Raw genomic sequence first — 54193 nt, 5'->3', positions numbered from 1 at the left:
GATCGCTTTGCCGGCGCTGGTCTTCGTAGTGGTCGTGTAACCGGACTTCACCGCGGTCGTGGTGACCGTGATGGTCGTTCCCGCGTCCGCCGAGGCCAGGACGTAGGTCGCCGAGCTCGCCCCGGTGATCGCCGTCCCGTTGCGCTTCCACTGATAGGTGATCGACGTGGGAGCCGGAGACCAAGTCCCAGGCGTGGCCTTCAACGTCGATCCCACTGTCGCAGTTCCCGCGATCGTGGGAGTCGGTGCCGTTGTGAACCCCGCAGCAGGAATCGCTTTGCCGGCGCTGGTCTTCGTAGTGGTCGTGTAACCGGACTTCACCGCGGTCGTGGTGACCGTGATGGTCGTTCCCGCGTCCGCCGAGGCCAGGACGTAGGTCGCCGAGCTCGCCCCGGTGATCGCCGTCCCGTTGCGCTTCCACTGATAGGTGATCGACGTGGGAGCCGGAGACCAAGTCCCAGGCGTGGCCTTCAACGTCGATCCCACTGTCGCAGTTCCCGCGATCGTGGGAGTCGGTGCCGTTGTGAACCCCGCAGCAGGAGGAGTTGGCCAGGAGCTATCCGAAGGGGTGGGACTTGCGGTCGCAGTTGAACTGGGAGCTGGGCTACTCGTGGGGACGGGACTTGCCGTAGGCAATGTCGGATAGGCGTCAGGAAACGGGAAGCCAATGTCCACCACGTCATTGAATCCCACTGAAACTACCTTAGCATCACCTATATCTTTGACTCCAGGGTAATACATAGGCGTCATTGCGCCGTCAACCCATGCTTCACCTTGGAAAAGGTAACGACCTGGAGGCAGAGTGAAGTAATTACGGAGGATCTTGCAGTCGACATATTGCGGGATGCAGTTTTGATATCGAGGCGTGTTTTCAAGTCGCGCCGGCCATTTGTCAGTAAACTCTTCCCACTGTCCATTCGTATTTTGTGCAAACACTTTTCCGTCGGCCATCATTGCATTACCGTCGCCCCGCGTCTGCTGAAACTTTAGAAGCGCGGCTCGCGGTATCCACACTTTGCCAAGATCGACCACTTCATCGTTCAATAAGTTGAAAGTTCGTATGTCTGTCGGGCCATCGCGGAGCAAAGAATGGGCCAAGGGGACGGCGGGTGGTCCTGACAAATCACGCGTTATCCATCGCGTGAAAAGACTTGCCTCTCCGTACTCTACATTCGACAGATCCTGACCAGATACCGCTAGGGTTTTGTCAGTCTTTGCGGGGAAGCTGTAGACAATCCTGGCGCCATCGATGTCAACGCGCCCCCGTTCCCATGCAAACTCCTCCACAAGTTCTGTAGGATCAATAGCTGAGCCATTTTTCTCTACCGGTGTTACCGAGACATGCGACCAACCTAAGAGTGTTGTAGTGCCGACAGAGACGTTGGTGGCGCCAAGAGCGAATGATCCGTTTGCGAATCGGTCTGTCTTCCAATCGTAGTCCGGGATCACCTCATAATTTACGGACATGGATCCACCCGGTACTTGAGGTCCTGGGAGCGCGTTTGGAAAATGAGTTCCAACGTTTCCCGGAGCACCTTCCTCGTAGTAGGTGATGGGGCCGTTTAGCGTAACAAAGATTCGATCCTGGAGTTCTGGAAATACTTCAGATTTGCCCTGGAAAACCCAAGTGCTGAAGTAACCTTCTGTGTCGGTATAGGTTCGCTTAACTTCCTTACTATCGCATGGGCCCCAACCGATGTAGTTCTTGTGCTCAGATCTAATGTACTGAGGTCCCCAACAGTGGACGGTTGCCACGACACCTCCGGCAGGTCGACCGTCGGGGCAGAGGACCCTTCCCGTTACGCGCAACAACCCTGGGAACGACGCCTCTTCCCCTGTCGACGTCCAAAATCCCTTGTCATAAAGATCCGGATTTCGTTCTACGGTGGAAGATGAGCAGGCAGTTGCATTATCGCAGCTGCCCATGCTCGTGACTTTGAGTTGAGTTGTCCAGCCAGAGAAGGTATCTGTGGAGTAGTTCACTTGCCAGGTGGCAACAAGGCCCCGGGAAAGCGCGACCTCAAATCGGCCAGAGCTCTCTAACTTTAGTTCGGCACGAGGCGTCGAGGTCTGGTCGTACTCGGAGAGAAACGTGGTTGACGTCGGGCTGCTTTGCACGACGGTCCAGGTGCCGCCAGGCCGCGTCGCCGCGAGAGCTGCTGTTCCGCTAGTGGTCGATCCGCAGAGTAGTATTTCGTTTGTTAGATGGACTGGACGAGAAATGTCAGCGCCACGTTGAACAATCTGTGATGCGAGCCCACGAAGGCGAGCAGTGTCATACGCAGTGTGAATGGCACCCGATTCGCCATAAGAAATAGTAAGCGGTGTGCTAAAGGCAGCGAGTGCGCCAACGGCTCGAGCGGAGGCGTCATTCCAGTCGCAAACCAAATCGAAGCGGTCGCACAGTTGTACTGTGAGCGAATCGAGCGCCGCCGGGTAGGTGATCTCGCCCTGGAAAAGACCCCAGGCTTGTCGTTGAATGCCCGAGCCAGAGTCGTCCGTTCCGCGATTGTTCGGATCTCTATTTGAATCTCTAGCGGGGTCCGCAATCTTTACGATTCCCGCGATCCGATTCGTATCACTCCACCCGTGCAATGCATTGTTTATAACAAGTGCGCCTTGTGAGTAACCGACAAAGGCCCACTTTTGCTTGGGGCACGAACGGATTGATTCTAGGATTCTTTTATTAAGTTTAGTCGTGCCATCATCGATGGAATCGAAGTATGCCCAATTATTGTACCCGGTAAGATCACCGACGCTGGACGCGAGGTCGTATTGTAGTGCTGACACCGGCGCTGCGGTGTAGTCGATTGGCTCGTAAGATACGGAGAGTCCATTCTTTTCCGCCTTGCCTACTATTCCGCTAGCAGGCACGCCAAATTTGGATTGAATCTCCTCAATTACCGGCCGAACCTTGTCGCCATAGTCCTGCGTTTCACCGGATCCTCGAACGCCTACAACGAGCAAGTCCGTGCACTCACTCTTGCCGTATCCGCTCACTTCAACATCCAAAGGCGTCGCTACGGCGTCGGCTGCGGGGATGAGGGTACCGGCGATAACAGCCAGCGAGATTCCTAGCCCTATAAACTTTTTCACTTCATATGCCTATCGGCTTAGCAGTTCAGGAATTTTATTGGCAGTAAAGTAGCTTGGCGTTTAGCAAACTTGCTCGACCGGTTCATAGCCGATGGGAAATAGCTGGCTGGCCCACTGATCCCCGTAGCAATCGTGCGCCGGATGGGGGTGCATAGGTAAGAGCACTTAGCGAATATAGTACGCCTAAATCCTTTGCACTGTACTGTCCCTCCGTGCAGTCCGCCAGTCACCAAAGCGGTGACACCGTACGCTGCAAGCAGCCTTGGACGTTCTGCGGCTCTGAAAGGGGCCAGCCCGCGTCTTCTCGATCGCGGCCGGCTCGGGCACTCTCGCGGCCATCGTCGCGGATCCTCTCTTTGGTCGCCCCAGCGACCGTAGCCGTAGCCGGTTCGGTCGCCGTCGACCGTGGATCGTCGTCGGCCTCCTTTGCATGATCGCGGGCGCGACGTTCATTGGTTTAAGGGACTCTCTCGGAGTGCTCCTGCTCGACTGGGTCATCATGCCAGCCTTTGTGACGGGTCGGGCGTCGCTGTGGGTGTCGCCCATACTGCCGTTGCAGCTCCAGTTCGCGGAGTGTCGGCAGCCGGTGACCGACCGCAGCTGGGTGTTCGCGTTGCTCGAGAGCGCGCACACATCTCTCCGCCGGTTGTACGCCCGGAGGGCTCGAGCAGGCAAGCGTCTGAATCAGCGACTACGAAGCCGACGGCGAGGCGAGTCCGGATCCGGAGTCGGGCCGAATCGTCCTGAAGTTGATCGTCCACGGCTGGACCGGGCTCTCGACGCCGCTCGGCAAGTTCTCGCGCACGGCCGACCTCGGCACGATCGGTGAATCGATCACCTCGTCCTCTTGGACCGTGGTCGGCATCCTGCAGTACCTCGCGAACACCGACGTCTACACCTTCGATTATCGCGACGCGTCGGCGCAGTGGGTCACGTCCGATTGGATCGCGGCACCGCTCGCGGACTCGATCCGATGCCTGGCTCAGAGCTCCGGCCAGAAGGTGAGCATCAGCTGCTGAAAACCACCCTGCGAGCGGCCGCCGGAGCGGACTCCCCCGGCCCGGACTGTGCCCCGGCAATTGAGGGAGGCCGGCTTCGAGGTCCTCGAAATGCGCTCTTTGACGAGCGATCAGCGCCTGCCTGCCGACGGGCCGGGCGGCGCCTACGTGGCGCTCGAGCTGCGGCGCCTGGCTCACCAGGCGCTCCCCGCCCCACCGACTACGTTGCAGCCGAGCTCCGCGGCCTCGTCGCCGACCTGTCGGGCCCTCGTCGACACATCGATCACGTCCGCATTCGCGGCAGTCGTCTCCTGTGGGTCGCTCGTTGACCCTGATCGCAGTGAAGAAGGCCATCGCACCGCCCTTGCCATGAGACGCCTCTGCGGTCGCGGTTCGTTCAGTTGCGCGGGCGCTGATAGAAAATGGTGAGTGCGCCGCTCACGCTAGGGCTGGTTATCGACGTCGAACATTCCTGCAGGCGGATCGAGGTATGGCAGCGGCGCCCCCGGCAGATTCTCGTCAGTCGCTCCTGTGAACGGCCCGTCTGTGGACAGCAGCGCAGCCATGTGGGGCTCGGCATGGTTGATCCACCAGGCGCTCATCCCAAGCCCCGCGTCGGCACGAGACGCTTCCCAGCTGCGCCAGAGCGCTTCGATCCGTTGCACGGCCTCATCGACGGTCCACCAGTCGGCGCGCCATCGTCCGGTGCCCTGACCCTTGGCGGAGACACGCCGCCGGTAGGTGTAGCGCCAGTACTTCCGCAGCCACTCGTCCGCCGAGCCGTAGACGAGGGTCGGGGCAGACTCCTCCTCGAACGAGCGCTGAACGGCCGCTTCGGCGCGGGTCTGCATCAGTTCGACCCGCTCGGGCGTCAGGGCTCGTTCCAGGGCCTCCTTCGTCATTCCGGCGATGATCCCGGTGATGACGTCCGAGACTTCTCTCGCGGCGATCGCGTCGACGTCGAACGCGCCGAGCAGCGCCGCGGCCGCGGTGTCGGCATCCCTGTCGACGGCGGCCGGGAGGCCCGCAGCTTCCTGCACGTCTCCTCCCGCGAGTGGATCGTCGTCAGTCACGCTGCGCCTCCGTCCGCTTGGCGTCTTCGTTCTCCATCAGAGCCCGCATGGATGCGGCGAGGTCGATCACCGGAGCAGGCTCGACGGTCGCGGCGACCGGCTCGGCGCTGGTCACGACCGGCTGCGCCGACGTCGCCGCGGCAGGAGTCGGCTCGGCGCCGCGTACCGGGGCGGTCGCGGGGTCGTGAGCGGCGATGGAAGCCTTGATCGCCGCGACCTTCTCCTTCGTGCCCTCGTACCAGGGGACGGTGCGCAGCAGTGCAGCCCGGGATCCGGTGGAGAGCATCACGGCGCGGCCGCGGGGCATCGCGCCGAGCTCGTCCACGGTCAGGATCCGCTCGCGCTTCAGTGCGATCGAGGTCGAGCGGGCGCCCTTGTTGTAGCTGGCGGAGGTGGTTTCGCGGTCGTAGTCTCCGACGAGCTCGGAGACGTTCTGGAGGAAGTCGTTCTCCTTCACGCTGCCGAGGTAGAGGAACGCGTTCGACGCGCTCCACAGCTTCAACATGCCCTCCTTGCCGAACACGGCGACGCCCTGCGACCAGGACTGGAACACCGACATGATCGGGATCCCGCGGGAGCCGAAGTGCGAGTACAGGTCCGGGAGGTCCCGCCACCGGCACACGTTCGCGGCCTCATCGAGGATCCCGACGAGCGGCGTGCGCAGTCGGCCCCCGGGCGAGGTGTCGGCGAGGTCGGTCGCCGCCTCGAGAGTGGCGGCGGTGAGCGCGGTGACGAGGGGCCCGGCGGTGCCGGCGCCCTCCTTCGACAGGGAGTAGAGCGTGCCGGAGCCGCGAACGAACTCTGCCGCGTCGAACTGCGGCCGCGGGTCCGCGGTGCCGCGGGGGTTCACCCAGTCCGCGACCTGCGTGTTCTTCAAGCACGCCGCCATCTCCTGCGCGGTCGAGTAGACCGACCCGCGCAGCTTCTCGGTGGACTGGATGATGCCGAGCACCGCGTCGCCGGTCATCGGGTATCCGCCGGAGCGCAGCAGTCGCACCGGCTCCTCGTTGGTGACGTCGGTGAGCCACGCGAACACCTGGCTGATCGGCTTCTGCCCGACCGCTGCGGCGAGCAGCATGCCGGCGAGGAGGTTCTGTCCGGCGCCGTCGAAGAAGGCGTCCGTCTTCGCGTCCGTCGCCCGGGACCCCGAGGCGAAGTACTGCGCGAGTTTCGCGGCGCGCACGTCGTCAGTGACGTAGGACAGCGGGTTCCACCACCAGGTCGGGTCCTCGCGGGCGACGCGCTGCGGGTCGAACACCCACACAGGTCCGTCCTTCTCGCGGACGTCACGGGTCGCGTCGAGCACGTCGCGCTTGTTCGAGGTCGTGACGACTGCGCCCGGGGCGGCGATGATCGCCGGGATGACCAGCGACGTCGACTTCCCGACGCGGGGGCCGGCGACGACGGTGATCATGTCCTCGAACGAGGCGTAAAGCATCTTCCCCGTCGACACGAGCCGCCCCACTGGCACGCCGGGCGAGCCGTCAACACCCAGGCGCTTGGACTTCTTCATCGCCTCCTTGCTCAGCATCGGCGCCAAGTCTCGTTCGGTCGCCATGTAGCGGGCAGCCCGGTCGACGTTCGCGCGACCCTTGCGGCCGAGTGCCCTCATCCAGAGGAACCACAGAGCGACGAGGACGATGACGCCGCCGGCGGCCGCGGCGATCATCGTCGCGGACGAGGACCAGGTGACCGTGCCGCGGGCAAGCCCCGACAGGATCTCGAACGGGTCCGAGGGCAAGCCCTCGTTCACTCCGTCGAGCTTGGAACCGACCGCGACGGCCACCCATACGATGCCGATCGCAGCAATCGCCACGAGGGCTGCGCCGAGCATCAGGGCGTCGTTATTGGCCTTGCCAGGCTCGCGGCGGCGGTTGTTGGCGGTGGCGCTCATGCGGACTCCTCCGTGTAGATCGGGACGGCCCACCGCGGGGTGCAGTCGTCGGCGGGTGCTTGGTGCGAGGTCCCCCAGGAGAGGACCGCGAGGCCCCGCTCCGCGAAGGAGACGGGGAGGTCGGTCGTGTGGAAGCCGTGCTCCCCCGGGGCGGACCGCTGGCAGGTCCAGCGGTAGCCCTCGAAGGCGAGCGTCGACGGGCAGCTCACGCGATCACCCGGTCCCACTGGTCCCAGGCGACGAAGCTCGCCATGAGCCCGACGCCGGTCCAGCAGAGGGTGAGCAGGAACCGATCGCGGTCTGCCGTCCGCTGACGGGCTCGGATCGCGCTGATGATCGCGGCGCCGGCGGCGCCGGCCGCGACGCAGCTCGCGCCGAGTGCGACGAGGACGCTCACGGCAGGATCTCGACGTTCACGGGATCGGTGGGCAGTGGCTCCGCTGCGCGGCCGGCGCGGGAGGTCGCGTGCCAGAGCTTGTTGGTGTCGTTGACCTCCTTCTCTGCTGCGGTCAGCTCGACGCGCACCGGGATACCGGGACGTCCGCCGACCTTGATCAGGAAGCGGCCGCGGCCGGGAGGCTCGGACTCGTGCCCGGACACGGGGTCCCAGGCGGGCGGGTCCTGCCAGGAGGTGAGCATCCCCTGTTCCGCGATCGACATCGGCACCGCCGAGGTCAGCAGCGGCATCTCAGCACCGGGGAGGCCGCCGCAGATGACCATGCCGGAGCGTTCCACGAAGCCCTTCGCCTTCATCTGATCCTCCGAGGAGGCCAGTGCGAGGAGGTCGGACATGGTGTGGCTGATCATCGCCAGGCCCACGCCGCGGGCGCGGTTCAGGCGGGTGAGCGCGTCGACGCGATCGACCATGCCCTTACCCGCGCGCAGCGCCCGCCACAGCTCGTCCAGGATCACGAAGTAGTGCCGCTGCGGTTCGAGCTCCGCGTCCGCGAGGGCGGCCGCGACGTTGACGGTCCCGAAGCCGGCGGACCAGCAGGCGAGGAGGATCGCGGCCTGGAGGTCGCCTTCGGAGTCGTCGATCGAGGACACGTCGTAGACGACGGGCCGGTCCCGACGCATCGGCGTGGTCGTCTGCTTCGAGAACACCTCGCCCAGACGTCCACCGGTGGTGAGGCCGATGAGGGAGGCTTCGAGGTTCTCGGTGACGTCTTTGTACTTCTCGATGTTGCCGCGGTCTAAGGCGACCTGACGAATCTCGTCCGGCGCCTCCTGGATCACGCGCAGGAGGTCCGCGAGGACCGGCACGCCCTGGTGGTGCTCGTCCAGGTACTTCAGCGCCCGGTCGATGATCGTCTCTTCACGGTCGCTCGGCGGCTGGGAGCGGAGGATCGTCAGCAGCGCTGCGACCATCGTGTGTCGGCGCCCGTGGGCGTCCGCGAGGACCTGGTGCGCGAGGCGCTGCACCTTCGCGGCGTGCTTGCGCAGCCGGCCGACCTCCGCGATCATCGCCGCGGTGTCGTCGGAGACGCCGAGCGCGTCGACCTGGTGCGCGAGCTCGTCGGCCCGCTCGAGCGAGCGGTCGGCCTCGTCACGGAGGCGCTGCGCCGCCTCCGACGCCTCGCCGGGATCGAGGATGTTCAGGTACCCGCGGCCACGGCCGAGAGGGATCACCTGCCCGTCGAGGGCTTCGATCAGATCCACGTAGTCCGGCTTGAGGTCGCCCAGCACGAGGGGGATCGTGCCGTAGCCGGCGAGGCCGGCGGCCATGCGGCGGGTCAGCGAGGACTTCCCCAGGCCGGGCTTGCCGAGCACGAACATCGACGGGTTGGAGATGAGGTTTGCGCGCTGGAACCAGCTGATCGGGTCGCAGCAGACGGAGGCGCCGGTGGAGAGGTTCTTCCCCAGCGGCACCCCGATCATTGGCGTACCCGTCCCGACCGAGAACGGGTACAGCCCGCACACCTGCACGGTCGTCCCTCGGAACTCATCCGCGGCCGTGACGTTGACGGCTTCACCACCGCCGCGCCCGAGCCACCCGCGGATGCTCGGGCGCAGAGGACGGCGCAGCGCCGTCCCCTGGCTCTTCTTCTTCCCGCCGTGCGGGATCTCGATCTTCTTCCCCTCTCGGCGCCGGGTGCGCGGGGTGGTGTGCTCTCTGGTGAGCGTCGGGCGCTGAGCGACCGCTGCTACCGGGGCTGGAGCTTCGCCCTGCCCGCGCGCAGCCCGCCGCGAGGGTGCCGTCGTGTCGGTGCCGGGCTCTGCCGAGGACGACACGGCGCCGGTGGGCAGGCCGTCGCCGGTGAGCTCCTCCCCCGTCGTGTCGCCGTGCGCGGCGGTGACCGCTCCGTCTGGCAGGACGTCCTCGCCGGGTTCGAGCTCGTTGTCGCTGTTCGAGGAGAACAGGCGGGTGATCAGGCTCACAGGGACTCCCTCACTTCGGTGGGCAGGCGCAGGTGACGCGGGAGCACGAGGCCCAGCGGCAGACCCGCAGCGAAGACGGTGTCCTGCGACCCGAACGCCGGCCGCACCCGAAGACGCGCCGCGGCGGTCAGCGAGTCGATCGCCGCGCGTGCGTCCGCTTCGTGCACAGCGTCGGTGGTCGTCGCGGTGACGATCAGGCCGAAGTTGAGCAGGCCCGCGCCGGAGGCCTCTTCCGCCGCGGTCGCCTGGGCGGAGCGGGTGGAGAGGGTCGAGCGGGCGGTGGGCTTGGTCGACGCGGAGCTGTTGAACTGCGCCGCGTTCAGGTCCGCCTCCACGATCGCCGCGGCGCGGGCCGGGTCGATGGGGCGGTAGAGCAGGGTGACGCGTTTGCGGGCGACGTCGCGGTGCGGCGCGAGCAGGCGCGCGAGGATCCCGGATTGCACGACTCCGCGAGGTGGGGAGGTCATCGTCCACGACGTGGACACGGCGCCGTCGTGCCGGTACGACTCCCACCGGGACTCAGCGGCCGCGGGGCCGACGTCCGTCCAGGACAGCTCGGGAACGTCCCCGGAGGCGCGGGCCTCATCGATCAGGACGGCGGCGGCGGGGTCGTAGGCGATCCGGATCACCTCGCACAGCTCCTGAGCACCGAGCGGCCGGGCAGCGCCGGCCCCTGTCGCGGCAAGGCTCGTCGTCAGGCCGGGCAGGCGGGCGGCGAGGTCGGCGGCGACCTCCTTCGCGTTGCGGCGCTTCCCGCCGATGCGAGACAGGGAGGAGAAGGTGATCGCGACGTAGGCGCGGATCGTTGCCGACCCGACCGGGTAGCTGCTCACGACCTCCGAGAGCATCGCTCGAGCGAACTCAGGCGCGTCCGGGTCCATCGACCCCTCGACCTCCGAGCGCAGGCGCGTACCGGTGTCGGGGGCCGTCTCGACGGTGACGGAGGCGGCCTCGATGCCGGGCTCGTCTCCGAGGTTGGAGAGCCAGATGCCGTACTCCGCGACCTGGTTGTTGACCTGCTCCTGATCCACTAGCGCGGCGCCGTCCGGCTCGGTAGCGATTACGACGGTGTAGTGCTTGGTGGAGGGGACGTGCACGAGAGCGAATCGGCGCCCGTGCGAGTCCTCGTGCTCGGAGAGCTGCGACGCCGCAGCGAGTCCGGGGAGCTGGAACGTGCCCCATTTCGCTCTGCCCGCGGGGCCGGAGCGGTAGACGTTCGCTCCCTTGGCCTTCGTCCGCATCCAGTTCACGCGATTCACCGTCCTTCCGAGGGCGCTCTGCCCGTGCTTGTCCTTCACTGAAACCGTCAGCAAGATCGCGGCGACGACGAGCGCGGCCCCGAGGCCGGAGAACATCGACGCGATGATCGAGGAGAGGATGCCGACGAACAGCACGCCCGTGGCGAGCTGTCCGAGGCCGCCGAGTCCCGCGGTCTGCGGGCGGCGCCAGTTGCCGTACGTGCGCGGCGCCTCAGCGCTGCGCGTGGGGGTTGTGGTGCTCATCAGTTCCCGCTTCCGTTGCCGCCAGTGGCGTCGTCCGTGGCGGCCTTGACCGCCCCTGCTGCGTGCTTCGCGCCTTCGGCGGCCTTCCCTGCCACCGCAAGGCCGACACCGATCGGGCCTCCTGCCGCGGCTGCGGCACCACCGCCTGCCGCCGCACCGCCCGCTGCCGCGCCTCCGCCGGCCGCAGCTCCGCCAGCTGCGCCGCCGCCTGCTGCTGCGCCGCCGCCTGCACCGGAGGCGGCCGGAGTCGCAGCGGGTGACCCCTTGCTGCCGGCGGAGGCGCTACTGCCGGACGGTGCGGAGCCGAAGCCACCGCCGCCGGGCGACCCTCCGCCCCCGCCGCTGTCGCCTCCGTTGCGCGAGCGGATTGCTCCGCTGGCAATCTCCGCCGCTCCACCGGCCGCGGCCGCACCGAGCAGGAGGCCGGCCCCGCCACCGCCACCGCCCACCGAGGCGACAGCGGGGACGAGGAAGCGCATCAGCGCGGGCAGGGCCACGAGCGCGATGAGCATCAGCGCGAGGCCCGTGACGATCTGGAACAGCCCGGTCCCGTCCGACTTGAACAGATCAGTGCCGGTCATCCGGAACGCGATCGCGTAGACGATCGCCGCGGCGGGCTTGTAGAGGATGAAGGCGAGGGTCCAGGCCATCGTCTTCTTGAACCACTGCTGCCCGATTTCCGTATTGGTCGCGGCCGCGGCGATCGGGAAGATGCCGGCGAGGACGACGAGCATCGCGCCGCGGAACACCATGAGCGCGATCTGAACGTAGGTCATGAGCACGGCGAGGATGCCGAGGAGGAACAAGCCGATGAGGCCGATACCCGACGTTGCGGTCAGTGAAATCATCGCGAAGATGTTCGTGCCGAAGCAGTTGCTCTCACCGTTGGTGACGTCGCAGTCGGTGGAGTTGTTGAGGATCCAGATCGAGAAGGCGTCGCCTGCCTGCGTGGCGAGACGGATCACGACGAGTCCCGCGCCGGCGACGGCGATCAGCGTCAGTACCGACCGGGCGAGGGTGCGCAACTCGCCCGCGCGCTGCGTCCAGACCATGCGGCCGGCGGCGACGAGGATCGACAGGATCGCGAGTCCTCCGGCGTACCACTCGAGCTGCCCTTGCACCCAGCCGACGACGCTCGAAGATTCGTTGAGGTGCAGCGCCAGGGGTAGGAACCCCGTGACGAGCGCTGAGGCGGAGGAGAGCAGGAAGACGGCGAAGATGATGACGCCGATGCGTCCCATGTGCGCTTCGCCGTCGCCGTGGCGGCGACGGGTGCTCATCATGACGCCGGCGATGATGAGCGACATGACCGCGAGGCCCGCCGCGACCCACGTCACGTAGCCGAGGATCGTCTCGAACGCTTCCGGCAGGGGCGGTGTGCCGCCGCCGTTAACGCCGCCTCCCCGGTCGACGACGGTCACCGGGGAGGGAACGTTCACCCAGAGGGTGCCGAGCGAGACGACCGCTTTGCCGAAGCCCTCCAGGATGTTGTTGACGAACTGCTGCAGAGCGTCGTTCGACGCCTGCGAGACGACGTTGCCGATGCCTTCTCCGGTCCAGCAGAGAACGTCGACGACGGAGCACGGCTCTTTGTCGGGGACTGGGGTCATGTGGTGCCGCTCCAAGGGAGGTAGCCGCCGAGGCTCTGCAGAGCGACCGGGCGGAAGGTGGGGAGTCCGTCGTCGGTGAGCACGAACTTCCAGTCGCCCTCGGACCAGCTGAGGGCGTATGGGAAGCTGATGAGACGTCCGTCGGAGATCTGGAAGGCGATGTCGATGGTGGCGTTCTGGCCGTCGTAGGCGAGGACTTTCACGCCGGCGATCTGGGAGCTCAGGCCGGTGTTGCTCTGAGTGGTCTCGCGGGCCAGCGCGGCGTCTCGACCGGGGCCGGGAACGGTGAGGCGTTCGGTGACGAGATCGCTCAGACGGCCGTCCGTTCCCATCGCCCAAAGATTCGCGACGGCGAAGGCTGCGCCTTCCACGGTGTGCGCGTAGCAGCTGCGGACTCCGTCGGCGTCGACGACGCCGGGCCCTGCATCGTCCGAGGAGGGCGCTGCCATGGTCCCGACGATGGTCCACTCCGCGTCGGGTGCGGCAGCGAGGCTGCCGCTCTTGTCGAGTCCAGGGAGGCCGCAGATGCTCGCAGCCTCGGCGTCGACCGCTGAGGTCTCGGGGGTGGGCGTTGCAGTGGTGGCGGGCGTGGCGGTGCCCTGCCCGCCACCACTGTCCAGGGACGTGACGGCGAGCAGGATCGCGGCCAGGACGAGGATTCCGAAGACGATTGCTCCGAAGATGAATCCTCGACTGGTGAACGGGTTGCGGGACTGCGTGTCGCTCATGACGTCGTGCCTCTCATTGGTGATGCCAGTCGGTGTCCTCGTGCGCTAGCTGCCCATGAGGAAGCCGACGATTGTGAAGGCGGCGGACACGATGATCACGCCGACGAGGAGTCGGCCGAGCCAGCCGCCGATCTCGCCGCCCTCGCCGCGGCGGGCGGAGACGGTCATGGTGACGCCGAGGATGATCAGGCCGACGACGGCGACGCCGAGGCCGACCCACTTGGCCCAGCCCATGACGGTGGTGAAGGCCTCGAATCCGGGGGGCATGCCGCCGGGGCCCGGGTCGGGCACGACCGCGCCGAGCGCACCGGCGGCCGTGATCAGCTCGGAGGTGAGAGCGAGTGCAGACATGTAGGTACTCCGTTTTCTGTGTTGGTGGTGCGGGGGTGTTCGGTGCCGCCGGTTGGGGCTCCGAAGAGGTCCGGTTATCCGGTGATGAGTGGACCGTCCGCGAACCCGACATCGAAGTGCAGGTGGTTCGGGGTGTCTGTGAACTGCGTGATGTGCTCATAGCTGGTCGAGCGGCACTGAATTTGCCCGGCGCGAGAGCCCGCGGGCACCTGCGGGTCGAGGACGTCGAGGAGCTTGAGCGCGTTCGCGTCGCAACCGGTCGTCGCGGTGTTATCGAAAGAGAAGAAGTCGACCGCGTGGCCGCCGCCGTCGATCCAGTGCGAGGAGCCGGTGCCGGCGCCCAGGAGGGATTCGGTGCACTGGCGGTTGAGGTCGGAGACGCCCACCTTTTCGAACGTGTTCAGAGCGATCGTGATGATCTGGAGGATCCGCACGTCGATGCCGCAGTTCTCCTTCGCGGTGCCGGCGGCCATGTCGCGGATCTGCTGCGCGTACCTTTCCTCGAGCAGTCGCAGGCGCCCCTCTTCTATCGCCGTCACGAGGCCGGCTGCGAGGGCCTGCGCGTCGCCAGATACGTCGACGCATCCACCGATCGGCGCAGCCGTCGCAGGTGCGGTGCTGGCCGGCGTAGACGGAACATCGACCGGTGCAGCGGTCGTCGCAGGTGCGGTCGTGCTGCTGCCGAGGCCGTTGAGGTAGGTCATGATCCCCACGGCGTCGGCGCGGTACTTCGTGTAGTGGCTCGGGTCGGCGTTGCGCTGGACCTTGTTGATCGCGATCGAGGGCTCCATCGACTGCCAGCCCTCGATCGCGACGAGGCGGTCGTAGAAGAAGCCCGCCGAGGTGGTCGGGTCCATTCGCTGCTCAACGGTGCCCCAGCTCGACTGCTGCTGGAACAGTCCGATCGAGTCGGCAACTGACCCGTCCGGGTTGATCGCACCGTCCCCGTAGGTGATGTTCACCAGGGATGACTCCCCGATCGCTGTCTGCACGCCGAGCGTCTGCCCGTCCGCGCCGAGCCCCTTCGCGGCTCCCGCGTTCACGATCAGTGCAGCGTTCACGAGCTGGTCGTGCCCGTAGGCGCCGACCTTCGCGTCCGCAGGGATGGCGGAGACGTTGACGGGCCCCCCGCCCGGCAGGCATGCCGCGGCAGCAGAGCCGCCGAAGAACAGCACCCACAACAGCATTGCGACCGCCACGACGGGCACCATGACCGCCGCCAGTACCCCCATTCCACCCTTCTGCATTCGGCTATTCCGAGGCCAGAGGGGTGATCTGCTCGACGGCCCAGGGAGTGCTCTCGCTGGTGCGGTGGACGTACACGGAGTACTCCCCCGCGTCGGTGGGGACGAGGATGCGCATCGTAAACGCGCCGTCACCGTCGCGGACGGTCGCAGCGCCCGTGAGGCTCGTGCAGGGCACGTTTGCCGGGTCGACCGTCTCGTAGGCCCCTGCCGCCCGCTGGCTCAAAAACGGGTAGAGCTCGCTGATCCAGGTGTCGTAACCGAGCGTTGGACGGCAGAACGCCACCACCGCTTCCGTCGCAATCGCGACGGCTGAGCTCATGAGAGACGGTTCTGGGGACGGCTCCGTGTCGACCGGTTGTACGCCCTCAGAGGTCGGCGTCGGCGATGAGAGTCGGGTGTTGGGGAGAGGTGAGGCGGTCTGCGGTGACTCGTTCTCACGTGACGCCTCACCTGGCGAAGTCGACGAGCAGCCGCTCACGAGGAGGGAGGCGATGAGGGCGAGCAAGACGGTTGAGTACCGAGACGAAGAAGCGGGCACCCGACAAAACTACCGATTTCGGTAGCTATTGCAACCCGGCTCGGTTACCGAAATGGGCTTATATCATCTTTGGTACATTCCAGGGGTGGCTAGACGACCGGCGCCGGGACCGACGGACTTTTCGCGACGCGTGGTCCGCGCGGTCGAGACGCTCCGCGATCGTGCACGGCTGACCAACACTGAACTCATCCGTGCTGCAGGCATCTCGGCGAACTACTTCTACATCCGTCTGCGCGGCGAAGCGCCGTTCACCACCAACGACATCGAGAAGCTCGCTGGAGCCTTCGGGGTCGAACCGTACGAAGTGCTGCAGCTCGCGTCTTCTCCGAACCCGGAAGACGGTGGCGGAGAGCTCACTGCTGAGCGCATCGACGGCAGGGAGTTCGCTCGAAGACTCCGATTCCTCGCCGAAGGGCCGACGAGTGCGGATGCTCAGATTTTCACGCTTGACGCCCTCGTTCAGTCCATCCGCGGTCGCGACATCAGCTTCGAGCCGAAGGACTGGGATGAGCTGCTTGAGCTGGAGGGCTCCACGCGGCTCCCGGTCAATCTGCTCGTCGGTCTCAGCGAGTTCTTCGGCGTCAGCTACGAGTACCTGACTGCAAGGCGTGAAGACGAAGCCAGCGAGCTCATCGAAGCGGAGATCCGCTTCCACCGGGCGCTACTGGCTACCGGAGCCACCTCGGTCAGTGCTCGAGCGCTTGGGGGCATGAACGCGAAGCAGCTCGCCGCCGTGACCAAGGCGATTCTGTCGATCGAGCGAACTCCGAAGGAGCGCACTACCGAATGAGCACCACCCAGAGCAACGAAGCCCTGTGGTTCGAACACGCCGACGTCGCCACACGCACGACGCAGACGTTCGAGGAGAATCGGTTCCAGGACGATCAGACCCTGGATGCCCTCCTCAAGCATGTCTCTGACCTGCACGGCAAACCGATCCACGTCGATGCCATCGACGACGATGACTGGCAGACGCTCACAGCTCTCTGGGTCGATTTCCCCGACGAGGCCCAGATTCTCTACCGCTCGACCGATACCCGGCTCTACCAGATGCACTGCATCCTGCACGAACTCGCTCATATCGCCCTCCGCCACCCCGGCTGCAACGTCCTTGGGGACGACTCTTCCGTCGCCTCCTATCGGGGGACGAACGGAGTCGTGCGCGGCCGGCTCCTAGAAGCAGGCGGCTTGGAGGACCTCGAGAACGTCGATGGGGACCGGCGCATCCTCGAAGGCGAAGCAGAGCACCTCGCCCATCTTCTTTCCCGCTCACTCCTGCGTCCTCGTTTCCGGGAGGACGAGGAGGTCTTCGGGTAGATGCAGGCTCTAGCCCTGATCGCTCTTGCGGTCCTCGCCGTCGTCTTCGTCGCCCGGATCCCCGCTGCTGTCTCCCAGCCCTCGAGCCGGTTGTCCTGGCTCGCGAGCGGAGTCGGCTCCCTTGCGCTCCTCACCCGAGTCCACCCCGGAATGGACCGGTTCCTCGGTGGCGAGAACTACATCAACCTCGCCCAGAACGTCCTGGCGACCACCGCGTTCTGGTTGGTCATGCGAGCAGCCCTCCTTCAGTCCCGCAGCACCCCGCGATTCTGGACGAGGAAGCTCATCCTCGCCGCCATGCTCGTGTCCTTCGTCGTGCCGTTCCTGTTCATCACCGACAAGGAACCCACCTCGAAAACTTTCATCACCGAGCACATCTCCCAGACAAGTTCCTGGCTTTACGCCAGCATCTACATGACGGCGATCCTCGCCATCTCGACGATGCTCCTGCTTGGTCTCCGTCGCAGAAAAGCGCGCTCCTACGGCTTCTTCGTCGCAGGCAGCAGCCTCGTCATCCTCGCCTGCATCGACGAGATCATCGTCTTGTCCCTCGACCACTTCGAGATCACCGACCTCGGTTTCCGCGTCCTCCTGCGGAACGCGTTCGACTTCCTGTTCTACTGCGGCGTGATCCTCATCGTCACCGGAATCGCCTCATTCACTCTGCAGAAGGCCATGCGCGAGGCACGACTCAGTCGGCATGCACGGCGACTTCGCCGCCTCGCCGGCAGACTCGCGGTGACGCCGACTACGAACGGGTCAAGTCGCGCTCGAGACGAATCATCGATCGCGGTCGTGTACGACCTGGTCATCGCGCTACGCGACTTCGAGAACGCTCACCGCGGCCGTCTGACACCAGCCGACGCTCGTCACGTTGCAGCGGCGGAGGCCATCGTGATGGAACAGCTCCCCTCCCCCGCGACCACAAGAGCTTGGACTCGATGAGCGCCCGGCAAGGCGGCGTGAGAGCTGTCGTAGGAGTAGCGGGAGCCGCTGTGACTGCCCTGTCCCTGCTGGCAGGCGTCGGTGTCGTCCTGGGGCGGCGAGTCGTGATGCCCGGGCGCAAGAGGACCGTGCAGGTCCTCTCGGCGACCCCGGACAGCCTCACTCTCCACGCCACGCCCGAAACCCTTCACGACGGCGAGTACGGCTTCTGGTTCGACTCCGATTGGGGCCACGCGCTCGTCGGCCGGATCCTTCATCACGACGCGATCGAGCGGACCGTTCGGCGCGAGGTTCTTCGAGTCACCGGCGGCGATCTCTCTACCGCTCACGAAGGCCGATGGACCGGGCACGTCTTCGCACGTCCTGAGGACATCGACCCGCGCGTGCGCGAGATTCACGTCGACGCGCCAACAGGCCCATGTCCGGCGTGGCTCTTCCCGTCGACCGGCGGCGAGGGCGAAACAACCTGGGCGATCCACGTGCACGGCATACGCACCACCCGCATCACCGCGCTGCGCTCAGTCCCGGCAGCACGCAAGCTCGGCTACACGTCGCTCGTTCCTTCGTTCCGAGGTGACGGAGATGGGCCACCAGCGAAGAACAGGGCGTCGACTCTCGGTCAAACCGAATGGGATGACGTCGATGCTGCGATCAACTACGCCGTGGAGCACGGAGCGCACAGCATCGTTCTGTTCGGCTGGTCCCTCGGTGGCGGCATCGCACTTCAACTCACCGAGCGGTCTCGACACCGCCAACTCATCACCGCCCTCGTCCTCATCGCGCCCGCCACCGACTGGCGGCAGGTCATTCGGGCTGGAGCGCGCCGTGCTCATCTGCCATCGGCGGTGGGTGCGCTTGGGACGTTCGCGCTCTCCACTCGCCCCCTCAGCGCCCTCGTAGGACTTCCCGGGCCCATCGATTTCGATGCCCTGGACTGGACCAAAGGACCGAGACTCACCGTTCCGACCCTCCTCATCCACTCAGAAGGAGATCGGGAGGTGCCTGCCTCGTTGTCACGGGCCTTCGTGAGCGTGAACGCCGAGCGGAGCGCGCTAGCCCTGCTCCCGCCCGCTGCGCATGCCTGGGAGTACAACGTCGCGCCGGACGTATTCGACGCCTCGGTTCGTGAGTGGTTGCAGAGTCCTGGCTGACCCTCTGGACGGTGTACCTGAATCGGTACGGGGGCGGCACCTATTTTGGTAGAGTGCCGACATGGTTGTTCGACGGGAGTCTCATGCCCCGGCAGGTAGTGGCCGTCACGGCGCGACTTGGGCTGACGCCCCTGTCCCTCGGCAGCAATCGCGCCTAATCCCGGGATTGATCCGCCCTACGCGCGGCGTGGCGCGCACAATCCCGGGGTTAAATCACCACTCTGGTGGCATGGCTCCGATCAAGCAGAAGCGACGCGCGCGCAACGGCGCCGTCACCGTGCCCGTCGAGTTTCAGATGCCTCACGTGCTGAAGGACGACGTCGACGGCGCCGCCAAGGCCTCAGGCGTCTCCCGCTCGCTGTACTTCGAGCTTCTGGCAGATCAGCTCCGCGACTCCACCGGGCGCCTGCCCGTGCTGGCACCGACGTTCGATATCGACCAGGAGGCGCACATCTCCGCCGCTTAAACGAAGGAGGCCCGCCGAAGCGGGCCTCACCAAGTTTCGTAGCTCGTACCCCGACACCGACCAAAGCAACGGGTCCGAGCTAATCAAGTCACCACCCTCACGGGAGGCTTCTCTATGCCCGAAAGATTACACGACGGGCTGAGAGATTCAATGATGGATCTTTCGGCGCGCCGTAGCAGCTCGTCGACGCTCGGCGGTGACGCATGGTCCCTGACGCGTCGGCTGAGCCCGCGCGGCACTGTCCGGACGATGCGCCGCGACGCCTACGGGCGCGTGGATGAGAACGCGTATCCCATGGCGTTCCTGATTTCTCCAGTCGCCCCGAGCACTCCCTGGGCGGTCTACCTTGCGGACGACACAGGCACGTTCCGGCTGCTCTGCTTCGACTTCGACGGCAAGGACTCCCACGGCGTCGACGCCGACCTCATGGAGCAGGCCGCAGACGACTGCGACGCGCTCTCCGCCGTTCTGGACGCGCACCATGTGGCCCACCTGGTGTGCCAGTCCTCAGGGACCGGCGGCCGGCACCTGTGGATCGCACTCGCCGAGGGTGCGCCGGCCGAGTTGGTGGCTCAGTTGGCGATCGCTGCTCGCGCGAACTTCCGCACGCTGGATCACGGGATGCTCTGCAACCCCCGCACCGGCGCCGCTCGACCGCCGCTGTCCCCGCACCGCGACGGCAGTTTCTCGAGCGTTCTCCGCGGCCGCGTGGAGGAGCTGCTGGACGCGACCGTCACCGTGGCCGCGGTCGAGTCCGTGACTACTGCGCTGCAAGCGTCCCGCCCGCCCCGGTCTGTCGACGCCGCTCCCCCGGTCGCCGCGACGACTGCGCATCGGGCGCACCGCCAGCTCAGCGCTGCCGGCGCCGGGCACATGGCGACGGCGGGTGGCGGCGCGAATCCGTCGTGGACGGCGTTCATGTGTCTGCTCTCCGCGGCGCACGCCGGCTGGTCCTTGACCGACGTCGAGCACGCCGCGCGGACCGCTCCCGGGATGGAGCACTTCCGGACCAAGAACACCGGTCGCGGCCACCGCCGTCCGCGCTCGCGGGACGAAGCGGCCGAGCGCCTGACGCGGCAGTGGCAGAAGGCGCTCCAGTACGCGGCGCTGCACGCCGTTCTCCCGTCCGAGCGCGAGCCGGGCGACCTGGTGGAGCTGGAGAGCCTCGTCGGCTCCGTCAGCGCTCTCCTCGAGCGGTTCCGGGTGAGCCCGGGCCGGTGGGGCCGGAGTGAGCGGGCGACGTCGGAGAAGACGATTCTCACCGCGCTGGCCTACCTGACCCTGCACACCGGCAAGCGCACCGTCGCCGCGTCCATCCGAGACCTCGCCCTCCTCGCGGGCCTGGGCCGCACCACCGCGGCCAGCGCCCTGCGGACTCTCCGCGAAGACGGCTACGTGCAGCTCGCCGTCCGCGCGGACGGCTCGAACGCCAGCGAATGGCGATTGTCCGAACACTTCTCCACAGGCTCACTGCAAGGTCCGGCCACATCCATTAATAACCCCCGCCCCCCCGGTCCGATCTTCACCGAACGAACCATGCTCCTCACCATGCTCGAAGTAGACCTCACCGACACCCGGCACGATCTCTTCACTCGCGCTGGCCTGGGACACCTGGCAGGAAAGACCTACGCTCTGCTGCGTCGCGAAGGGACCCTCGCCCTCGACGCCGCCGCCACGCTGCTCGGAGTCACCACCCGCACCGCCGCCACTGCTCTCTCCCGCCTACGCACACACCGGCTGATCATCAAGCACACGACCGGGTGGACCCGCGCCAAGCGCGACCTCCGCACTGCCGCAGCTCGCATCCTCGGCGTCGACGGAGCCCTCGCAGATCGCGCCCACCGCTACGACGTCGAGCGCGAGGTCTGGGCCTGGTGGCAAGCCGAACTGACCCACCGCTCCTCCTCCCCCAGGCAACGCCCACGACGCCGACACGTGTCGAGCCGACCCCTGTTCGAGGACACCACTCCCGGTGAGCGCATCTGGCCGCTCTACCCCCGCGACGCCGCCGGCCGCGGCGATCACCGCGAGGCGCTGCACTGGGGACGCACCGGCATGCTCGCTCCCGGATCGCTCTGGTGGTCCTCCACCGCTGCCTAGCCCCGACGTTGCCCCTCGACGTCGACATGGATTCCCGACGAGCTCGACGCGCCCGAGACGGCTCCACCCAGCGGCCGAACCATTGGTGCCCAGGAGCGCTGTCGGACCCTCCGACTTACACTCGACCTACATCGAACAGATGTTCGAACACAATAGGAGGTATCGAGATGAGTGTGACGATCGTGGAGCGGATCTCGACTCCGGCGCTGGACGCCGTGGCGATCGCATTCCTCGTCGCCGGCGACGCGGTAGCCGCTGGGTTCCCCTCCCCTGCGCAGGACTACTTCGACGGCTCCCTCGACCTCAACGACCACCTCATCCGCGACAAGACGTCGACCTTCATCGTCCGCGTCTCCGGGGAGAGCATGATCGGCGCCGGCATCAGCGACGGCGACGAACTGGTGGTCGATCGCTCCCTCTCCCCCAAGCACGGCAACGTCGTCGTCGCGATCCTCGACGGCGAACTCACCGTCAAACGCCTCGAACTCTCCCCCGGCGGCGTCATCCTGCGGGCCGAGAACTCCGAGTACTCGTCGATCCTCGTCCCCGAGCTCAGCGACCTCCAGATCTGGGGCGTCGTCACCGTCTGCCTCCACCACCTCCACCGTGCGCTCGGAACAGCGCAAGCGTCATCCTCACCAACCTCTCCCCCAAGAACTCCCACGACTTCCTCGACGTCTTCGACCCCGCCCTCGACACCAAGGGCCTCGGCGCGACCATCGATGCCGTGACCAAGCGCCACGGCCGCTCCGCTGTCGGCGTCGGACTCGCCGGGATCCCCAAGGGACCCGTCCGGACGATGAAGCGCGGCGCGCTCTCCCGACGCTCCACAACCCCTTGGGGCGAACTGGCGACGGCGTTCGCGCACTGACCGCAGCTGCAGGCGTACGGAGACGTGAACCACATTGCGGTGTGACTTCCAAACTTCGGAAGATCCAAAAATCCAAAGTCTGTAACTTTGTTCCCACGTTACCGTGCCGTCGTCTGTAAGTTTCAGAATCACGAACTCTGTAAGTCACTTCGTAAGACGGGAGCTCAGTGCGTCAGGGAGACGGAAGAGGACCGATCTACAGAGTTACAGACTTTGTAATTCTGTAGATCACAGACTTAGCTGACGGCCGAAGTTGCCGGAAGCGGCAGCGGGGAAGTTCCGCGTGCCACCTGGACCTAGTGGAACGAACCGAGCTCAAGCGTTAGAAGAGAGCTGCGTCGCAAGCATCTGTCGATGGCCCAGCGCTGCTCGGAGGGCGACCACGTGCAACTCGGACCATTGAGGGTAGCGGTCGACCACGTACTTCGTAAGTTACAGACTTCCGAAGTTTGGGATCTTGAGCCGAACTTTGGTAGTCTGTAACTAGGGAAGTGAGAGGAGCATCCATGCGCATCGTGTCCCTGGCAAATCAGAAAGGCGGGGTCGGGAAGACGACGAGTCTGATGAACCTTGCGGCCGTCGCCGCCAAGAACGCGCGAGTGCTCGTGGTCGACGTCGACCCCCAACAGTCGACCACCATGTGGGCGGCTCGGGCGGGGGAGCGGCTGCCCTTCGACTTCGCGGAGAACACCGACCCCAACACGCTCACACGCCTGCGGGAGCTGCCGTACGACGTGGTCTTCGTAGATACACCAGGGAACCTGACTGATACGGCGATCCTCGGTGCCGTTCTCGATGTCTCCGACTTCGCCATCGTGCCCATGGTTCCAGAAGCGCTTGCTGTCGATCCGACGCGCAACACGATCAGCAAGCTCATCGAGCCGCGCGATGTTCCGTACCGAGTCCTGCTCGGCAAGGTGGACATGCGTGTACCGAACCTCCTCGAAGACTGGGTCAATCTCGTGGATGTAACCCTCAAGCTCCCTCGCTTCAAGCAACACATCCGACAGTACAAATCGATCAGCGATTCGCCGCTCACCGGAGACGTTGTGACGCAGTACCCCGACACCAGGCAAACCGCCAATGCGATCTACGACTACAACGCAGTCGCCCTGGAGCTCACCTCCATCTGGGCGCACTCGACCACGAGGAGCTCCTAATGGCCCGTCAGGACCTCAGCGCAATGCTGTCTACGCCGCCTCAGGCGGATCTGTCTCTCACTCCCCCCGAAGCATCCCCAGAGGTGGTGAAGCCTCTTCAGCCGTCGAAGTCGCCGGGAGTGGAAGACGACGCCTCTGCAACTCGACAGGACCCGGTTGAGGGAGCCGGCTACCGGTCCTTCGCCAGGAAAGAAGCGAAGATCCGAGACGATCAGTACACCGCGCTGACTGCGCACGCGCGTCGACTCACGCGAACCAGGCCCGCCGGGACCGAGCGAATCACGGAGAACACCCTCATCCGAGTGGCGATCGATCTTCTTCTCGAGAGACGTGATCAGATCGCGGGCGGGTCAGAGGCCGAGATTCGGAAGTCTGTTGGTCTGTAAGTAACAGACTTGGGGGAGACGTCCACGGCCGCCATCCTTGAGCACGCCCTCCGCTTGGGTCTTTTCACAGACCGTGACGGTCCTTTGATAGAATGATCTATAGGAGGTGGTTGCCATGGCGATCGCTCAGATGCCCGATGGGGACACCGTTCGCCGGCTGCGCAGCCGTCAGGTCGTGACGAGAGTGTCGTACCTGCGGGAGCTGCGCCGGGCCGCGCAGGACACCACGCAGAGGCAGCTCGCGCGTCTGATCGGTATCTCTCAGCCCTCCGTGAACAGTGCTTTGAAGTCCGCGGCCGCTGTGCCGGACGTGCGCCCCGGCTTCTCCGGCGCGACCACGTACGAAATAGCCCAGCGTTACGACGCGGGCGAGCTGACGCGCGAGCAGACCATCGATGAGCTCGGCCGCTGGTCCTATCGACCCGGCTCGCCCAGCGACGGCTTCGACTGGACGACCGCGGACGCGGGGGAGTTCGAGGACGTCGGGCGCGCGTTCAGTGAGCACCTGATCGACGCGGAGATGTACGACGAGATCCTGACTCGCTACAGCGAGCAAGGTCGGTGACGGGCGAGGACTCGTCAGCGATCGCCGCGCACTGCGAGACGGTGCGCGAGTGGGCTCGGGCCGGTGGCCCGCTGAGCCCTACCAGCGATCGGGCGACGGTCAATAACCGCGACTGGTTCGTCCGCGAACCTGACGGCGTGGATCGGCCGCGCGCCGCGCGGCGGCAGTTGCACGACCGCCTGGTCGCCGCCTGGTCGCCGCCTACCGCGACGAGTTCCCCGACGTCCGCGCGGAGCGGAAGGCGATCATCCTCGCTGGCCCGCCCGGGGCCGGGAAGTCGACCGTGCTCGCGGACGTGCTCGGCGCCGACCGCGGCGTTCACCGTTGACGCGGACGAGTTCAAGCGCGCCCTGCTCACGGAGGCGATCAAGGACGGCAGCTACGACCGCGCGATCATGCCGTCCGAGGTTCGCGCCGCTGAGGCGGCGGGGGAGCGGTTCTTCCCGCTCGAGCTGGCCTCCCTCGTGCACGAGGAGTCCTCGCAGCTCGCGATCCGCGTCCGCAACGAAGCGGTGCGGGACGGGCTGAACGTCGTGATCGACACCGTGCTCTCCTCGCCTGAGAAGGCCGTCGAGCTGGGGCAGCGACTCGGATCCGTCGGCTACAGCGTCGAGGTCATCGACGTGGAGGTCCCGTTCGAGCTGTCGGAGTCGCGGATCGCCGGCCGCTGGCAGCAGTCCTACGAACGCGCCCTCGACGGCGCCGACGAGCTCGGTGGCCGATGGGTGCCCAGCGAGTACGCCCGCGGCGTCTACGCCGGCCCCCGGCGGCCGCTCCCTCCCCGAGGTCGCCGCCGAGCAGCTGGCCGACACCGGACTGACCGTTATGCGCTACCGGCGCTACAGCACCTCCGCCGAAGGGCAGCCGCGCACGCTCGACGTCGATAAGTCGCGCACCGCGTTCGGAGAACCCCTAATCGACACGGCCCTCGCACAAGCACGAGCGACCGTCACCCGCAGCTTCCCCACCACGACGCCGACGCAGGCGCCGGACCGCGGCGACCGAAGCCGTTAGACCCACTGCCGGCGGCGCCCGTCAGCAGCTTGCGCTCTTCCTCTACCCGTTCCGGGGGTCGCTAGATGCGGTACCGGCGAAATCGGGGGAGGGAGGCTAGGCACGCTTGCCCGAGAAGTACCGCCAGGAGATGTGGACGGTCAGGACGAACGAGGCACCCGTCGCGCTCACTTCTGCGGGAGTCGACTCCGTGATCGTTCCCTCGTAGGACTGGCGATTAAACCCCTCAGACAACGGGAGGCCGCTGACCTGGAAGCGGGAGGCGGCTACGAGTGTCCAACGCACGGTCGCCGCTCCCTGAGCACCTCCCCCGGGGAGGTTGCGCCCGCCGCCGCCGGTGAGTTCGCCGCCCTGCATTAGGTCGACCCCGACGAGGGAGTCAACGACCGTTCCTCCCGGGCCGAACATGTCGTTGGTGGCGAGGAACTCATCCACGGCAGCGGCTGCCGCCTGCTGGTCGGTGTCGTTCAGAGCGAACACGATTCCGCCGCCGAAGAGACAGACGGTCGAGAGCTCAGACGCCGATCCGAAGAGCTGGTTCCCTCCTCCCTCTGAGAAGCACCAGTCCTCTGTCGCGCGCGCCACCTCGCGCACACCCGGCGTGATGCTCACTGCCATCGCCTCATCGAACAGCGGACGGGTATCCACTCGCGCTGCGGAGACGACTGACGAGGTCGGTGAAGGGCCGGGGACGTCACCGACGCATCCCGAGAGCAGTGCCACAACGGCCGAGAGTGAGACCAGGCCCGAGAACCGGCGTCGATCCGTGCGACGGAGGGCGCGTCGCGGAGGCATGCGCCCACCGTAGGGCGCTGCTGATCGTTCTTCCGCTACCCGTTCCGGGGGCCGCTAGATGCGGCACCGGCGATGCCGGGGGAGGGAGGCCGCTGCGCGGCCCATTCCCCTGCGTTTTCTTCACCTCTCCGCGGTTTCAACCTATTTCGCTCCAGCGGCTGCGTGCCACCGATCCCAGACGCGCCCTGCGGGCTTATTTCGCCCGTGATCGGCGTCACTCCGCCGCCTCCACTCAAACGGTCTTCCCCGCCGGAGAGGCAAAGAAAAACGATCAGCCAGAGGGAGACACACCATGAGCCAGCAGCGCGGCACCCGTACCGAGGTCATCAAGGGCGAGTACCACGGCCCCGGGGCGGAGGGCATCAGCCGGACCGCGCGTCAGGTGGTCATCGTCGGCGCCGGTGGCAACGACCCGGTGACCGAGCAGACGCCCGCCGTGCGCCTGGTCACCCGCAGCGGTGGTCGCGCGGTGGCCGGGGTGACGTTGCAGCACTTCGAGCCCGTCGCGCCGCTGCCCGCGGATCGCATCGGCTACACGGCTTCCGGTGCCTATGTCGTCGTGCCGGTCGCGGTCGCCCGAGCGCTCGACCTGTACCCCGCCGCCTACTCGCTGCACGACCGCAGCGAGACGCCCGCCGACTACCTCGCCAACGACTGATCATCGACCCTAGAAGGAGAACCGACATGCTCACCATCACCCACACCCCCGAGGCCGGAACGATCATCGAGGGCACCAGCCGCGGCGACGGCACCGCCGAGATCCTCAAGGCGAACGGCTGGCGCTGGGGCCGCTCCATCGGCGCCTGGTACGTCCCGCAATCCCGCGACCGCCTCCCGAAGTGGTGGACCATCAACCGTGCCGCGACCGCGCTGCGCGAGGCCGGCCACGAGGTCACGATCGACGCTGACGAGACGTTCCGGCCCACTGCCGAGGTCGAGGCGGACAAGACCGAGCGCCAGGCCGCCCGCGTCGACGCGCTCGACGCGAAGGCCGACCGGCGCGCCGCGGACGCGGACAACGCCGACACGGCCGCGCGCCGCGCACTCGACCGGCTCCCCGAGGGAGGCGAGCCGATCAAGATCGGCCACCACTCCGAGAACCGGCACCGCAACGCGATCGCCAAGGCGGATGCCGCGATGGGCCGCAGCGTCGAGGCCGACCGCGAAGCCACCCGCGCCCGTGCCCGCGCCGACGTCGCAGCCAAGATCACCGATCACCGCTACGCGCCCGGAATGGTCGCCCGCCGCATCGACCGGATCGCAACCGACATTCGCGGGTACAGCCGGAAGATCGAGGGCAGCTCGCACAACTTCGGCGGCGGGTACATCGAGACGACCAGCCCCGCGACCGGTGCCTACCGGGAGCGACTGCTGACCCAGCGGGCGCAGCTCGAGGACGAGCACGCCTACTGGACCGCGGTCCGCGAGGCGCAGGCCGCCGCCGGAGAGGTCACGATCCACAGCCGCGACACGATCGCCAAGGGCGACCTGATCAAGCACCGGTTCGGCTGGCACGTCGTAACCCGCGTGAACCCCAAGAGCGTGACCGTCGCGCTCGACTGGAACGACGGAACCCGCCCCTACAAGGTGAACTACGCCGACGTGCAGGGACACCACACCGCCGCCGAAGTCGAGGCAGCCCGTACCGCCGCCACCGAGGCGGCCGCCGCGAGCTGAACGGTTGCGAGCTACCTACCTAGATACCTAGGTAGGTAGCTCGTGAGGGGCGGGCCCCTCACACTCCCCAGGATTCCCGTTCCGGGAGGCACGAGCTGCGCTCGTGTCACTGCGGGTCACGTCAGACGCAGTGCCTCGCGTATTGCGCCGTCGTACTGCTCCCTCTCGAAGGTGAGGGTACGAACAAGCTCTCCGTTCGGACACCATCCGGCGAACTCGTCGGTCACGCCGAAGCCAAGCCGCCGGCTGAGCCGGCCGAGAAACGTTGATGGAGGTGGAAGCGGTCGAAGAGTCTCTGACTCCCAGCGGGAGTCTTTCCACTGGACGATCTCGTCGCTGCGCAGGAGTTCTGCGCTGAAGAGGATGCCGCAGCTGGAGTCGCCGCAGGACGCGCAGCTGGCCAGCGCGATCCGGCCAGGAAGCATGGCCGTGACGACCGATGGTCCTTCTCCGAGAAGCGAGAGGAGGAACGGATGCCACTCGCCCCAGGGAGCCGTGAAGACGTCACCCGTACCCTCCGGATCGTCGTCGGTCACGAAATCCCCGATGGGACGTCCGTCGAGGGTGATGTCCGGTTCTTCCGTCACGCTCGAGGTGACGACCGCTATCACCGTGCGTTCTCTCATGGACACATCGTGACATCGGCGGCCGCGGGCGGTCCGGCTATGACAAGGCGGGCGCGAGCTGCGCTCGTGCAGCGGCGACGGAGCGCCGCCAGGAGGTCGCCCGGCTGCGCCGGCCGCCGTTGGTCGCCCTACGGGCTCACACCCTTTTTTGCCGTGAAGCCTTCGGCGGCTCCCTCCGCTTCGCTGCGGTCGTAGCTACCTACGGGCTCCGTTCAAGTGGCTGCGCCACCGGCTCCTCCGAGACTTTCGGCACGCGGGAGCTTTGCTCCCTCACATCGCGCCGAAACTCTCTCCACCGCCGCCCTGCGGGTTGCACTGCGCCCTCCGGTTGCTAGGGCGGAGAACCGCCTTCCTTACCGTTATTTCCGTGGATCCGGGGCAGTTGTAGGCTCCGGAACGCGCCAGGGGTCCCGGGTATGGCTGACCGCCTTCAGCCGACTGATGGCACGCCGTGATTAGCCGCCCGGGACCCCGCAACGGCAGGACCGCTCATTGAGAAACGCGACCAGATCGCCCCGTAAGGACATGCCGGCAAGGTCGTTCACGGCGCACCGCACCCTCAACGGAAGGACCCTGCGTGCCCCAACTCTGGGCCGGTATCGACGCCGGCAAGACCGAACACCACTGCGTCGTCATCGACGCCAACGGAACCAAGCTGCTCTCCCAACGGTTCAAGAACCGAGAAACGGCGATCCTGACCCTGATGGGAGACGTCGCCTCCCTGCCAGGCGGCACCGACGTCGCCTGGGCAACGGACCTCAACCACGGCGGGACAGGGCTGCTGCAGACGCTCCTGCACTCGCATGCGCAGCCGCTGTTCTACATCTCGGGCCGCGTCGTGCATCACGCCTCGGGCGCCTACCGCGGCGAAGCCAAAACAGACGCGAAGGACGCGGTCATCATCGCCGACCAAGCGCGGACCCGGCGAGACGTGACGCTGATGCGCCAGGCCGACGAGGTCACGGCGGAACTGCGCCTGCTCTCGGCGCGACGAGAAGACCTGGTGCACGATCGCACCCGCGCCGTGAATCGCCTGCGCGCCATCCTGGTCCACTACTTTCCGTCGCTCGAGGGGGCATTCAACTACGCGACGACCAGGGGACCTCTGGTGCTGCTCACCCGGTACGCGACCCCCGGTGCGATCCGGCGCATGGGGGAGAGCCGGCTGGCGGCGTGGTTGAAGGGACAGGGCTGCTGGAAATCCGCGGCGGTCGCGAAGACGGCGGTGGAAGCCGCGCGCGAGCAGACATCGGTCGTCGTGGGGGAGGGGGCAGCGGCTCGGCTGGTGAGCCGGTCCGCGCGTGATCTCCTCCGCATCCGCGACGAGGTCGCCGAGCTCGACGGGGAGATCGAAGCCGCTTTGCAGGACAGCAGATCCGCGGATCTTCTGGTGTCGATTCCTGGGTTCGGGCGCAGGCTCGCCGCGGATTTCCTTGCCGCGACCGGTACTGACCTCGCCGCGTTCGAGACGCCCGACCGGTTGGCCAGCTTCGCGGGTCTCGCTCCCGTGCCGCGGGACTCCGGGAAGATCTCCGGCAACCATCACCGGCCACGTCGCTATGACCGGCGGCTGTTGAACGCCTGCTTCCAGGCGGCGTTCATCGCGTCGAGGAACTGCCCGGTCTCGCGCTCGTTCTACGATCGGAAACGCCAGGAGGGGAAGTCGCACAAGCAGGCTCTGATCGCTCTCGCCCGGCGCCGTATGAACGTCATCTGGGCGATCTTCCGTGACCAGACGACCTTCAACCCCACCCCGCCCCGGCCGAACGATCCCGTCACCCCGCTTCTGCAGCAGGGTCCAGAGTCGCCATCGAGGAGCAGACCCACCATCGCCCTTGCGGCCGCCTGACGCGTCTAGGTGAGGAGTTCGGTCTGGATCCGGGCGGCGACGGCCTCGCGGAGGGGGCGGACGTTCTCGGTGCTCCAGTCGGTCGGGTCGGGGAACTTCCACTCCAGGAATCGGCCGGTCGGCGTTGCGGGGAGGGTGAGGCCGGGCTTCATGGTGATGACGATGTCCGCGTTCTCGAGGTCCTCGACGGTGACGGCGCGGGGGATGTGGTTCCTGATGTCGAGGCCGAGCTCGGCGACGGTCGCAGCGATCGCGGGGTTCACCGTCTCGGCGGGGGAGAGACCGGCGGAGGTGGCGGTGTAGCGGTCGCCGGCGAGGACTTCGAGCAGGCCTGCGCCGAGTTGGGAGCGGCCGGCGTTGTGCTGGCAGAGGAAGAGGACGGTGGGCTTCTCGGTCATGCGGGGATGCTGCTTCCGGTGGTGGTGCGGGTCCAGGTCTGGGTGGCGATCTGCACGGCGTCCCAGGGGGAGCCGAGCGGGGGTGTGTAGGAGAGGTCGAGGTCGGAGACCTGCTCGACGGTGAGCCCGGCGAACAGGGCGGTCGCGTACGTGTCGACGCGCTTGGCGGTCTCGGTGCCGAGGCGTCCGACGAGCTGCGCGCCGAGCAGACGTCCGTCGCGGGTGTCGCCGGTGATGCGGATCGTGATGGGCTGCGCGCCCGGGTAGTAGCGCTTGTGGTCGTCCGCGACCGCGCTCGTCGTCGCCGGCGCGAAGCCCGCGGCGAGGGCCTCGTGCTCGCGAAGGCCGGTGCGGGAGGCGACGAGGTCGAAGACCTTCACGACCTGCGTGCCGACCGAGCCGGCGAACCGGGCATCGCCGCCGAGAGCGTTCTCGCCGGCCACCCGTCCCTGCTTGTGGGCCGTGGTGCCCAGCGGCAGGTAGGTGCTGCCGAGCAGACGGTGGTGCGTGGTCACTCCGTCGCCTGCCGCGAACACGTGCGGCAGGCCCGTGCGCATCGCCTCGTCGACGACGACCGCGCGGCCGGCGCCGAGAGACGCTCCGGCGCGGGCGAGCAGGTCGGTGTTCGGCTTCACGCCGACGACGAGGAGGACGACGTCAGCGGTGCGGGTGAGAGGTGTGCCGTCGTGGTCGGCGTGCACGGCGAGGCCGGTGGCGGTCTTCTCGATCGAGGCGACGGTGGTGCGGGTGAGAATCTCGACGCCGCGCTCGGTCAGTTCGGTGTGGACGAGGGCGCCGAGTTCGGGGTCGAGGGTGGAGAGCACTTCCGGGCCGCGCTGGAGCTGGGTGACTCGGAGGCCGCGGACGGTGAGGGCTTCGGCCATCTCGAGGCCGACGTAGCCGGCGCCGACGATGATCGCGGTCTGCGGGTCTCGACTGTCGAGGAACCGCTCGAGCGCGAAGGTGTCGCCCATCGAGTGCAGCACGTGCACTCCGTCCTCCGGCCCCAGTGCGTCCACTCCCGCGATGCCGGCGGAGGAGGCGAGGGCGCCGGTGCCGACGATCAGCTCGTCGTACCCGATCCGGTCGAGCGAGCAGTCGGGGGTGCGGACGGTGAGCTGCTGCCCGGCGACGTCGATGTCCGTCGCGAAGGTGTCCAGGCGCAGGGTCATGCCGGTGGCTTCGAGATCGGCGTGGCTGCGGTGCGCAAGCGACTGCCATGGCTGCACCTCGCGGGAGAAGTAGTACGGGATCCCGCAGATGGAGAAGTTCGGGTACGAGTCGGCGACGACGACGGTCACGTCGACGGACGGGTCGAGCTCGCGGGCGCGCAGCGCGGCGGAGATCCCCGCGTCGCTGCCGCCGATAGCGACGAGATGCATCAGATGGGCCTTTCGAATCAGACGTGTGAAGAGGTCGAGGTGGCCGGGACCACAAGGTCCCCGGCGGCCCGGGCGGCGCCCGGGAAGAGGAACACGGCGATGCCGACGCCGATCGCGGCGCCGACGAGCTGCGCAGCGACGAACGGCAGGACGGAGGCGGGGGCGATGCCGGCGAAGGTGTCGGTGAAGACGCGGCCGAGAGTCACGGCGGGATTCGCGAACGAGGTCGAGGACGTGAACCAGTACGCGGCACCGATGTACGCGCCGACCGCGGCCGCCGCGAGCGGGCCTCGGTGCGTACGGGCGAGGGAGAGGATCACGAGGACCAGGCCCGCGGTGGCGACGACCTCCCCGAGCAGGTGCCCGGCAGTGACCCGCTCCGTCGTCGCGATCGAGGACGGGATTTCGAACATCGCATTCGCGAGGACCGCGCCGCCGATGCCTCCGAGCAGCTGCGCGCCCACGAACACCGCCAGCTCCCGCCCCAGCAGGCCGGTGCGGTCGCGACGACCGAGGACCGCGTCCACGGCGGAGACGAGCGGATTGAAGTGCGCCCCCGACACCGGGCCGAGAGTGAGGATCAGCACCGCCAGCCCCAGCGCGGTCGCGAGGGAGTTCTCCAGCAGTTGCAGACCGACGTCGTCCGGGGAGAGCGTCTGAGCGGCGATGCCGGAGCCGACGACGATCGCCACGAGCAGACCGGTGCCGAGGAACTCGGCCACGGCCCGACGAGCGAGCGGAGGAGGGGAAGTGGTGTCCATGTCGTCGGCCATCTTGACCGCTCATGATCACTCAGTCAAGATTGAGTCAATGAACACCGAGCGAACCGAACTCGAAGCGCGCGCCGCCCGGCACGCCGCCCTCAGCGACCCCGCGCGCCTGCGGATCACCGACCTGCTCACCCTCGGAGACCTCGCGCCGCGGGAGCTGCAGGACCGTCTTGGGATGCCCTCGAACCTCGTCGCGCACCACCTCGCCGTCCTCGAGCGCGAAGGCATGATCCTCCGTCGCCGCTCGGAGGCGGACCGGCGCCGCAGCTACGTCCATCTGATCCCCGGGGCGTTCGACCAGCTCGGGCCCTCGACCACCGCCGCAGCGCGGCGAGTGCTGTTCGTGTGCACCGCGAACTCCGCCCGCTCCAAGCTCGCCGCGCAGCTCTGGGCGCAGCGCAGCCCCATCCCCGTCGCCTCCGCCGGCACCCACCCGGCCGCCGCGGTGGCCGCCGGAGCGATTGCGACCGCCGAACGCCACGGCCTCCCGCTACCCGAAGGAGCCCCGCAGCAGCTCGCGGACGTCGCCGCCGACACAGACCTCGTGATCACCGTCTGCGACGCCGCGCACGAGGAACTCGGCTCGGACGCGCTGCACTGGTCGATCCCCGACCCGGTACCTGCCGGCACGGATGCCGCGTTCGATGCGGCCTACGACGAGCTCGCCGCGCGCGTCGACGCTCTCGCGGCGAGGGTCACGGCCGCCTGATCAGACGCGGGTGAGCATCCCGGCGAGGGAGTCGAGCGCGCCGGGGACGAGGGAGAAGTACGCCCACGTGCCGCGCTTCTCGCGGGCCAGGATCCCGGCGTCCACGAGGATCTTCAAGTGGTGCGACACGGTCGGCTGACTCAGCCCGACCGGCTCCGTGAAGTCGCACACGCACACCTCGCCCGAGCTGCTCGACGCCACGATCGACACCAGGCGGAGCCTCGCCGGATCCGCCATCGCCTTCAACGCTCGCGCCAGCAGCTCCGCGCCCTCGGCGCTCAGCGGCTCGCGCGCGAGCGGCGCGCAGCACGCGGCCGCCGCCGCGGTGAGAGTCAGCTCGGTCGTCGCCATGCCTCCACCCTCCCACACATTGACAGCCATCGATATGCCGGGGCAGACTCGATCCATCGATGACCGTCGATGTTGAGGAGTGCACCTGATGACCCTGCTGCTGACCGTCCCGCCCCGCACCGACGAGCGCCGCCTCACCGGCCTGCCCGTCGCCGTCATCGGCGCCGGCCCCGTGGGTCTCGCCGCCGCCGCGCAGCTGCTCGAGCGCGGCCTCGACGTCATCGTCTACGAGGCGGGTGAGAGCGCAGGTGCCGCTGTGCAGCAGTGGGGTCACACTCGCTTGTTCTCCCCGTGGGAGTTCCTGGTCGACGCGGCCGCCGGGCGCCTGCTCGACGCCGCCGGCTGGGAGGCCCCCGCAGCGAAGAAGCTGCCCACCGGGCACGAGTTCGTCCGCGACTACCTCGCTCCTCTCGCCGCGACCCCGGAGCTCGCCCCGGTCATCCGCTACCGCTCCCGTGTCACCGCCGTCTCTCGTGAGGGCATGGATCGCACCCGCTCCACCGGCCGCGCTGCGACCCCGTTCCTGCTGCGCCTGGACACTCCGGAGGGCGCCGTCGACGTCACCGCGCGCGCGGTCATCGACACCTCCGGCACCTACTCCACGCCCAACGCGCTCGCCTCCGCGGGCCTTGACCCAATCGGTGTCCTTGATGTCGCGGAGCACCTCAGCCACGCACTGCCGGACGTGCTCGGTGCGGACCGTGCCCGGTTCGCCGGGAAAAGCGTCCTCGTCGTCGGCGCCGGCCACTCCGCCGCGAACACCCTGATCAAGCTCGCTCGACTCGCCCGCGAGGAACCGGAGACGAGGATCACGTGGGCGATCCGCGGCACGAGCCCGGTGCGCGTCTTCGGCTCCGGCGACGACGAGCTCGAGGAGCGCGGCAAGCTCGGCGGCACCGTCCACCAGCTCGTCCGCGACGGCGCGATCACCCTCCTGGACCGCTTCGAAATCGACCGCCTCGAGAAGACCCCCTCCGGCGGCGTCACGGTGATGGGGCGCCGCCGGAAGGAGCGCGAGAGCGTGGAAGTCGATGTCGTGGTGCAGGCCACCGGGTTCCGGCCCGACCTCGACATGCTGCGCGAGATCCGCGTCTCCCTGGACGAGATCGTGGAAGCACCCCGCGCCCTCGCCTCGCTCATCGACCCGAACCTGCACTCCTGCGGCACCGTCGACCCCCACGGCGTCGCGGAACTCGCCCACCCCGAGCCGAACTTCTTCATCGCCGGGATGAAGTCGTACGGCCGTGCGCCGACCTTCCTGCTCGCCACCGGCTACGAGCAGGTCCGCTCCATCGCGGACGAACTCGCCGGCGATCACGCCGCCGCCCGGCGCGTCCAGCTCGTGCTCCCCGAAACCGGCGTCTGCTCCACCGACATCGGATCCGCCGGAGGGAGCTGCTGCTCATGACCGCGATCCGGCCGATGACCCCCGGAGACTGGGCGGCGGTCGAGACGATCTACCGCGAGGGGATCGCGACTGGGCACGCCACCTTCGAGGCCGAACCGCCCACGCGGGAGGCGTTCGACGCGGGGAAGCTCGACGTCGGGCGCCTGGTCGCCGTCGACGGAGAACAGATCCTCGGCTGGGCCGCGTTGTCGAAGGTCTCGGCCCGCCCCGTCTACCGGGGCGTGGTCGAGCACTCCGTCTACATCGCCGCCGCTGCACGTGGCCGCGGCGTCGGATCGAGGCTGCTGGCCGCGCTCATCGCCGCGGCGGACGACGCGGACCTGTGGACGATCCAGTCGAGCATCTTCCCCGAGAACACCGCCAGTCTCGCCCTCCACGACCACGCTGGATTCCGGCGTGTGGGCATCCGGGAGCGCATCGCGCAGATGACGTACGGGCCGGAGGCTGGCCGCTGGCGCGACACGATCCTCATCGAGCGGCGGCGCCCGTGACGCCGTGACTCGTCCAGGATCCGCGTGTATCGTGATCGTCACAACGGGCCGGTTCCCGGAACGTTGCCAGCCGAAGACCCCGCCTAGCGGGGTCTTCGTTTTTAAGGCGTCCAGATCCGGTCGTGCGACGTCGACGCGTCGATCAGAGCGCCCAGGCGCGTCATCGTCGCCGCGGACTTCGGGTGCGTCTCCGTCACCGTCTGCCGACGCCGGTGCAGGTAGATCGCGAGGTCGGCCGCCTGCACCCCGGCGGCGTTCCTCGAGGACGCGAACTGGATCGGGGAGGAAATCAGGTTAAGGCGGCTCGTCAGGTAGCCCGGCGTGCCCAGTGACCGGTAGCTCTCGAACTGCCGCCGGTGCTCCTCCTGCGTCGCGATCTCGTCGGCGACGACGATCACCTCCTCGGTATCGAAGGAGAAGACGTCACGGCGGTACTCGTTCACCCGCTCGAGCAGGTGCTGCAGCACGATCTTGTGCGGCTGCTCCGGGTACCGGTACCGGGCGTTCAGGCGCTTCACGTCCACGCCCCGGAACAGGTAGCGGACTTCTGCCTCCTGCGCGATGCGCAGCGCGGCCGCGTAGATGCCCGCCGCCTCACGATGCTTCCCGCGCAGAGGAGCCCACTCGCCGGCGCCGCCCATCAGCTCGTGCCCGTGAAACTCGACATCCGCCGGCACCCCGTGATCCGCGGCGATCTGCTCCCGGAGAGCGGCGTAGCCGTGCTCGAGCTGCTCCCACTTCTCCTGTGTCGTCACGGCAGCGCCGATGAAGTAGAAGTCCTGTGTGTAGGACTCGTCCAGGTACGCGATCAGCACCCCGTCATCATGTCAGCGACCCCCGCCACCACTGGCGGCAGAACAGCCCGGACGGGCCGCTCCGGACAGCTCAAAGGCGCGAGCATGTCGCAGGAACACACATGCTCGGGGTGCATGGAGAGCACCCGATCGATCGGCTGTCACCGCTTGCGCGCGTCGGCGTCGAGGGTCTGCTGGAGAAGTCGGAGAGCCTTAGGTCCTACCCCATGGAGGGTCGCGAGGTGGTCCAGGCCCACCCGCCGCAGGTCGTCCGCATCGTGCACGCCCGCTTCCTCGAGCGCGCGGGAGGCCGGGGCGCCGATGGCGGGTAGCTGTCGAGACGGTTCCATAAGTCCGACCCTACGAACCGAACTGCTGCCCCGATAGCCGATGTCATCGCTCACCTCGGCACGCCTGCGCCAGGCTGCGGCGCTACTGCGGTCGTGTTCGTTCGCCTCATCCCACGGATCGCAGCGGATCGAACTGCCGTGAAGCCGTCGAAGGACAAGCGGGAACGCTTAGCCAGGGCGCCGGTATCCCGCTGCGTCGAGGACCGCCGGCGTCATTCAGGGCGGGTTGCGCACTTGAACGTCAGGAGCGGACGAGCCGCGCGATGGCGTCGGAGGCTTCTTGCAGCTTGATCTTCGCTTCGTCGCCGCCGGCTGCGGCGGCCTCGAGGACGCAGTGGTTCAGGTGGTCGTTCAGGAGACCGAGCGCGACGGACTCGAGGGCGCTGGTCATCGCGGAGATCTGGGTGAGGATCTTGATGCAGTACTGCTCGTCTTCAACCATGTTCTGCAGGCCGCGAGCCTGCCCCTCGATGCGGCGAAGGCGGCGGAGGTACTGGTCCTTGTCGGAGATGTAGCCGTGGGCGCCGGTGATGTCGGTCTGCTCGCTCGTCTGCTCGGTCACGGTGTCCTCATCCCCCGGGTGCTGGTGCAGCTCGTCCGCTGCTGCGCGGGGCGGACGGGTACGGAGGGGGTTTTCAGCCGCTCCGGCTGCTTTCTGCATACTCTAGGGGGGTATGCATGGGCGTCCCTTCTGATGCCCTCGGACGAGTGACGAGCAGTGTCGGAGGTGTGGATCATGAGCGACAGCGTCGTTTCTAAGCTGTCCGCGCCGCTGATGCGCGCGGTGGTCGTGGTGCTGACGTTGGCGGCTCTGCTGCTGGGCGTGTTCGCGATGCACTCGATGATGGGCAGCCATTCCGACGCGTCTGTGTCCGCAGGACACACGCATGCGCAGACCGATGCTCACGCCGACCCGGTAGCTGCGTCGACAGGCGGGATGGCTCTCGTGGCTGGCGCTGATCAGGGCGCGGTCGTGCCGATAGTGCCGTGTGATGACAGTTGCGCGATGGGGTGCGCTCTGATGGCGGCGACGTGCGTCATCGTCTTCTTCCTCGCGTCCCTGATCCTCCTGGCCCGGGTGCCGGCGCTGTTCGCGCGCGTGCTCGACGCGGGTCCGCGTCTTCTGCTGCTCGTTCCGCGCGCGAAGTTCCATGTGTATCTGCCGTCGTTGACGGTGTTGTCGATCAGTCGCACCTGATTCGCCTGTCGTCGCAGCGTCCGCTGCGACCTCATCACCCCGCCCGCAGGGCGCGGTTCCGGCGATTCCTGCTACCGACTGAACGGATACGACACTCATGAACACCAAGCGCACTCTTCTCGCCTCGACTCTCGCTCTGGCGACCGCAATTACTCTGGCCGCCTGCTCGGACAGCTCCGGCACGGGCGGCATGGAGGGGATGGACCACAGCAGCTCCTCCTCGTCCGCGTCCGCGTCGCCGTCTTCGACTGCTGCGGCGGAGGCGGACTTCAACGATCAGGACGTGATGTTCGCGCAGATGATGAAGCCCCACCACGAGCAGGCGGTGGAGATGGCCGACATGATCCTCGCGAAGGACGGCATCAGCACCGACGTCACCGACCTCGCGACCCAGATCAAGGAAGCGCAGGGTCCGGAGATCGCGCAGCTCGAGGAGTGGATCAGCGCGTGGGGCGCTGAGGACTCGATGTCGGGCATGGATCACAGCATGGACGGGATGATGTCCGACGAGGACATGTCCTCGCTGGAGAGCGCGACCGGCGCCGAGGCGGAGACGCTGTTCCTCGAGCAGATGATGATGCACCACGAGGGCGCCGTGGAGATGGCGCAGACCGAGGTCGACGAGGGCCAGAACGCGGACGCCATCGACATGGCGAACACGATCGTGCAGACCCAGACCGAGGAGATCGCAACCATGCAGGATCTCCTCGCGTCCCGCTGACCCGTCTTTCTGACGCCCCTTCCCCCTCCTGGGCAGGCGGAGCGCTGCTGCGTCGCGCCCGTGCGCGCTACCGCCGCGCCCCGGTGGGGGTCGCCGTACCTGGCGATCCCCACCCTCTACTTCTTCGCGCCCTCTGAGGGCGCTCGAACCAGAAACGTCCCCCTATGCACCGCCTTCCTCTTCACCCCCGTCCGCTTCGCTCGGGAGTCGCCCGGTGAGCGCCGCGTCGACGCCGACGAGCGACCCGCGCCGCCGCGACGTGCACCGCACCCGAACCCGCACCCGCGATGCCTCCCCGCGGCAGGCTGCGCTCACGCTCGGACGCCGGGTGACGTACACGGCGCCCTCGCGAGCCGACGCGCAGGCGTTGCAGCACGCCGCCCGCGTCGCGGCCCGCCCGCGCCCGGCCCCGCCGGGCACGGCCACGATGCGGCCGCGCCTGGCTGGGATGTCCGCGATGACTCTCGTCACGATGATCGCGGTGACCTCCTCCATGCCCGCGTTCGCCGTCGACGGCACCCCGACCAAGACCACGACCCTGGCCGTCAGCGAGACGCAGCCGCAGACGTTCGTCGCGGCCGGCGCGGTGCAGCTCACCGTCACCCGGGACACGTTCGGCGCGGAAGCCAAACCCGAGGTGCTGGTGACCGCCGCCGTCGCCACGGAACTCGTGGACGACGCATCAGAAGAGTCCGCCGCATCCACTGAGGACAGCGAGGTCGCGTCCGCTACCTGGCGGGTGCCGGTCGCGGGGCGCATCTCGAGCACGTTCGGTCCTCGCCCGGATGCCCCGGTCGCGGGCGTGAGCGCGTTCCACAAGGGCACCGACCTCGCCGCCCCCTGCGGAACCCCGGTGGTCGCAGCGACTGGCGGCACGGTCGAGGAAGCCGGCTACGCCGGCAGCTACGGCAACTGGATCCTGCTGGCGAGCAGCGACGGCATCGAGACCGGCTACGCGCACAACAGCGACCTGCTCGTGGACGTGGGTGACACGGTCGCCGCCGGCGACCTGATCGCTCTCGTGGGCTCCACCGGCGCCTCCTCCGGCTGTCACCTGCACTTTGAAACGCGCGTGGACGGGAGCCCCGTGGACCCGGAAGGCTTCATGAGCGATCTGGGTGTCGGCCTTGGCTGAGCATTGCGGGCACCGCTCGCGCCGCACGCGGCGTCTCGCCGTCATCGTCGGCGCCGCCGTGACGGTGGCGCTGCTCACCGGCTGCGTTTCGTCAGGCCGCGTGGAGACGGGCGCGCTCGTGGCCGCGCCGGCAGGGTTGGAGCACGTGCACGGGCTGGGCTGGGATCCGGTGACCGGGCTCACCTACGCGGCTGCGCACTCGGGAGTGTGGGTGATCCCCACCGACACCCTCCCGGACACCTACCCGGCCAGCCCCACCCCGACCGACGACGAAGCGGGCGGAGGGCCGGTCGCCGGCCGGGCGCAGGACACGATGGGGTTCACGATCACCCCGGAGGGAGTGTTCTACGCCTCCGGGCATCCCGACCCCGCCGACAGGTCCGCGCCAGGACCCAACCTGGGTCTGATCCGCAGCATCGATGCGGCCGCGACCTGGGAGCCGGTGTCCCTGAGTGGGGAGACGGATTTCCACGACCTCGCGACCGTCGCTCTCACCGATGCGGCGACCCGCGTGTACGGGTACGACGCGAGCCGCGGCGTCATCCTCCGCAGCGACGACTCCGGCGCCGCATGGACCCCGTCTGCGCAACTGCCGCTGCGCGATCTGACCGTGGACCCCGAGCGTCCCGACCGGGTGTTCGCGACGACCGAGACGGGCTTACAGGTCAGCGAGGACGCCGCGGTCACGTTCCGGCCCGTCTCCGGCGCGCCCGCCCTGTTCCTCGTGGACGGCAGTGCCGGCGGGCAGCTGGTCGGTGTCGACGTCGACGGGACGTTGTGGACGGGAACTCTCGAGGGCTCCTGGCAGAGCCACGGAACCCTCGAGGGGCAGCCGGAGGCGTTCGCGCTCGTCGACGGCGAAGAACAGTGGGTCCTTGCCGCCGACGAGCGCGGAGTGGTCGCCTCCGGCGACTACGGGCGCACCTGGACGGTACTGCGGCCCTCCTCGTGACGGACTGGGCTGGTGTCGCGTTCGCGCGCGGCGCGGGTGCTGGCCTGCGGGGACAGCTCCAGGCGGCGCAGCAGCTGCGCGTTCACGGCGACGACGACCGTGGACGCGGACATCAGCAGAGCCCCGACCGACATCGGCAGCACGAACCCGATCGGCGCGAGCACTCCCGCGGCCAGGGGGACGGAGAGGAGGTTGTAGCCGGCCGCCCACCACAGGTTCTGCTTCATCTTCCGGTAGCTGGCCCGGGACAGCTCGATCACGGACAGCACCGACCGGGGGTCATCGGAGGCCAGGATCACCCCGGCGGATGCGATCGCGACATCGGTGCCTGCGCCGATCGCGATTCCCACGTCGGCCTGCGCGAGAGCGGGAGCGTCGTTGACGCCGTCACCGACCATCGCGACCCGTCGGCCCTCGCGCTGCAACTCGATGACCTTCGCGGCCTTGTCCTCCGGCTTCACGCCGGCGAACACCCGGTCGATGCCGAGCTCCTCGCCCACGGTGCGGGCGACCGCTTCCGCGTCGCCGGTGATCATGACCACCTGCACGCCGATCGCGTGCAGCGCGTCGACAGCCTGCCGGGACTCCTCCCGCACCTCATCCGCGAGCCCGAGAGCCCCGATGACCCGACCGCCGGCGAGGACGTGGAGGATGATCATCCCCTCCGCCTCCCACGCGCGCGTCTGCTCGAGCGCGGCAGCGTCGTGCGCGCGCAGCATCGACGGACCGCCCACGCTCACCGCACGCCCCTCGACCTGCGCCGTGACGCCGACAGCGGTCGACGCCTGGAAACCGGTCGCTGCCGGCACCCGCACGCCGCGGCTGTTCGCGGCTGCCACGATCGCCCGAGCGAGAGGGTGCTCACTGTCCGCCTCGACCGCCGCAGCGACCGCGAGCAGCTGCTCCTCGTTCACCCCGTCGACAGTGTGCACGGCGGCGAGCGTCGGCTCGCCCTTGGTCAGGGTGCCCGTCTTGTCGAACAGGACCGTGGTCACCGTGCGCATGCTCTCCAACGCGAGACGGTCCTTGACGAGGACGCCGCCCTTCGCGGCCCGCTCGGTCGCGATGGACACCACCAGCGGGATCGCGAGTCCCAGCGCGTGCGGGCACGCGATGACCAGAACCGTGATGGTGCGGATCACCGCCTCGTCGGGACTGCCCAGCAGCGACCACACGATCGCGGTGATCACTCCCGCGCCCAACGCGAACCAGAACAACCACCCGGCGGCAACATCAGCGATGCGCTGCGCCCGGGAGGACGAGTTCTGCGCCTCCGTGACCAGGCGCTGGATGCCGGCGAGAGCGGTGTCGTCTCCGACGGCCGTCACCTCCACCCGCAACGCCGTGTCCGTGGCGACCGTGCCGGCCACGACCATCGATCCCGGGCCGCGACTGACCGGGCGGGACTCCCCGGTGATCATCGACTCATCCACGTCCGCGGTGCCCTCCAGCACCCGGCCGTCCGCCGGCACCCGGCCGCCGGGACGCACGACCACGACATCCCCCTGCACCAGGTCCGCGGGAGACACCTTCTCCACCTCACCCTCGCGCACCCGCTCCGCCTCATCCGGCAGCAGCGCCGCGAGAGAGTCCAGCGCCGAGGACGTCTGCGCGAGAGAGCGCATCTCGATCCAGTGCCCGAGCAGCATGATCACGATCAGCAGCGCCAGCTCCCACCAGAAGTCCAGCTCGTGATCCAGCAGCCCCGCGCTCGCACCCCACGACGCGAGGAACGCGACCGTGATCGCCAGAGCGATCAGCAGCATCATCCCCGGCGTCCTCGAGCGCAGCTCCGACACCGCCCCCTGCAGGAAGGGCCGGCCGCCCCAGACGTACATCACCGTCCCGAGCACCGGCGAGATCCAGCCGACCCCCGCAACGTCGGGGAGGGAGTAGCCCAGGATCATCGAGAACATGCCGCTGAACACGACCACCGGCACCGCGAACACCAGCATGATCCAGAACAACCGCCGGAACTGGCCGACATGATCGCCGTGGCCGCCGTGGCCGCCGTGGCCGGCAGCGCCCGCCGTCATGTTGTGGCCTGCGTGAGGATCAGGCGCTCCGCGCATCTGGTGCCCGGCGTGCCCGTCAGGGGCCGTACTCACGTGATGACCTGTCCTTCCCGCGTCGACGTCGCGTGCTTCGACGGTGCGGTGAGCACTCTCGTGCTCGTCATCGTGCAGGTGGTGCTGCGCCATCATGACTCCTTCCGGCCGCTTCCGGCCTGATCCGACGGTATACCCCCCGGGGGTATCAGACAACGGGGTGATCGGGCGGAAGATTCCCGACTTGACCGAAGATGTCGGGGCAGGGGCAACGCACCACATCGATACGGGATGGGTTGGGCGGGTGCCTAGGCTGAGCGCATGAGTGACTCCAACCCGTCTGGCACGCCGTCGCCCGTCCCGGAGCGCCCCCGCTGGGTGGAGGTGTTCATGGTCGTCGTCGTCGTCCTCGCGATCGGCTTCATCGTCGTGCACCTGCTCACCGGCGGCGGGGCGCAGATGATGAATCACTGATGATGCTCGGCCCGCGAGCTCGCCGAGTCGCCCTCACCGTCCACGTCCTGGTGTCCGTGGGCTGGTTCGGCGCGGTGGGCGCGTTCCTCGCGATCGCGCTCGTCGGAGCGACCAGCAGCGACCCCTTCACGGTCCGAAGCGCCTACTTGGCGTTGGACCCGCTGGGGACGTTCGTCATCATCCCGTTCGCCCTCGCCTCCCTCGCCACCGGAATCCTGCAAGGCCTCGGAACGCACTGGGGACTGGTGCGCCACTACTGGGTGGCGATCAAGCTGTGGCTGAGTGTCTTCGCAACCGCAGTCCTCCTGCTGCACACGCGCCTCATCGAGACGATGTCCCTCGCCGCCCGCCACGGGCTCATCCCCTCCACGCTCGAGGGAACCCGCACGCAACTGGTCGTCGCGACCGCCGGCGGCGCCGTCGTTCTCGTGGTTATCACCGCCCTGTCCGTCCTCAAGCCTCGCGGCCGCACCCGGCTCGGGCTGAGAGCAACCCGAACGACCTGACCGGCGTTGAGTTCCGGCGTGTCAGCGCCGAGACAATGAGGAGGCGCGGGGGTGATCGCTGCCCGGGCGCAGCGCTATCCAGAGCCCGCACCGCCGGCACACGTACGCGGCGCCATCGTTGAGTGCGTGAACCTGACGTCGACGGCGGGCCCGTCCGCAGCAGGAACAGGTGACGGAGGAATCAGGGTTCACGGGCAGCGATCGCTTCCACGAGCTGCTCCGTCGTCGGAAGACCCGCCAGCCCGCTCGGCGTGAAGTAGATCCGACAGGCAAGATCCGTGGTCCGCCCGCCCGACGGGAACAGGTCTTCCCCGTCGAGGGTGATCGTCGGGGAACCCGCGAAAGCGACGCCGGCGGCGTCCTCCGGTGTCGCCAGAAGCCGGTAGGTGACGGGGATGTCGGAGTGGCCGGTGGACTTCAGCGCCTGGTCCAGGCGAGGGCCGACGTCCTTCCAGTTCGGGCAGTCGTCGATGTGAAGAACCTCGATCATCATTCTCCGATCATCCTCCCGCCGTGCGCGTCGCACCCGAGGAGAGCACTTCTGAGGTTGAGGGTGTCTGCCCCGGAACATCGATCGTCAGCCCGCTCGTGGCTCGCCTGTCGGCGCCCGCTCTAGTCATCGTCATCGTCGTCTTCTACGAGCTCGCCTTCCCAGGCCTCGCGTCCCTCGTGAATGGCGAAGAGAGCGATGACGAACCCTGCAACCGGGTCAAGCCACGCGGCTCCAGTGAGGGCGTAGAGGACGAGCCCGACGAGGGTGGAGACGCTCAACAGCACGCAGATCCGAGTCTCCGCTGCGTCCGCGAGGATCAGGGGGTCTCCGAGCCTCTTCCCGACACGCGTTTTCACCGCCGCAAGGACCGGCATGACGATGATCGAGAGGATCAGGAGCACGAGGCTGACCGGGGAGGACTCGGGAGCGTCACCCGCGATCAGGCTGCGGATGCCCTCGATGCTCACGTAGGCGGCGAGGAGGAAGAACGTCACGGCGACGAACTTCAACGTGCGCCGCTCCTTCGCTTCGTCCGCCTCACCATGCCGCAGCCGCGCCGCCAGGCGCAGCCCTACCAGCACGGCGGCGATCGACTCGATGCCGGAGTCGATGCCGAACCCGATCACGGACACGAGTCCCGCGGCGATACCGGCCGCGATCGCGACGATGCCCTCGATGACGTTGTAGGCGACGGTGAACTGCGCCAGGCGCAGCCCGCGTCGGGTCAGCTGTTCGGTCTCGGCGGGGGTGAGTGCGCTCATTCGGTGGTCCTCTCGGGGCGGGGGTGACGGGTCAGATGGGGAGGACGAATCCGTTGATCAGGTTCTGGAGGCGGTAGATCAACTGGGTCCACAGGCCGCTGACCATGGCGGTGCCGATGAGGATGAGTAGCCCTCCGCCGAGGAGGTTGATGGTGCGGATGTGGCGTTTGAGGAAGCTGGTCGCGGTGGCGGCCCAGGAGAATCCGAGGGCGATCAGCAGGAACGGCAGTCCCAGGCCCAGGCAGTACAGCAGGCCGAGGAACGCGCCGCGGCCGGCGGAGGCGCCGTCCAGGCTCAGCGCGGAGATCGCGGCGAGGGTGGGCCCGAAGCAGGGTGTCCAGCCGAGCCCGAACACGACACCGAGCAGGGGTGCTCCGGCGAGTCCGGTCGCGGGTTTCCAGCGGGGGCGGATGGTGCGTTGCAGGAACCGGACCTGCCCGATGAACACGACGCCCATGAGGATCACGAGCACTCCGAGGATGCGGGTGACGGTGTCCTGCCATTCGAGCAGCCATGTCCCGAGGGCGCCGAACGCGGCGCCGTAGGCGATGAAGACGACGGCGAAACCGGCGATGAACAGGCCCACTCCGGCGACGAGGCGGCGCCGGCTGCCTGTGGCGAGGTCGGGGTTTCCGCCGATGTAGGCGAGGTAGCCGGGGACGAGGGGGAGCACGCACGGGGACGCGAACGAGACGAGGCCGGCGAGGACCGCGATGGGCGCGGCGAGCAGGAGTTGGCCGCTGAACACAGCCTCTCCCCAGTTCACGAGGCCGCCTCCGCGATGGTGTCCGCGATGAGGGTGTCGAGGATGGAGCGGGCGGTGACCCGGCCGAGGATCCGCGCGGCGGGTCGGCCGTCGACGTCGAGCACGAGGGTGGTAGGGACGGCGTTCGCGGCGAACTTCCCAGAGAACGCGAGGGCCACGGCGGCGTCGGTATCGATGATCGAGGGGTAGGTGATGCCGTAGGTGTTCGCGAACGAGGTGGCGGTGTCGGCTTGGTCGCGAACGTTGACACCGAGAAACGCCGCTCCGTTCCCGTCGTACTGCTCGTGCAGCGCTTGCAGGTCGGGTGCTTCGGCGCGGCAGGGGGCGCAGGCGGCGTACCAGAAGTTCACGACGAGCACCTGCCCGCGGTAATCCTCGGAGCTGATCGCGTCGCCCGTTTCGCTCGTTCCGGCGAAGTCGACCGGCTCGCCGCGGCTGCCGACAGGCCATTCGATGACGGTGCCGTCACCGGCGACGTAGTTCTTGTTCGACCCGCCGCGGTACTGCTCCGCGAGGTCGTCCCGCGCGCATCCGCTGGTCCCGATGCCGATCATCGCGAGCGGGGGAAGGGCCAGCAGGGCGCGGCGGCTGAGGGCGCTCACGAGGCGAGAGCGGCGTCGAGAGCGGCCTGGATGTCTTCGAGGCGTTCGAGCTGGATCGCCTCGTCGTTGACGAAGATCGTCGGCGTGCCCTGCACCCCCAGGTCCTTGCCCGCCTCGAAATCAAAGCGCACCCGCTCGAGCGTCGACGGGTCGGCCACATCCGCGTCGTACTGCTCCAGGTCGAGGCCGATCTCCTCCGCGAAGCCGCGGAACACGTCGGCCTTGGAGTCTTGGCTCTCGCCCCAGCTCGCCTGCGTCTGGAACATCCGGTCGTACATCTCCTCGAACCGGTCCTGCCGCGCTGCTGCCTCGATGGCGAGAGCGGCATTCTCGGAGTTGCGATGCGAGGGAATCGGGAAGTAGCGGGTCGCGAAGGTGACCCGGCCTGCGTACTCCTCACGCAGCTGCTCGATGGTCGGGTAGACGGCCGCGCAGACCTCGCACTCGAAGTCGAGGAACTCGACCAGCGTCACCTTCCCGTCCTCCGCCTGATCGAGCATGTGGGTGTTCTGCTCGAGGACGGGCGTCGCGGCGGCGACCTCTTCGCGGGAGGCGGAGAAGGGCCGGAAGATCGCGATCGCGGCGATGACCGCGACGACGAAGACAGCCGCGGCGATGGCGATCAGGTTGACCTTGGTGCTGGTTTTCACGGGTGGTGCTTTCTGTCAGGCCGGTGGTCGGCAGAAACAAGGGGACGGCGCCGTGATCCGGCGAACGGTGAGGCTCAGGGCTGCGCCTCGATCAGGTTTCGCTCGTCTGTGGTTGGGGCGCGTCCGCTCTGCCGAAGACCTGCAGGAGGGCCCAGCCGGCGATGCCGCAGGTGGTGAAGATGTCGGCGACGTTGAAGATCGCGAACCAGTCGACCGCGATGAAGTCGACGACCTCTCCGCCCAGCGGCGTGTCCGCGGCTCGGCTGATGCGGTCCCAGATGTTCCCTGCGCCACCGCCGGCGGCGAGAGCGAGAAGTGCCGGTCCACCCAGCGGAGCCCCGCGGATGGTCCGCACGAACACCCACACCGTGAGGGTCACAAGAATGACGATCAGTCCGACCGCCAGTGCAGGTCCCAGCTCGGAGCCCATCCCGAAGGCGACGCCGGGGTTGAAGATCAACTCGAACCGCGCTCCGAGAGCGAGCTCGATCGTGCGTCCGTCTTCCAGCGCTGTCAGGGCCCAGCTCTTCGTGAGCTGATCAAGACCGAACGCGGCCGCAATCAGCGCAGCGATGAAAGCCACTCGGAGGACGAGCCTGCGCGTGGCGGGCATCAGAACAGCTCGAGGAGTCGAGGCAGAACACCCGACTCGATCAGGATGAACAGACCCAGGCCGATGAATACGGCAGGCACGAGCCAGCGCTCGACCCTCTCCAACAGCTCGGTCACCGTCTTGTTCGTGCCGACGACGCGAGCGATCAGGCACCACACCGCGACGAGGAGGAAGAACACGATGATCGTGACCACCGTGTCCGCGATCGGGCTCGTGCGGAATACGGGCGTGTAGAGGGAGATGTTGTCCGCGCCGTTCGCGATCGTGATCCCCGCAACGCCCAGCAGCCCGACCGCACTGATCGAACTCTCGTCATCGTCGTCGTCATCATCGCCCCTGCTGCGCAGGGTGCGGATGAGCCCGTACAGACCGATCGCCAGCGGGATCAGGCCCAAAAGCCCCACCCACTCATCCGGGATGATCGTCAACCCGGCGGCGGCAACGACGCTGATCGCGACGAGAGTCGCGAAGCCGAGGTACTGCCCCGCCACAACCTTCCAGCCCGGCAGCGAGCCACGGGCGGACGCGAGGAACAGCACCGTCAGAACCACGATGTCATCGATGTTCGTCGCAGCGAACAGTCCGATTGCCGCCGCGATAGTGCCGATCACGGCGCCACTTCCACGCCCCGACGGACCTCCGATGCGGCAGCGTCCACGTCACGTGCGCTCCGTGCTTCCGCCCCGAACGTGCCGCACAGATCCGCTTGGAACCCCGTCGCCTCCAAAAGTGCCTCAGCGGACTCGAGAAGATCGATCAGCTCCGGACGGGCCAACGAGTAGAACACCTGCCGTCCCTCTGCACGCCCCACGACCAGGCCGCACTCGCGCAGGCAGCTCATGTGCTCAGAAGCCGTCGACTGCGCCACGCCCAGCTCCGCCACTAGATCACTGACCCGAGCCTCACCATGCTGAAGTCGCCGCACGATCTGGAGACGCTTCGGGTCGGCCAAAGAGTGAAAGAGGGAGACGGCGGCAGAGGTGCCCCGCACGTGATCAATCGGCATGCACCGATGTTATCGACAGAAAGCGATTTGAGCGACCACTGCCGAGGTGTTCGCGAACGATCGTTCACGAGACGGCCGGGCAGCGCACCGCCGCCATCGGCGCGTCGTGTTCCACAACTCGTGTCCGAGACCTATGACCCGTGACCTACGTTCGCAGTACAGTCAGCTCATGGCTGCGATCGGATACGCGCGCGTCTCGACCAGAGACCAGAACCCTGACGCTCAGACCGACGCGCTCACGGCCGCCGGCTGCGAGAAGGTCTTCGTGGAGCACGCCTCCGGAGTGCTCGCGAAGCGTCCCGCGCTCGAGGACGCTCTCGACTACCTCCGCGAGGGCGACTCCCTCGTCGTGACCAAGCTCGACCGCCTCGGACGGTCCGTGCGGAACCTGAAAGAGGTGGCCGACGGCCTCCAACAGCGCGGCGTCGGACTGAAGGCTCTCTCCCAGGGCATCGACACCACCACTCCGGGCGGGCGGCTGTTCTTTCATATGCTCGCCGCGATCGCCGAGTTCGAGCACGACCTCATCGTCGAGCGCACCCACGACGGCCTCGCCGCCGCTCGAGCCCGCGGTCGCAAGGGCGGCGGACGCTTCAAGATGACGCCCACGAAGGCGAAGCAGGCGCGCGCGATGTACGACGAGAAGACGTACACGGTCCAGCAGATCGCCGAGACCTTCGGCGTCTCCCGCGGCACCATCTACCGCCACCTCACCGAAGACCACTGAGAGCCGCCGCGACGAGCGTCGCGGTTCACGGACACGATCGGACGCCGACCTCCGGTCGGCGGCGGTGCTGAGCGCTGCGCGCATTTGCCTGGAAGCCTTCGGCAGCGTACGGGCCTGCGGCGTCCACGCAAGCCGCTGCGCGGCCGGCTCCTCCGACGTTCTCGGCACGCGGTCGCTGTGCTCCCTCACATCGAGCCGACAACATCTCCTCCTCCGCCCTCCGGGTTGCGCTGCCGCCTCCGACCCTGCTCGGCACTACGTGCCTTCCAGGCAAAAAAACGCTGGGAGAGAAGGAAGAACAGACGAGCCAGACCACCCCCGCTGGCTTGACAAATCTGATTGAGAATCCTTACCGCCGTACTCATCGGCTTGGCGGGGGTGTGGCTACCCGCCGACGGTCAGCTATCGGGGAAGATCAGCGCCTCCATCGGCACCGTCGTGATGCTTCCTTCGATCCTGATACTTGCGCAGCGACAGCTCGCGCGCGCAAACGCCGAGGAGTGACCACAAGGAGTGGTGAGTGTCAGCGCGGGTCGCGGCCGAGCCGGTGCACGTAGAAGATGACGTGATCCTCCAGGATCGCTGCGCGTTCTTCCGCGATCGCCGAAGCCGACGTCAGCGCGTTGATCTTCTTCTACGGGCGATATTCGCGATTGTCCGTGGTCGAGGGCGGCGGCCCCGGATTTGGCTGCTGATAACTGCTCACACCGAGTGAGGCCAGTCCGGCGGACACCGCCGCGCCCACGACGCGGGCGACGAACGCTACTGACTTCCCGACGAGCTTCAACGCTGTTGCCATCACGGAACCATCACCTTCAGGACTGGATGGCAACGCTAGTGGCTTGGAGCCGCCCGGTGCTCTACTCGAGCCGTCCGCGATCCGGAGCACGTAGAGGATGACGTGATCCTCCGGAATCGACGCGCGCACTTCCGCGATCGCCGCGCACTGCGCCGATACGACTCGCTCGAGCAAGTGGGTTGGCGTCACCGGCCCGTGAGGGGCGATCCCCTCACACTCCCCCCCTGAAGCGGTCGCTCGGGGGAGCGGCTGTGTTCGTTCCTCGCGCTGGTCAGCGCCAGTGGGCGAGTTCGCTTGCCATCAGCAGTCGAGCGCGAGCGAGGAGCCCGCGCACGGCAGCGGGGGTTAGGTCGAGGTCGAGAGCGATCTCGTCGTAGCTGAGCTCGTGCAGCTGCCGTAGCTCCCAGCAGCGACGTTGCAGCGACGACATCTTCTCGAGCACCCGCCGAGCGTCCGCTGCAAGAGCGGCGCATCGGCCGGCGGCTTCAGGGTCGCCGTTCTCGAGCGCCGGCAGTTCTTCGTCCAGCTCCGACCGGCGCGCGGATGCGGGTGCGCGAAGGCGGTCGATACTGCGCCGGCGAGTCGTGGTCGCCAGCCAGCCGGCGATCGTGTCCCCGTCGATCACGCTGTCGAGGTGCGTCCACGCGGCGAGGAACGTCTCCTGCACCACGTCATCGACGTCAGCGGAGCTCCCAAGGGTTCGCGACGCGATCGCTCGCAGCAAACGCGAGTAGCGGTTCACGATCGCCGCGAAAGCTCGGTCATCACCCGACGCGGCGCGGATGACGAGCACCCGGTCCGAATCCATCGGCAACGCGGGCAGGGTCCCGTGATCGAGCAGTACGGCGGGAGCGGCGGCTCGGGTCTGGGGTCGTGCGGTGGCGAGCATGCGGGCTCCGGTCGTCGAGAAGTATGTGTCTGCATCCTTCGTAACAGGAATGCCTCTCGATGGCCCAGGTCTTGACCTCAGTGCAGGGGCATATATAAACGACAGTTTCGGCTCTAATCGGCAATTGTCGTTTTCTGTGCAGGATCCCGTTCCGGGGCGCGAGCTGCACTCGCGCAGCGGCGACGGAGCGCCGCGGGTCGGAGGCCGCGATGCGGCCCGTTCCACCTGTTTTCTTCACCTCTCCGCGGTTTCAACCTATTTCGCTCCACCGGCTCCGTGCCACCGCTATCGGACGCGCCCTGCGGGCTTATTTCGCCCGCTATCGGCGTCACTGCGCCGCCTCCACTCAAACGGTTTTCCCCGCCGGAGAGGCAAAGAAAAACGATCAGCCAGAGGGAGCACCCACACCATGCAGACCACCACCGACTTGCAGACCACGGCTAAGACCTACCTCACGCTCGCCAACACCCGCGCGGTCGACGTCCGCGTCGTGGGCACCGACCCCAAGACGACGCCCTCGGTGCACATCACCCGCCGCAAGTCCGGCGTCTGGGAGGCGTGGCACTCCGACCAGCTGCACGGCATCACCAGCGGCTCATTCCGTCACTGCGTCGCCCACGCCCGCCGTGCAGCGATCCGCCGCGTCGCCCCGTTCCTGAACCACACCATGACCCGCACCGACACCGGCCGCGCGACGGCCGAACAGCTCGCCCACATCCTCGCAACCAGTCGCAACGACGACCCGGAGAACGCCACCGCGAGCGACGCGGAGATCCTCGCGCACACCCGCAACACGCTCGGGCTGCCGGGGAAGTGCGGCCCGGGCGGGATGCCCGTCTACGACGACGGCACCGCCGAGGCCGCCGCGTTGATCGCGTTCCTGACGTCTGCCGAGTAGCGCAGGGGAGGGGCCGGCCTTCCGGGCCGGCCCGTGAGGGGCGACCCCCTCACACTCCCCCTCGGGAGCGTGACCTCCCTGGAAGTTGGTCGTGGAGGCCGCAGGCGCCTTCCACGTCGTTATGCGCGCCTGTGAGCTTGCAAGTGAAGGCCCGTCGCGCGACCGTTTGATCGCTCGAGCACCGTGCGCAGCGGGACGCCACGCCGCCGGGCGTGGGGTACGCGGCCGAAGTCGTCGTGGCGGGTCCAGCGACGGTGCTTCCACTCCTCGCGGCTGATGTCCATCCGGAGGTGGCGTTCGCACCACTGCGCGGCAAGATCGGCCAGTGCCTCCGGCGTGATCGGGGCGCCGCGCACGGTGAGGTCACGGGCAGGGTCGCTGCCGTAGTCGTCGGCGACGAGATCGCGGATACCCCATGACCCCTCCAGCTTGGGCGTGCCGTGGTCGTCCTCCGTGCATTCCAGCCACAGAGCGGTGAAGTCACCGGACAGGCCGGGAACCTGGATCCCGCACCAGACCTCATTGAGCGAGGCGTCGAAGGTGGTGTCGGACGGGCGTATGTCCGTGTCCCACGCGGCCGCGCGCAGCCTCAGACGCGTCACGAACGCATCGAGGAAGACGCTCATCACCGGCGACTCCTCGTTCGAGAACCACTCTTCTGCTGCCACCCGCCGATTATGCGTCACTCCCGAGGAGCTGCTGGGTACAGCTCCTTCACGAATACCGCATGCCGAGGAGTGAAGGACGTGATCACGTCCGGGTCAGCGCCGCGGCGCGCGATCGCGCCGTCGCCAATGAAGAGCACGGTAGGCCGGTATTCGAGCCCGCCTGTGAGGGGCGATCCCCTCACGTTCCCCTAGGGAGCGCTGCTTCAGTGAAAGTTGAACGTGGAGGGCGCAGGTGCCTTCCACGATTCCTCCTGGTACGAGTGCAGGTCGTGAGCCTCGTGCGGCGGCTCTCCGAACGGATCCTTCGGCAGCGCCGTAGGCGCTGTGGTGAACTTCGCGCGGAGCAATGCGGCGACGGATCGAATGCGGTAGATCACGGCGTTCATGTCGTTCTCCCGTCCGGGGTGATCAAGCGTCACCTAGCCGAAGCCTACCGACGTCGTTTCTCCGGTGGGGCGCGAGCTGCGCACGCGCAGCGGTGACGGAGCACCGCCGGCTGGAGCCGCTACGCGGCCGGATTACCCGTTTTCTTCACCTCTCCGCGGTTTCAACCTATCTCGCTCCGTCGGCTGCGTGCCGTCTCTCTCGGACGCGGTCGCAAGCTCCCTTATTTCGCCCGAGAGAGCCGTCACTCCGCCGACTCCACTCAATTGGTTGTCACTCGCCGGAGAGGCAAAGAAAAACGATCAGGAAGACGACAAAAGCCCCGTAGTTGGCTTAGAACCACGGGACTTGTCGCCTCAATGGTCGCATACCGATCAAGGAGAAACCATCGTGACTATCACCACCGGAACCGGGACCGTTCAGCACATCGACCCGACCACCCTCGTGATCGAGGCGAACGTCCGAACCAGCGCCCCGCTGACGAAGGACTTCATCGCGTCGATCCGCGAGAACGGCGTCATCACCCCGGTCCTCGCCCGCCGCGACGAGCACGGCAACGTCATCGTTCGCGCCGGACAGCGCCGCACCCTCGCCGCCCGCGAGGCCGGAGTGCCCACGATCCCGGTCTACGTCGTGGAGGGCGACGAGACGACCGCGGACCGGATCGTTCAGCAGATCATCGAGAACGACCAGCGCGCCGAGCTGAGCGTCGCGGACCGCACCGCCGCGTGGGCGCAGCTCGCGTTCGAGGGCGTGTCCGCCGCAGCGATCGCCAAGCGCACCGGCACCAAGACCGATGCGGTGAAGAAGGGCCTTGCGGTCGCGGAGTCCGCGACCGTCACGTCCGTTCTGCACGAGCACGAGCTGACCCTGGACCAGGCGGCGGTGCTGTTGGAGTTCGAGGACGACGCC

At 67.5% G+C, this 54193-nt stretch carries 60 protein-coding genes and 1 pseudogene (1 of these 61 cut by a window edge); 29 read left to right on the top strand and 32 right to left on the bottom strand.

The annotated features are described in order from the left end of the window. Positions 1–3096, bottom strand: partial view of a cutinase family protein gene (locus C5C30_RS12450; RefSeq protein ID WP_104333853.1) — the 5' portion only. Its footprint begins 153 nt before the window's first position; 3096 of the gene's 3249 nt are visible here — the first part of the coding sequence; its start codon is at positions 3094–3096; its stop codon lies beyond the left edge, outside the window. A gap of 307 nt (positions 3097–3403) precedes the next feature. On the opposite strand from C5C30_RS12450, the gene C5C30_RS17365 reads away from it, so the two are divergent. Both C5C30_RS17365 and C5C30_RS12445 read left to right on the top strand, forming a co-directional pair. Next, on the top strand, positions 3404–3925 hold the full coding sequence (locus C5C30_RS17365) for an MFS transporter (RefSeq protein WP_146081539.1): 522 nt from the start codon (positions 3404–3406) through the stop codon (positions 3923–3925). Continuing rightward, the gene (locus tag C5C30_RS12445; protein ID WP_104333844.1) at positions 3846–4115 is read left to right on the top strand and encodes a hypothetical protein; all 270 of its coding nucleotides are present in this window, start codon (positions 3846–3848) and stop codon (positions 4113–4115) included. The genes C5C30_RS17365 and C5C30_RS12445 overlap by 80 nt, the downstream gene beginning before the upstream one ends. Before the next feature lie 422 nt (positions 4116–4537). On the opposite strand, the gene C5C30_RS12440 is transcribed toward C5C30_RS12445, so the two are convergent. From C5C30_RS12440 to C5C30_RS12385, 11 genes are all read right to left on the bottom strand, one after another. Next, entirely contained in the window at positions 4538–5167 is a 630-nt protein-coding gene (locus C5C30_RS12440; protein ID WP_146081536.1) for a DUF4913 domain-containing protein, read from the bottom strand. Continuing rightward, entirely contained in the window at positions 5160–7061 is a 1902-nt protein-coding gene (locus tag C5C30_RS12435; protein ID WP_104333842.1) for a type IV secretory system conjugative DNA transfer family protein, read from the bottom strand. The genes C5C30_RS12440 and C5C30_RS12435 overlap by 8 nt, the downstream gene beginning before the upstream one ends. Then, positions 7058–7270 (bottom strand): hypothetical protein, encoded by a 213-nt coding sequence (locus C5C30_RS12430; RefSeq protein WP_104333841.1) that lies wholly within the window; start codon positions 7268–7270, stop codon positions 7058–7060. The genes C5C30_RS12435 and C5C30_RS12430 overlap by 4 nt, the downstream gene beginning before the upstream one ends. Next, positions 7267–7458: a hypothetical protein gene (locus C5C30_RS12425; RefSeq protein WP_104333840.1), complete on the bottom strand. Its 192-nt coding sequence runs from the start codon at positions 7456–7458 to the stop codon at positions 7267–7269. The genes C5C30_RS12430 and C5C30_RS12425 overlap by 4 nt, the downstream gene beginning before the upstream one ends. After that, the gene (locus tag C5C30_RS12420; protein ID WP_258065709.1) at positions 7455–9062 is read right to left on the bottom strand and encodes an ATP/GTP-binding protein; all 1608 of its coding nucleotides are present in this window, start codon (positions 9060–9062) and stop codon (positions 7455–7457) included. The genes C5C30_RS12425 and C5C30_RS12420 overlap by 4 nt, the downstream gene beginning before the upstream one ends. A 374-nt stretch (positions 9063–9436) precedes the next feature. After that, positions 9437–10942 carry an SCO6880 family protein gene (locus C5C30_RS12410; RefSeq protein WP_181131563.1) on the bottom strand — a complete coding sequence of 502 codons (1506 nt, stop codon included), beginning with the start codon at positions 10940–10942 and terminating at the stop codon, positions 9437–9439. Then, positions 10942–12552, bottom strand: coding sequence for a hypothetical protein (locus tag C5C30_RS12405; protein ID WP_104333839.1), 1611 nt, complete (start codon positions 12550–12552; stop codon positions 10942–10944). The genes C5C30_RS12410 and C5C30_RS12405 overlap by 1 nt, the downstream gene beginning before the upstream one ends. Continuing rightward, positions 12549–13280 (bottom strand): hypothetical protein, encoded by a 732-nt coding sequence (locus tag C5C30_RS12400; RefSeq protein ID WP_104333838.1) that lies wholly within the window; start codon positions 13278–13280, stop codon positions 12549–12551. The genes C5C30_RS12405 and C5C30_RS12400 overlap by 4 nt, the downstream gene beginning before the upstream one ends. A gap of 45 nt (positions 13281–13325) precedes the next feature. Next, the gene (locus C5C30_RS12395) at positions 13326–13631 is read right to left on the bottom strand and encodes a hypothetical protein (RefSeq protein WP_104333837.1); all 306 of its coding nucleotides are present in this window, start codon (positions 13629–13631) and stop codon (positions 13326–13328) included. A 74-nt stretch (positions 13632–13705) separates the two neighbouring features. Continuing rightward, positions 13706–14878 (bottom strand): hypothetical protein, encoded by a 1173-nt coding sequence (locus C5C30_RS12390; protein WP_104333836.1) that lies wholly within the window; start codon positions 14876–14878, stop codon positions 13706–13708. A gap of 4 nt (positions 14879–14882) precedes the next feature. After that, the gene (locus C5C30_RS12385; protein WP_104333835.1) at positions 14883–15197 is read right to left on the bottom strand and encodes a hypothetical protein; all 315 of its coding nucleotides are present in this window, start codon (positions 15195–15197) and stop codon (positions 14883–14885) included. Between the two features lie 304 nt (positions 15198–15501). On the opposite strand from C5C30_RS12385, the gene C5C30_RS12380 reads away from it, so the two are divergent. The 12 genes and pseudogenes from C5C30_RS12380 (at position 15502) to C5C30_RS17360 (ending at position 25264) form a co-directional block, all read left to right on the top strand. Then, entirely contained in the window at positions 15502–16206 is a 705-nt protein-coding gene (locus C5C30_RS12380) for a helix-turn-helix transcriptional regulator (protein ID WP_146081535.1), read from the top strand. Beyond that, on the top strand, positions 16203–16733 hold the full coding sequence (locus C5C30_RS12375) for a hypothetical protein (protein ID WP_104333833.1): 531 nt from the start codon (positions 16203–16205) through the stop codon (positions 16731–16733). The genes C5C30_RS12380 and C5C30_RS12375 overlap by 4 nt, the downstream gene beginning before the upstream one ends. Positions 16734–16883: 150 nt before the next feature. Continuing rightward, a complete protein-coding gene (locus tag C5C30_RS12370; RefSeq protein WP_146081534.1) occupies positions 16884–17678 on the top strand; it encodes a hypothetical protein in 795 nt (264 codons plus the stop codon). A 50-nt stretch (positions 17679–17728) separates the two neighbouring features. Continuing rightward, positions 17729–18829 carry a S9 family peptidase gene (locus tag C5C30_RS12365; RefSeq protein WP_181131561.1) on the top strand — a complete coding sequence of 367 codons (1101 nt, stop codon included), beginning with the start codon at positions 17729–17731 and terminating at the stop codon, positions 18827–18829. Between the two features lie 229 nt (positions 18830–19058). Continuing rightward, positions 19059–19295 (top strand): hypothetical protein, encoded by a 237-nt coding sequence (locus tag C5C30_RS12360; protein WP_056045669.1) that lies wholly within the window; start codon positions 19059–19061, stop codon positions 19293–19295. 249 nt (positions 19296–19544) lie between these two features. Then, positions 19545–21395, top strand: coding sequence for a hypothetical protein (locus C5C30_RS12355; protein ID WP_146081533.1), 1851 nt, complete (start codon positions 19545–19547; stop codon positions 21393–21395). A 167-nt stretch (positions 21396–21562) separates the two neighbouring features. Continuing rightward, positions 21563–21997, top strand: a pseudogene (locus C5C30_RS12350) (LexA family protein); the annotation flags it as partial. A 125-nt stretch (positions 21998–22122) separates the two neighbouring features. After that, entirely contained in the window at positions 22123–22266 is a 144-nt protein-coding gene (locus C5C30_RS18235) for a DUF4113 domain-containing protein (RefSeq protein WP_181131559.1), read from the top strand. A gap of 506 nt (positions 22267–22772) precedes the next feature. Next, the gene (locus C5C30_RS12340; RefSeq protein WP_104333828.1) at positions 22773–23426 is read left to right on the top strand and encodes a ParA family protein; all 654 of its coding nucleotides are present in this window, start codon (positions 22773–22775) and stop codon (positions 23424–23426) included. Beyond that, the gene (locus C5C30_RS17910; protein WP_219827800.1) at positions 23426–23812 is read left to right on the top strand and encodes a hypothetical protein; all 387 of its coding nucleotides are present in this window, start codon (positions 23426–23428) and stop codon (positions 23810–23812) included. The genes C5C30_RS12340 and C5C30_RS17910 overlap by 1 nt, the downstream gene beginning before the upstream one ends. 115 nt (positions 23813–23927) lie before the next feature. Continuing rightward, complete coding sequence (locus C5C30_RS12330) at positions 23928–24377, top strand: winged helix-turn-helix domain-containing protein (protein WP_104333827.1); 450 nt, start codon at positions 23928–23930, stop codon at positions 24375–24377. Between the two features lie 395 nt (positions 24378–24772). Next, entirely contained in the window at positions 24773–25264 is a 492-nt protein-coding gene (locus tag C5C30_RS17360; RefSeq protein WP_146081532.1) for a zeta toxin family protein, read from the top strand. Between the two features lie 223 nt (positions 25265–25487). Here C5C30_RS17360 and C5C30_RS12320 read toward each other — a convergent pair whose 3' ends face one another. Further along, positions 25488–26009 (bottom strand): hypothetical protein, encoded by a 522-nt coding sequence (locus tag C5C30_RS12320; protein ID WP_104247894.1) that lies wholly within the window; start codon positions 26007–26009, stop codon positions 25488–25490. A 469-nt stretch (positions 26010–26478) separates the two neighbouring features. Between C5C30_RS12320 and C5C30_RS12315 the strand changes: the two genes are divergently transcribed. Further along, entirely contained in the window at positions 26479–26844 is a 366-nt protein-coding gene (locus C5C30_RS12315; protein ID WP_104333825.1) for a hypothetical protein, read from the top strand. A 26-nt stretch (positions 26845–26870) separates the two neighbouring features. Continuing rightward, positions 26871–27863, top strand: coding sequence for a DUF3560 domain-containing protein (locus tag C5C30_RS12310; RefSeq protein ID WP_104333824.1), 993 nt, complete (start codon positions 26871–26873; stop codon positions 27861–27863). Between the two features lie 116 nt (positions 27864–27979). Here C5C30_RS12310 and C5C30_RS12305 read toward each other — a convergent pair whose 3' ends face one another. Then, on the bottom strand, positions 27980–28489 hold the full coding sequence (locus C5C30_RS12305; protein ID WP_104333823.1) for a hypothetical protein: 510 nt from the start codon (positions 28487–28489) through the stop codon (positions 27980–27982). Positions 28490–29066: 577 nt separating this feature from the next. On the opposite strand from C5C30_RS12305, the gene C5C30_RS12300 reads away from it, so the two are divergent. Then, positions 29067–30338, top strand: coding sequence for an IS110 family transposase (locus tag C5C30_RS12300; protein ID WP_258065931.1), 1272 nt, complete (start codon positions 29067–29069; stop codon positions 30336–30338). Between the two features lie 5 nt (positions 30339–30343). Here C5C30_RS12300 and C5C30_RS12295 read toward each other — a convergent pair whose 3' ends face one another. Genes C5C30_RS12295 through C5C30_RS12285 form a run of 3 tightly spaced genes read right to left on the bottom strand, consistent with a single transcriptional unit; the run spans position 30344 to position 32879 of the window. Continuing rightward, entirely contained in the window at positions 30344–30736 is a 393-nt protein-coding gene (locus C5C30_RS12295; protein ID WP_055794495.1) for a low molecular weight phosphatase family protein, read from the bottom strand. Next, positions 30733–32118 (bottom strand): FAD-dependent oxidoreductase, encoded by a 1386-nt coding sequence (locus tag C5C30_RS12290; RefSeq protein ID WP_104333822.1) that lies wholly within the window; start codon positions 32116–32118, stop codon positions 30733–30735. Before C5C30_RS12290 ends, C5C30_RS12295 begins: the two co-directional genes overlap by 4 nt. A 17-nt stretch (positions 32119–32135) precedes the next feature. Further along, positions 32136–32879 (bottom strand): MIP/aquaporin family protein, encoded by a 744-nt coding sequence (locus tag C5C30_RS12285; RefSeq protein ID WP_181028834.1) that lies wholly within the window; start codon positions 32877–32879, stop codon positions 32136–32138. A gap of 49 nt (positions 32880–32928) precedes the next feature. Between C5C30_RS12285 and C5C30_RS12280 the strand changes: the two genes are divergently transcribed. Further along, positions 32929–33597 (top strand): helix-turn-helix domain-containing protein, encoded by a 669-nt coding sequence (locus tag C5C30_RS12280; RefSeq protein WP_055794490.1) that lies wholly within the window; start codon positions 32929–32931, stop codon positions 33595–33597. Here the strand turns inward: C5C30_RS12280 and C5C30_RS12275 are convergent, their stop codons facing one another. Beyond that, complete coding sequence (locus C5C30_RS12275; RefSeq protein ID WP_055794488.1) at positions 33598–33948, bottom strand: helix-turn-helix transcriptional regulator; 351 nt, start codon at positions 33946–33948, stop codon at positions 33598–33600. It abuts the gene before it with no gap. 88 nt (positions 33949–34036) lie between these two features. Between C5C30_RS12275 and C5C30_RS12270 the strand changes: the two genes are divergently transcribed. Both C5C30_RS12270 and C5C30_RS12265 read left to right on the top strand, forming a co-directional pair. Continuing rightward, positions 34037–35356 carry an FAD-dependent oxidoreductase gene (locus C5C30_RS12270; RefSeq protein ID WP_055794485.1) on the top strand — a complete coding sequence of 440 codons (1320 nt, stop codon included), beginning with the start codon at positions 34037–34039 and terminating at the stop codon, positions 35354–35356. After that, entirely contained in the window at positions 35353–35847 is a 495-nt protein-coding gene (locus C5C30_RS12265; RefSeq protein WP_104333821.1) for a GNAT family N-acetyltransferase, read from the top strand. The genes C5C30_RS12270 and C5C30_RS12265 overlap by 4 nt, the downstream gene beginning before the upstream one ends. Positions 35848–35948: 101 nt before the next feature. Here the strand turns inward: C5C30_RS12265 and C5C30_RS12260 are convergent, their stop codons facing one another. Both C5C30_RS12260 and C5C30_RS12250 read right to left on the bottom strand, forming a co-directional pair. Beyond that, complete coding sequence (locus C5C30_RS12260; RefSeq protein WP_055794482.1) at positions 35949–36662, bottom strand: DUF3800 domain-containing protein; 714 nt, start codon at positions 36660–36662, stop codon at positions 35949–35951. A gap of 570 nt (positions 36663–37232) precedes the next feature. Further along, a complete protein-coding gene (locus C5C30_RS12250; protein ID WP_055794478.1) occupies positions 37233–37553 on the bottom strand; it encodes a metal-sensitive transcriptional regulator in 321 nt (106 codons plus the stop codon). Positions 37554–37727: 174 nt separating this feature from the next. Between C5C30_RS12250 and C5C30_RS12245 the strand changes: the two genes are divergently transcribed. From C5C30_RS12245 to C5C30_RS12230, 4 genes are all read left to right on the top strand, one after another. After that, complete coding sequence (locus C5C30_RS12245; RefSeq protein ID WP_146081531.1) at positions 37728–38189, top strand: hypothetical protein; 462 nt, start codon at positions 37728–37730, stop codon at positions 38187–38189. A 97-nt stretch (positions 38190–38286) separates the two neighbouring features. Beyond that, the gene (locus C5C30_RS12240) at positions 38287–38910 is read left to right on the top strand and encodes a DUF305 domain-containing protein (protein WP_055794475.1); all 624 of its coding nucleotides are present in this window, start codon (positions 38287–38289) and stop codon (positions 38908–38910) included. 472 nt (positions 38911–39382) lie between these two features. After that, complete coding sequence (locus C5C30_RS12235) at positions 39383–40045, top strand: M23 family metallopeptidase (protein ID WP_146081530.1); 663 nt, start codon at positions 39383–39385, stop codon at positions 40043–40045. After that, complete coding sequence (locus tag C5C30_RS12230; protein WP_146078441.1) at positions 40038–40997, top strand: F510_1955 family glycosylhydrolase; 960 nt, start codon at positions 40038–40040, stop codon at positions 40995–40997. The genes C5C30_RS12235 and C5C30_RS12230 overlap by 8 nt, the downstream gene beginning before the upstream one ends. Here C5C30_RS12230 and C5C30_RS12225 read toward each other — a convergent pair. Next, positions 40958–43033 (bottom strand): heavy metal translocating P-type ATPase, encoded by a 2076-nt coding sequence (locus C5C30_RS12225; RefSeq protein WP_374955306.1) that lies wholly within the window; start codon positions 43031–43033, stop codon positions 40958–40960. The two genes, C5C30_RS12230 and C5C30_RS12225, sit on opposite strands and share 40 nt — an antisense overlap. A gap of 333 nt (positions 43034–43366) precedes the next feature. Here C5C30_RS12225 and C5C30_RS17720 point away from each other — a divergent pair, with 333 nt between their 5' ends. Together C5C30_RS17720 and C5C30_RS12220 are read left to right on the top strand one after the other, a co-directional pair. Next, a complete protein-coding gene (locus C5C30_RS17720) occupies positions 43367–43519 on the top strand; it encodes a hypothetical protein (RefSeq protein WP_181131557.1) in 153 nt (50 codons plus the stop codon). After that, complete coding sequence (locus C5C30_RS12220) at positions 43519–44025, top strand: DUF2269 domain-containing protein (protein ID WP_219812359.1); 507 nt, start codon at positions 43519–43521, stop codon at positions 44023–44025. The genes C5C30_RS17720 and C5C30_RS12220 overlap by 1 nt, the downstream gene beginning before the upstream one ends. A gap of 181 nt (positions 44026–44206) precedes the next feature. Here the strand turns inward: C5C30_RS12220 and C5C30_RS12215 are convergent, their stop codons facing one another. From C5C30_RS12215 to C5C30_RS12180, 8 genes are all read right to left on the bottom strand, one after another. Further along, positions 44207–44518 (bottom strand): hypothetical protein, encoded by a 312-nt coding sequence (locus tag C5C30_RS12215; RefSeq protein WP_055794463.1) that lies wholly within the window; start codon positions 44516–44518, stop codon positions 44207–44209. A gap of 119 nt (positions 44519–44637) precedes the next feature. Then, on the bottom strand, positions 44638–45279 hold the full coding sequence (locus tag C5C30_RS12210; protein WP_104333818.1) for a cation diffusion facilitator family transporter: 642 nt from the start codon (positions 45277–45279) through the stop codon (positions 44638–44640). A 31-nt stretch (positions 45280–45310) separates the two neighbouring features. Beyond that, the gene (locus C5C30_RS12205; RefSeq protein ID WP_374952936.1) at positions 45311–46027 is read right to left on the bottom strand and encodes a cytochrome c biogenesis CcdA family protein; all 717 of its coding nucleotides are present in this window, start codon (positions 46025–46027) and stop codon (positions 45311–45313) included. A 14-nt stretch (positions 46028–46041) separates the two neighbouring features. Further along, the gene (locus tag C5C30_RS12200) at positions 46042–46647 is read right to left on the bottom strand and encodes a TlpA disulfide reductase family protein (protein WP_104233615.1); all 606 of its coding nucleotides are present in this window, start codon (positions 46645–46647) and stop codon (positions 46042–46044) included. Beyond that, positions 46644–47297 carry a thioredoxin domain-containing protein gene (locus C5C30_RS12195; protein ID WP_104333817.1) on the bottom strand — a complete coding sequence of 218 codons (654 nt, stop codon included), beginning with the start codon at positions 47295–47297 and terminating at the stop codon, positions 46644–46646. The genes C5C30_RS12200 and C5C30_RS12195 overlap by 4 nt, the downstream gene beginning before the upstream one ends. A 91-nt stretch (positions 47298–47388) precedes the next feature. Continuing rightward, positions 47389–47880, bottom strand: coding sequence for a signal peptidase II (locus tag C5C30_RS12190; protein WP_162238049.1), 492 nt, complete (start codon positions 47878–47880; stop codon positions 47389–47391). Positions 47881–47909: 29 nt separating this feature from the next. Further along, the gene (locus C5C30_RS12185; RefSeq protein ID WP_104333816.1) at positions 47910–48521 is read right to left on the bottom strand and encodes a cadmium resistance transporter; all 612 of its coding nucleotides are present in this window, start codon (positions 48519–48521) and stop codon (positions 47910–47912) included. Beyond that, positions 48518–48916 carry a helix-turn-helix transcriptional regulator gene (locus C5C30_RS12180; protein ID WP_055794452.1) on the bottom strand — a complete coding sequence of 133 codons (399 nt, stop codon included), beginning with the start codon at positions 48914–48916 and terminating at the stop codon, positions 48518–48520. The genes C5C30_RS12185 and C5C30_RS12180 overlap by 4 nt, the downstream gene beginning before the upstream one ends. A 169-nt stretch (positions 48917–49085) precedes the next feature. On the opposite strand from C5C30_RS12180, the gene C5C30_RS12175 reads away from it, so the two are divergent. After that, positions 49086–49643, top strand: a complete 558-nt coding sequence (locus C5C30_RS12175) for a recombinase family protein (protein WP_104333815.1) — start codon at positions 49086–49088, stop codon at positions 49641–49643. 1070 nt (positions 49644–50713) lie between these two features. On the opposite strand, the gene C5C30_RS12170 is transcribed toward C5C30_RS12175, so the two are convergent. Beyond that, positions 50714–51331 (bottom strand): RNA polymerase sigma factor, encoded by a 618-nt coding sequence (locus tag C5C30_RS12170; protein ID WP_104333814.1) that lies wholly within the window; start codon positions 51329–51331, stop codon positions 50714–50716. 409 nt (positions 51332–51740) lie between these two features. Here C5C30_RS12170 and C5C30_RS12165 point away from each other — a divergent pair, with 409 nt between their 5' ends. Continuing rightward, a complete protein-coding gene (locus tag C5C30_RS12165) occupies positions 51741–52229 on the top strand; it encodes a hypothetical protein (RefSeq protein ID WP_104333813.1) in 489 nt (162 codons plus the stop codon). A gap of 119 nt (positions 52230–52348) precedes the next feature. Here C5C30_RS12165 and C5C30_RS12160 read toward each other — a convergent pair whose 3' ends face one another. Then, positions 52349–52897 (bottom strand): hypothetical protein, encoded by a 549-nt coding sequence (locus tag C5C30_RS12160; protein WP_146081529.1) that lies wholly within the window; start codon positions 52895–52897, stop codon positions 52349–52351. 203 nt (positions 52898–53100) lie between these two features. Next, positions 53101–53316, bottom strand: coding sequence for a hypothetical protein (locus C5C30_RS12155; RefSeq protein ID WP_146081528.1), 216 nt, complete (start codon positions 53314–53316; stop codon positions 53101–53103). A 355-nt stretch (positions 53317–53671) separates the two neighbouring features. Here C5C30_RS12155 and C5C30_RS12150 point away from each other — a divergent pair. Next, a partial coding sequence (locus tag C5C30_RS12150; protein WP_258065927.1) for a ParB/RepB/Spo0J family partition protein occupies positions 53672–54193 on the top strand: 522 nt, incomplete at its 3' end.

Origin of the sequence: Rathayibacter sp. AY2B5, from assembly GCF_002931645.1 — a bacterium.
Lineage (GTDB): Bacteria > Actinomycetota > Actinomycetes > Actinomycetales > Microbacteriaceae > Rathayibacter.
The sequence above is the reverse complement of the archived record's forward strand: the minus strand, read 5'-3'. Positions and strand labels throughout refer to the sequence as shown.

What these genes read in the sequence shown, in the direction of transcription:
- C5C30_RS12330 (WP_104333827.1), top strand. Translation starts at nt 23,928, where the DNA reads ATGGCGATCGCTCAGATGCCCGATGGGGACACCGTTCGCCGGCTGCGC.
- C5C30_RS12405 (WP_104333839.1), bottom strand. Translation starts at nt 12,552, where the DNA reads ATGACCCCAGTCCCCGACAAAGAGCCGTGCTCCGTCGTCGACGTTCTC.
- C5C30_RS12410 (WP_181131563.1), bottom strand. Translation starts at nt 10,942, where the DNA reads ATGAGCACCACAACCCCCACGCGCAGCGCTGAGGCGCCGCGCACGTAC.
- C5C30_RS12280 (WP_055794490.1), top strand. Translation starts at nt 32,929, where the DNA reads ATGAACACCGAGCGAACCGAACTCGAAGCGCGCGCCGCCCGGCACGCC.
- C5C30_RS12225 (WP_374955306.1), bottom strand. Translation starts at nt 43,033, where the DNA reads ATGACGGCGGGCGCTGCCGGCCACGGCGGCCACGGCGGCCACGGCGAT.
- C5C30_RS12340 (WP_104333828.1), top strand. Translation starts at nt 22,773, where the DNA reads ATGCGCATCGTGTCCCTGGCAAATCAGAAAGGCGGGGTCGGGAAGACG.
- C5C30_RS12240 (WP_055794475.1), top strand. Translation starts at nt 38,287, where the DNA reads ATGAACACCAAGCGCACTCTTCTCGCCTCGACTCTCGCTCTGGCGACC.
- C5C30_RS12245 (WP_146081531.1), top strand. Translation starts at nt 37,728, where the DNA reads ATGAGCGACAGCGTCGTTTCTAAGCTGTCCGCGCCGCTGATGCGCGCG.
- C5C30_RS12270 (WP_055794485.1), top strand. Translation starts at nt 34,037, where the DNA reads ATGACCCTGCTGCTGACCGTCCCGCCCCGCACCGACGAGCGCCGCCTC.
- C5C30_RS12390 (WP_104333836.1), bottom strand. Translation starts at nt 14,878, where the DNA reads ATGCAGAAGGGTGGAATGGGGGTACTGGCGGCGGTCATGGTGCCCGTC.
- C5C30_RS12290 (WP_104333822.1), bottom strand. Translation starts at nt 32,118, where the DNA reads ATGCATCTCGTCGCTATCGGCGGCAGCGACGCGGGGATCTCCGCCGCG.
- C5C30_RS12295 (WP_055794495.1), bottom strand. Translation starts at nt 30,736, where the DNA reads ATGACCGAGAAGCCCACCGTCCTCTTCCTCTGCCAGCACAACGCCGGC.
- C5C30_RS17720 (WP_181131557.1), top strand. Translation starts at nt 43,367, where the DNA reads ATGAGTGACTCCAACCCGTCTGGCACGCCGTCGCCCGTCCCGGAGCGC.
- C5C30_RS12310 (WP_104333824.1), top strand. Translation starts at nt 26,871, where the DNA reads ATGCTCACCATCACCCACACCCCCGAGGCCGGAACGATCATCGAGGGC.
- C5C30_RS12165 (WP_104333813.1), top strand. Translation starts at nt 51,741, where the DNA reads ATGCAGACCACCACCGACTTGCAGACCACGGCTAAGACCTACCTCACG.
- C5C30_RS12285 (WP_181028834.1), bottom strand. Translation starts at nt 32,879, where the DNA reads ATGGACACCACTTCCCCTCCTCCGCTCGCTCGTCGGGCCGTGGCCGAG.
- C5C30_RS12215 (WP_055794463.1), bottom strand. Translation starts at nt 44,518, where the DNA reads ATGATGATCGAGGTTCTTCACATCGACGACTGCCCGAACTGGAAGGAC.
- C5C30_RS12210 (WP_104333818.1), bottom strand. Translation starts at nt 45,279, where the DNA reads ATGAGCGCACTCACCCCCGCCGAGACCGAACAGCTGACCCGACGCGGG.
- C5C30_RS12375 (WP_104333833.1), top strand. Translation starts at nt 16,203, where the DNA reads ATGAGCACCACCCAGAGCAACGAAGCCCTGTGGTTCGAACACGCCGAC.
- C5C30_RS12180 (WP_055794452.1), bottom strand. Translation starts at nt 48,916, where the DNA reads ATGCCGATTGATCACGTGCGGGGCACCTCTGCCGCCGTCTCCCTCTTT.
- C5C30_RS12235 (WP_146081530.1), top strand. Translation starts at nt 39,383, where the DNA reads ATGATCGCGGTGACCTCCTCCATGCCCGCGTTCGCCGTCGACGGCACC.
- C5C30_RS12355 (WP_146081533.1), top strand. Translation starts at nt 19,545, where the DNA reads ATGCGCCGCGACGCCTACGGGCGCGTGGATGAGAACGCGTATCCCATG.
- C5C30_RS12175 (WP_104333815.1), top strand. Translation starts at nt 49,086, where the DNA reads ATGGCTGCGATCGGATACGCGCGCGTCTCGACCAGAGACCAGAACCCT.
- C5C30_RS12435 (WP_104333842.1), bottom strand. Translation starts at nt 7,061, where the DNA reads ATGAGCGCCACCGCCAACAACCGCCGCCGCGAGCCTGGCAAGGCCAAT.
- C5C30_RS12395 (WP_104333837.1), bottom strand. Translation starts at nt 13,631, where the DNA reads ATGTCTGCACTCGCTCTCACCTCCGAGCTGATCACGGCCGCCGGTGCG.
- C5C30_RS12265 (WP_104333821.1), top strand. Translation starts at nt 35,353, where the DNA reads ATGACCGCGATCCGGCCGATGACCCCCGGAGACTGGGCGGCGGTCGAG.
- C5C30_RS12360 (WP_056045669.1), top strand. Translation starts at nt 19,059, where the DNA reads ATGGCTCCGATCAAGCAGAAGCGACGCGCGCGCAACGGCGCCGTCACC.
- C5C30_RS12400 (WP_104333838.1), bottom strand. Translation starts at nt 13,280, where the DNA reads ATGAGCGACACGCAGTCCCGCAACCCGTTCACCAGTCGAGGATTCATC.
- C5C30_RS12275 (WP_055794488.1), bottom strand. Translation starts at nt 33,948, where the DNA reads ATGGCGACGACCGAGCTGACTCTCACCGCGGCGGCGGCCGCGTGCTGC.
- C5C30_RS17910 (WP_219827800.1), top strand. Translation starts at nt 23,426, where the DNA reads ATGGCCCGTCAGGACCTCAGCGCAATGCTGTCTACGCCGCCTCAGGCG.
- C5C30_RS12220 (WP_219812359.1), top strand. Translation starts at nt 43,519, where the DNA reads ATGATGCTCGGCCCGCGAGCTCGCCGAGTCGCCCTCACCGTCCACGTC.
- C5C30_RS12385 (WP_104333835.1), bottom strand. Translation starts at nt 15,197, where the DNA reads ATGAGCTCAGCCGTCGCGATTGCGACGGAAGCGGTGGTGGCGTTCTGC.
- C5C30_RS12370 (WP_146081534.1), top strand. Translation starts at nt 16,884, where the DNA reads ATGGACCGGTTCCTCGGTGGCGAGAACTACATCAACCTCGCCCAGAAC.
- C5C30_RS12320 (WP_104247894.1), bottom strand. Translation starts at nt 26,009, where the DNA reads ATGGCAGTGAGCATCACGCCGGGTGTGCGCGAGGTGGCGCGCGCGACA.
- C5C30_RS12170 (WP_104333814.1), bottom strand. Translation starts at nt 51,331, where the DNA reads ATGCTCGCCACCGCACGACCCCAGACCCGAGCCGCCGCTCCCGCCGTA.
- C5C30_RS12315 (WP_104333825.1), top strand. Translation starts at nt 26,479, where the DNA reads ATGAGCCAGCAGCGCGGCACCCGTACCGAGGTCATCAAGGGCGAGTAC.
- C5C30_RS12305 (WP_104333823.1), bottom strand. Translation starts at nt 28,489, where the DNA reads ATGAGAGAACGCACGGTGATAGCGGTCGTCACCTCGAGCGTGACGGAA.
- C5C30_RS17360 (WP_146081532.1), top strand. Translation starts at nt 24,773, where the DNA reads ATGCCGTCCGAGGTTCGCGCCGCTGAGGCGGCGGGGGAGCGGTTCTTC.